Origin of the sequence: Gelidibacter maritimus (assembly GCF_014062315.1) — a bacterium.
GTDB classification, from domain to species: Bacteria; Bacteroidota; Bacteroidia; order Flavobacteriales; family Flavobacteriaceae; genus Gelidibacter; species Gelidibacter maritimus.
Genome location: NZ_JACGLT010000002.1, coordinates 57,672 through 115,342, shown reverse-complemented (window position 1 = coordinate 115,342; position 57,671 = coordinate 57,672). Strand labels below are relative to the sequence as shown.

General features: G+C 37.2%; 59 protein-coding genes (2 of these 59 cut by a window edge). 31 read left to right on the top strand and 28 right to left on the bottom strand.

The features are described 5' to 3' along the window. The 3 genes from H3Z82_RS02805 to H3Z82_RS02795 form a co-directional block, all read left to right on the top strand. Positions 1–545, top strand: the final stretch of a protein-coding gene (locus H3Z82_RS02805; protein WP_182202375.1) for an efflux RND transporter periplasmic adaptor subunit. It extends 601 nt beyond the left edge of the window; only the last 545 of its 1,146 coding nucleotides appear in the window; its start codon lies off the left edge, out of view; its stop codon occupies positions 543–545. A gap of 9 nt (positions 546–554) precedes the next feature. Further along, positions 555–2,537: a heavy metal translocating P-type ATPase gene (locus H3Z82_RS02800; protein ID WP_182202374.1), complete on the top strand. Its 1,983-nt coding sequence runs from the start codon at positions 555–557 to the stop codon at positions 2,535–2,537. Positions 2,538–2,678: 141 nt separating this feature from the next. After that, positions 2,679–3,236, top strand: coding sequence for a DUF3575 domain-containing protein (locus tag H3Z82_RS02795; protein WP_182202373.1), 558 nt, complete (start codon positions 2,679–2,681; stop codon positions 3,234–3,236). A 78-nt stretch (positions 3,237–3,314) separates the two neighbouring features. On the opposite strand, the gene H3Z82_RS02790 is transcribed toward H3Z82_RS02795, so the two are convergent. Both H3Z82_RS02790 and H3Z82_RS02785 read right to left on the bottom strand, forming a co-directional pair. Continuing rightward, positions 3,315–4,856, bottom strand: a complete 1,542-nt coding sequence (locus tag H3Z82_RS02790; RefSeq protein WP_182202372.1) for a glycine--tRNA ligase — start codon at positions 4,854–4,856, stop codon at positions 3,315–3,317. 62 nt (positions 4,857–4,918) lie between these two features. Beyond that, complete coding sequence (locus tag H3Z82_RS02785; RefSeq protein WP_182202371.1) at positions 4,919–5,800, bottom strand: hypothetical protein; 882 nt, start codon at positions 5,798–5,800, stop codon at positions 4,919–4,921. A gap of 89 nt (positions 5,801–5,889) precedes the next feature. On the opposite strand from H3Z82_RS02785, the gene H3Z82_RS02780 reads away from it, so the two are divergent. After that, on the top strand, positions 5,890–6,570 hold the full coding sequence (locus H3Z82_RS02780) for a ComF family protein (RefSeq protein ID WP_182202370.1): 681 nt from the start codon (positions 5,890–5,892) through the stop codon (positions 6,568–6,570). 52 nt (positions 6,571–6,622) lie between these two features. Further along, on the top strand, positions 6,623–8,254 hold the full coding sequence (locus H3Z82_RS02775; RefSeq protein ID WP_182202369.1) for an Ig-like domain-containing protein: 1,632 nt from the start codon (positions 6,623–6,625) through the stop codon (positions 8,252–8,254). Here the strand turns inward: H3Z82_RS02775 and H3Z82_RS02770 are convergent. The 3 genes from H3Z82_RS02770 to H3Z82_RS02760 all read right to left on the bottom strand — a co-directional run bounded on the left by H3Z82_RS02770 (position 8,214) and on the right by H3Z82_RS02760 (position 10,709). After that, the gene (locus tag H3Z82_RS02770; protein WP_182202368.1) at positions 8,214–8,993 is read right to left on the bottom strand and encodes an amidohydrolase; all 780 of its coding nucleotides are present in this window, start codon (positions 8,991–8,993) and stop codon (positions 8,214–8,216) included. The genes H3Z82_RS02775 and H3Z82_RS02770 overlap by 41 nt on opposite strands. Then, positions 8,993–9,430 (bottom strand): hypothetical protein, encoded by a 438-nt coding sequence (locus tag H3Z82_RS02765; RefSeq protein ID WP_182202367.1) that lies wholly within the window; start codon positions 9,428–9,430, stop codon positions 8,993–8,995. The genes H3Z82_RS02770 and H3Z82_RS02765 overlap by 1 nt, the downstream gene beginning before the upstream one ends. 136 nt (positions 9,431–9,566) lie before the next feature. Continuing rightward, entirely contained in the window at positions 9,567–10,709 is a 1,143-nt protein-coding gene (locus H3Z82_RS02760) for a methionine aminotransferase (RefSeq protein WP_182202366.1), read from the bottom strand. 447 nt (positions 10,710–11,156) lie between these two features. Here H3Z82_RS02760 and H3Z82_RS02755 point away from each other — a divergent pair, with 447 nt between their 5' ends. Further along, a complete protein-coding gene (locus tag H3Z82_RS02755; protein WP_182202365.1) occupies positions 11,157–13,298 on the top strand; it encodes a S46 family peptidase in 2,142 nt (713 codons plus the stop codon). Positions 13,299–13,368: 70 nt separating this feature from the next. On the opposite strand, the gene H3Z82_RS02750 is transcribed toward H3Z82_RS02755, so the two are convergent. The 4 genes from H3Z82_RS02750 to ahcY form a co-directional block, all read right to left on the bottom strand. Next, a complete protein-coding gene (locus H3Z82_RS02750) occupies positions 13,369–13,839 on the bottom strand; it encodes a very short patch repair endonuclease (RefSeq protein ID WP_182202364.1) in 471 nt (156 codons plus the stop codon). 232 nt (positions 13,840–14,071) lie between these two features. Beyond that, positions 14,072–14,689 carry a hypothetical protein gene (locus tag H3Z82_RS02745; RefSeq protein WP_182202363.1) on the bottom strand — a complete coding sequence of 206 codons (618 nt, stop codon included), beginning with the start codon at positions 14,687–14,689 and terminating at the stop codon, positions 14,072–14,074. A gap of 87 nt (positions 14,690–14,776) precedes the next feature. After that, entirely contained in the window at positions 14,777–15,433 is a 657-nt protein-coding gene (locus H3Z82_RS02740) for a hypothetical protein (RefSeq protein WP_182202362.1), read from the bottom strand. A 579-nt stretch (positions 15,434–16,012) separates the two neighbouring features. After that, complete coding sequence (ahcY, locus tag H3Z82_RS02735; protein WP_182202361.1) at positions 16,013–17,329, bottom strand: adenosylhomocysteinase; 1,317 nt, start codon at positions 17,327–17,329, stop codon at positions 16,013–16,015. A gap of 159 nt (positions 17,330–17,488) precedes the next feature. Here ahcY and H3Z82_RS02730 point away from each other — a divergent pair, with 159 nt between their 5' ends. From H3Z82_RS02730 to H3Z82_RS02695, 8 genes are all read left to right on the top strand, one after another. Then, complete coding sequence (locus H3Z82_RS02730; protein ID WP_182202360.1) at positions 17,489–18,118, top strand: 4'-phosphopantetheinyl transferase family protein; 630 nt, start codon at positions 17,489–17,491, stop codon at positions 18,116–18,118. Positions 18,119–18,273: 155 nt separating this feature from the next. After that, a complete protein-coding gene (locus H3Z82_RS02725) occupies positions 18,274–19,044 on the top strand; it encodes a geranylgeranylglyceryl/heptaprenylglyceryl phosphate synthase (protein ID WP_182202359.1) in 771 nt (256 codons plus the stop codon). A gap of 93 nt (positions 19,045–19,137) precedes the next feature. Further along, positions 19,138–19,398: a thiamine-binding protein gene (locus H3Z82_RS02720; RefSeq protein WP_182202358.1), complete on the top strand. Its 261-nt coding sequence runs from the start codon at positions 19,138–19,140 to the stop codon at positions 19,396–19,398. After that, the gene (pnuC, locus tag H3Z82_RS02715; RefSeq protein ID WP_182202357.1) at positions 19,382–20,014 is read left to right on the top strand and encodes a nicotinamide riboside transporter PnuC; all 633 of its coding nucleotides are present in this window, start codon (positions 19,382–19,384) and stop codon (positions 20,012–20,014) included. The genes H3Z82_RS02720 and pnuC overlap by 17 nt, the downstream gene beginning before the upstream one ends. Then, positions 19,975–20,541 carry an AAA family ATPase gene (locus H3Z82_RS02710; protein WP_182202356.1) on the top strand — a complete coding sequence of 189 codons (567 nt, stop codon included), beginning with the start codon at positions 19,975–19,977 and terminating at the stop codon, positions 20,539–20,541. The genes pnuC and H3Z82_RS02710 overlap by 40 nt, the downstream gene beginning before the upstream one ends. Beyond that, positions 20,538–22,091, top strand: a complete 1,554-nt coding sequence (locus H3Z82_RS02705; RefSeq protein WP_182202355.1) for a DUF4301 family protein — start codon at positions 20,538–20,540, stop codon at positions 22,089–22,091. The genes H3Z82_RS02710 and H3Z82_RS02705 overlap by 4 nt, the downstream gene beginning before the upstream one ends. A gap of 115 nt (positions 22,092–22,206) precedes the next feature. Then, positions 22,207–22,611: an alternative ribosome rescue aminoacyl-tRNA hydrolase ArfB gene (gene arfB, locus H3Z82_RS02700; RefSeq protein ID WP_182202354.1), complete on the top strand. Its 405-nt coding sequence runs from the start codon at positions 22,207–22,209 to the stop codon at positions 22,609–22,611. Between the two features lie 544 nt (positions 22,612–23,155). Then, on the top strand, positions 23,156–25,627 hold the full coding sequence (locus H3Z82_RS02695) for a TonB-dependent receptor (protein WP_182202353.1): 2,472 nt from the start codon (positions 23,156–23,158) through the stop codon (positions 25,625–25,627). On the opposite strand, the gene H3Z82_RS02690 is transcribed toward H3Z82_RS02695, so the two are convergent. Continuing rightward, complete coding sequence (locus H3Z82_RS02690; protein ID WP_182202352.1) at positions 25,624–26,046, bottom strand: Rieske (2Fe-2S) protein; 423 nt, start codon at positions 26,044–26,046, stop codon at positions 25,624–25,626. The genes H3Z82_RS02695 and H3Z82_RS02690 overlap by 4 nt on opposite strands. A gap of 151 nt (positions 26,047–26,197) precedes the next feature. On the opposite strand from H3Z82_RS02690, the gene greA reads away from it, so the two are divergent. The 3 genes from greA to H3Z82_RS02675 all read left to right on the top strand — a co-directional run bounded on the left by greA (position 26,198) and on the right by H3Z82_RS02675 (position 27,580). Next, positions 26,198–26,671: a transcription elongation factor GreA gene (gene greA, locus H3Z82_RS02685; protein ID WP_182202351.1), complete on the top strand. Its 474-nt coding sequence runs from the start codon at positions 26,198–26,200 to the stop codon at positions 26,669–26,671. A 281-nt stretch (positions 26,672–26,952) separates the two neighbouring features. Then, positions 26,953–27,342 carry an HIT family protein gene (locus tag H3Z82_RS02680; protein WP_182202350.1) on the top strand — a complete coding sequence of 130 codons (390 nt, stop codon included), beginning with the start codon at positions 26,953–26,955 and terminating at the stop codon, positions 27,340–27,342. After that, complete coding sequence (locus H3Z82_RS02675; RefSeq protein WP_182202349.1) at positions 27,314–27,580, top strand: hypothetical protein; 267 nt, start codon at positions 27,314–27,316, stop codon at positions 27,578–27,580. The genes H3Z82_RS02680 and H3Z82_RS02675 overlap by 29 nt, the downstream gene beginning before the upstream one ends. A 125-nt stretch (positions 27,581–27,705) precedes the next feature. Here the strand turns inward: H3Z82_RS02675 and H3Z82_RS02670 are convergent, their stop codons facing one another. Next, positions 27,706–28,857 (bottom strand): sensor histidine kinase, encoded by a 1,152-nt coding sequence (locus tag H3Z82_RS02670; protein WP_182202348.1) that lies wholly within the window; start codon positions 28,855–28,857, stop codon positions 27,706–27,708. Positions 28,858–29,038: 181 nt separating this feature from the next. On the opposite strand from H3Z82_RS02670, the gene H3Z82_RS02665 reads away from it, so the two are divergent. From H3Z82_RS02665 to aat, 3 genes are all read left to right on the top strand, one after another. After that, a complete protein-coding gene (locus tag H3Z82_RS02665) occupies positions 29,039–29,908 on the top strand; it encodes a flavin reductase family protein (protein ID WP_182202347.1) in 870 nt (289 codons plus the stop codon). A gap of 97 nt (positions 29,909–30,005) precedes the next feature. Further along, positions 30,006–30,380: a DUF3127 domain-containing protein gene (locus H3Z82_RS02660; RefSeq protein ID WP_182202346.1), complete on the top strand. Its 375-nt coding sequence runs from the start codon at positions 30,006–30,008 to the stop codon at positions 30,378–30,380. Positions 30,381–30,513: 133 nt separating this feature from the next. After that, a complete protein-coding gene (aat, locus tag H3Z82_RS02655; protein WP_182202345.1) occupies positions 30,514–31,149 on the top strand; it encodes a leucyl/phenylalanyl-tRNA--protein transferase in 636 nt (211 codons plus the stop codon). Between the two features lie 406 nt (positions 31,150–31,555). Here aat and H3Z82_RS02650 read toward each other — a convergent pair whose 3' ends face one another. Further along, the gene (locus tag H3Z82_RS02650) at positions 31,556–31,984 is read right to left on the bottom strand and encodes a lipocalin family protein (protein ID WP_182202344.1); all 429 of its coding nucleotides are present in this window, start codon (positions 31,982–31,984) and stop codon (positions 31,556–31,558) included. A gap of 132 nt (positions 31,985–32,116) precedes the next feature. After that, complete coding sequence (locus tag H3Z82_RS02645; RefSeq protein WP_182202343.1) at positions 32,117–32,680, bottom strand: DNA-3-methyladenine glycosylase I; 564 nt, start codon at positions 32,678–32,680, stop codon at positions 32,117–32,119. An 87-nt stretch (positions 32,681–32,767) separates the two neighbouring features. Here H3Z82_RS02645 and H3Z82_RS02640 point away from each other — a divergent pair, with 87 nt between their 5' ends. Then, a complete protein-coding gene (locus H3Z82_RS02640) occupies positions 32,768–33,391 on the top strand; it encodes a thioredoxin family protein (protein ID WP_182202342.1) in 624 nt (207 codons plus the stop codon). Between the two features lie 89 nt (positions 33,392–33,480). Here H3Z82_RS02640 and H3Z82_RS02635 read toward each other — a convergent pair whose 3' ends face one another. From H3Z82_RS02635 to H3Z82_RS02605, 7 genes are all read right to left on the bottom strand, one after another. Then, a complete protein-coding gene (locus H3Z82_RS02635; protein ID WP_182202341.1) occupies positions 33,481–34,266 on the bottom strand; it encodes an energy transducer TonB family protein in 786 nt (261 codons plus the stop codon). 68 nt (positions 34,267–34,334) lie between these two features. Beyond that, positions 34,335–34,877, bottom strand: a complete 543-nt coding sequence (locus H3Z82_RS02630) for a hypothetical protein (RefSeq protein ID WP_182202340.1) — start codon at positions 34,875–34,877, stop codon at positions 34,335–34,337. Between the two features lie 34 nt (positions 34,878–34,911). Next, the gene (gene truB / locus H3Z82_RS02625) at positions 34,912–35,607 is read right to left on the bottom strand and encodes a tRNA pseudouridine(55) synthase TruB (RefSeq protein ID WP_182202339.1); all 696 of its coding nucleotides are present in this window, start codon (positions 35,605–35,607) and stop codon (positions 34,912–34,914) included. Then, the gene (locus H3Z82_RS02620; RefSeq protein ID WP_182202338.1) at positions 35,607–36,419 is read right to left on the bottom strand and encodes an undecaprenyl-diphosphate phosphatase; all 813 of its coding nucleotides are present in this window, start codon (positions 36,417–36,419) and stop codon (positions 35,607–35,609) included. The genes truB and H3Z82_RS02620 overlap by 1 nt, the downstream gene beginning before the upstream one ends. Positions 36,420–36,500: 81 nt before the next feature. Then, positions 36,501–36,770, bottom strand: coding sequence for a DUF3098 domain-containing protein (locus tag H3Z82_RS02615; protein WP_182202990.1), 270 nt, complete (start codon positions 36,768–36,770; stop codon positions 36,501–36,503). Positions 36,771–36,899: 129 nt separating this feature from the next. Continuing rightward, positions 36,900–37,397 (bottom strand): hypothetical protein, encoded by a 498-nt coding sequence (locus H3Z82_RS02610; protein WP_182202337.1) that lies wholly within the window; start codon positions 37,395–37,397, stop codon positions 36,900–36,902. 225 nt (positions 37,398–37,622) lie between these two features. Beyond that, positions 37,623–38,501 carry a cell division protein FtsX gene (locus tag H3Z82_RS02605; RefSeq protein WP_182202336.1) on the bottom strand — a complete coding sequence of 293 codons (879 nt, stop codon included), beginning with the start codon at positions 38,499–38,501 and terminating at the stop codon, positions 37,623–37,625. A gap of 214 nt (positions 38,502–38,715) precedes the next feature. On the opposite strand from H3Z82_RS02605, the gene H3Z82_RS02600 reads away from it, so the two are divergent. Further along, complete coding sequence (locus H3Z82_RS02600) at positions 38,716–41,706, top strand: leucine--tRNA ligase (protein ID WP_182202335.1); 2,991 nt, start codon at positions 38,716–38,718, stop codon at positions 41,704–41,706. 177 nt (positions 41,707–41,883) lie between these two features. Beyond that, a complete protein-coding gene (locus H3Z82_RS02595) occupies positions 41,884–42,591 on the top strand; it encodes a zinc metallopeptidase (protein ID WP_235982322.1) in 708 nt (235 codons plus the stop codon). Positions 42,592–42,683: 92 nt separating this feature from the next. Here the strand turns inward: H3Z82_RS02595 and H3Z82_RS02590 are convergent, their stop codons facing one another. After that, positions 42,684–43,199, bottom strand: coding sequence for a hypothetical protein (locus H3Z82_RS02590; protein WP_182202334.1), 516 nt, complete (start codon positions 43,197–43,199; stop codon positions 42,684–42,686). A 390-nt stretch (positions 43,200–43,589) separates the two neighbouring features. Between H3Z82_RS02590 and H3Z82_RS02585 the strand changes: the two genes are divergently transcribed. After that, positions 43,590–44,312: a Bax inhibitor-1/YccA family protein gene (locus H3Z82_RS02585; protein WP_182202333.1), complete on the top strand. Its 723-nt coding sequence runs from the start codon at positions 43,590–43,592 to the stop codon at positions 44,310–44,312. A gap of 62 nt (positions 44,313–44,374) precedes the next feature. Here the strand turns inward: H3Z82_RS02585 and H3Z82_RS02580 are convergent, their stop codons facing one another. Beyond that, positions 44,375–44,845, bottom strand: coding sequence for an Lrp/AsnC ligand binding domain-containing protein (locus H3Z82_RS02580; protein ID WP_182202332.1), 471 nt, complete (start codon positions 44,843–44,845; stop codon positions 44,375–44,377). A gap of 144 nt (positions 44,846–44,989) precedes the next feature. Continuing rightward, positions 44,990–46,354, bottom strand: coding sequence for a saccharopine dehydrogenase family protein (locus tag H3Z82_RS02575; RefSeq protein WP_182202331.1), 1,365 nt, complete (start codon positions 46,352–46,354; stop codon positions 44,990–44,992). A gap of 86 nt (positions 46,355–46,440) precedes the next feature. On the opposite strand from H3Z82_RS02575, the gene H3Z82_RS02570 reads away from it, so the two are divergent. Next, positions 46,441–46,836, top strand: a complete 396-nt coding sequence (locus H3Z82_RS02570) for a DUF423 domain-containing protein (protein WP_182202330.1) — start codon at positions 46,441–46,443, stop codon at positions 46,834–46,836. Positions 46,837–46,895: 59 nt separating this feature from the next. Next, positions 46,896–48,512: a phosphoenolpyruvate carboxykinase (ATP) gene (gene pckA / locus H3Z82_RS02565; RefSeq protein ID WP_182202329.1), complete on the top strand. Its 1,617-nt coding sequence runs from the start codon at positions 46,896–46,898 to the stop codon at positions 48,510–48,512. Between the two features lie 75 nt (positions 48,513–48,587). On the opposite strand, the gene H3Z82_RS02560 is transcribed toward pckA, so the two are convergent. Together H3Z82_RS02560 and H3Z82_RS02555 are read right to left on the bottom strand one after the other, a co-directional pair. Further along, positions 48,588–49,337, bottom strand: a complete 750-nt coding sequence (locus H3Z82_RS02560; protein ID WP_182202328.1) for a uroporphyrinogen-III synthase — start codon at positions 49,335–49,337, stop codon at positions 48,588–48,590. Positions 49,338–49,352: 15 nt separating this feature from the next. Further along, positions 49,353–50,006: a DUF4271 domain-containing protein gene (locus H3Z82_RS02555; RefSeq protein WP_182202327.1), complete on the bottom strand. Its 654-nt coding sequence runs from the start codon at positions 50,004–50,006 to the stop codon at positions 49,353–49,355. Between the two features lie 87 nt (positions 50,007–50,093). Here H3Z82_RS02555 and H3Z82_RS02550 point away from each other — a divergent pair, with 87 nt between their 5' ends. The 3 genes from H3Z82_RS02550 (at position 50,094) to H3Z82_RS02540 (ending at position 52,775) form a co-directional block, all read left to right on the top strand. Then, on the top strand, positions 50,094–50,816 hold the full coding sequence (locus H3Z82_RS02550; RefSeq protein WP_182202326.1) for a polyprenol monophosphomannose synthase: 723 nt from the start codon (positions 50,094–50,096) through the stop codon (positions 50,814–50,816). A 145-nt stretch (positions 50,817–50,961) separates the two neighbouring features. Continuing rightward, positions 50,962–52,341 (top strand): dihydroorotase, encoded by a 1,380-nt coding sequence (locus H3Z82_RS02545; RefSeq protein ID WP_394368092.1) that lies wholly within the window; start codon positions 50,962–50,964, stop codon positions 52,339–52,341. After that, on the top strand, positions 52,338–52,775 hold the full coding sequence (locus H3Z82_RS02540) for a DUF4296 domain-containing protein (RefSeq protein ID WP_182202325.1): 438 nt from the start codon (positions 52,338–52,340) through the stop codon (positions 52,773–52,775). Before H3Z82_RS02545 ends, H3Z82_RS02540 begins: the two co-directional genes overlap by 4 nt. A gap of 93 nt (positions 52,776–52,868) precedes the next feature. Here the strand turns inward: H3Z82_RS02540 and H3Z82_RS02535 are convergent, their stop codons facing one another. Continuing rightward, the gene (locus H3Z82_RS02535) at positions 52,869–53,912 is read right to left on the bottom strand and encodes an NAD-dependent epimerase/dehydratase family protein (RefSeq protein ID WP_182202324.1); all 1,044 of its coding nucleotides are present in this window, start codon (positions 53,910–53,912) and stop codon (positions 52,869–52,871) included. 92 nt (positions 53,913–54,004) lie between these two features. Here H3Z82_RS02535 and tyrS point away from each other — a divergent pair, with 92 nt between their 5' ends. Continuing rightward, positions 54,005–55,315 (top strand): tyrosine--tRNA ligase, encoded by a 1,311-nt coding sequence (tyrS, locus tag H3Z82_RS02530; RefSeq protein WP_182202323.1) that lies wholly within the window; start codon positions 54,005–54,007, stop codon positions 55,313–55,315. Positions 55,316–55,638: 323 nt separating this feature from the next. On the opposite strand, the gene H3Z82_RS02525 is transcribed toward tyrS, so the two are convergent. Both H3Z82_RS02525 and H3Z82_RS02520 read right to left on the bottom strand, forming a co-directional pair. Further along, positions 55,639–56,619 carry a long-chain-fatty-acid--protein ligase gene (locus H3Z82_RS02525; protein ID WP_182202322.1) on the bottom strand — a complete coding sequence of 327 codons (981 nt, stop codon included), beginning with the start codon at positions 56,617–56,619 and terminating at the stop codon, positions 55,639–55,641. A 230-nt stretch (positions 56,620–56,849) separates the two neighbouring features. Beyond that, positions 56,850–57,194: a T9SS type A sorting domain-containing protein gene (locus H3Z82_RS02520; protein ID WP_182202321.1), complete on the bottom strand. Its 345-nt coding sequence runs from the start codon at positions 57,192–57,194 to the stop codon at positions 56,850–56,852. A 215-nt stretch (positions 57,195–57,409) separates the two neighbouring features. Between H3Z82_RS02520 and H3Z82_RS02515 the strand changes: the two genes are divergently transcribed. Then, a protein-coding gene (locus H3Z82_RS02515; RefSeq protein ID WP_182202320.1) for a response regulator crosses the window boundary here: on the top strand, positions 57,410–57,671 show its beginning. Its footprint extends 422 nt past the window's final position; 262 of the gene's 684 nt are visible here — the first part of the coding sequence; it begins with the start codon at positions 57,410–57,412; its stop codon lies off the right edge, out of view.

Below are 57,671 nucleotides of genomic sequence, written 5' to 3'. Positions count from 1 at the left end.
TCAACGTTAGTAATGGAACTTATGTGTCTCCTGCAGATATTATTTTGGAAATTATAAATACACATCATATCCATTTGGAATTGTCGGTGTTTGAAAAGGATATTCTCAAAGTAAAAAAAGGTCAAAAAATCGAGTTTAGAATTCCGGAAGCTTCTGACAGTGTTTTTAAGGCAGAAGTCCACTTGGTTGGTACTAGCATCGATCCAACAAATAGAAGAGTAGTAGTCCATGGTCATATTGATGACGACCATACCGCATTTATAGTTGGAATGTTTGCCGAAGCTGATATCTTTGTGGGTTCTTTAAACGGAATAGCATTGCCTAAAACAGCGGTAATTCAAGTTGAAAATGATTATTTTGCATTAATATTGGAGAAGGAAACTTCTAATGACTATTATTTCACAAAGGTAAAATTAGACATAGGTTTGCAAACCGAAGATGTTGTTGAAGTCTTAAATGCAGCATCCTTAGCGAATCAAAAAATAGTAGTGAACGGCACCTATATGTTGTTAAATGAAGCAGAAGGGGGCGGGCATTCACATTAAAATTAAACTATGACAGATCATCATAAAGAAGACCATGGCCATCACGACCATGATGGTATATTCGGACCACGTACGGAGTTGTATTTTTCATTGCTATGTGGGCTATTTCTACTAATGGGTTTCCTATTCAAAATTTTAGGACCTGACACCCAATCTATGTGGCTTTATCTGGTGCCCTTATTGATTTCTTACGGATTTGGTGGCTATTATATCAGCATTGAAGCATTTGAAAAGATAAAAAAAGGCGAATTTGAAATTGACTTTTTAATGATTGCAGCAGCTATCGGTGCTGCTTATATTGGGAGTTGGATAGAGGGTGCTTTACTTTTATTCCTGTTCAGTTTGGGGCATGCTTTAGAAACTTATGCCATGGACAAGGCCAAGAAATCCATTGAGGCTTTAGGGGAATTAACACCTAAAACGGCATTGATTAAAAGAAACGGTAAAGTTGAAGAAGTTAGCGTTGATGATTTGAAAATCAATGATGTTATTGTAGTGAGACCAAACTCTAAAATTGCAGCCGATGGAGTTATCATCAAAGGCAGTAGTTCCATTGATCAGGCTCCTATTACAGGAGAAAGTATGCCTATTGATAAAACTGCCATTTCCTCAGTGGACAAGCTTCCAAGTTTTAATGATATTGATACATCCCATGTTGTATATACGGGAACCATTAATGGCGATGGAAGCATTGAGGTTTTGGTTCTGAAATTGAGTAAAGATTCTACGGTTGCGCGACTGATTAAAATGGTAAGTGATGTAGAAACACAGAAATCGCCTACCCAACGGATGACGAAGAAGTTTGAGGAGAAGTACGTACCCATTGTAATTTTGGTGGTGTTTGCGCTGTGTTTTGCTTTCTTGGTGATCGATGAGCCTTTTGAGGATAGTTTATATCGTGCTATTACGGTTTTGGTAGCGGCCAGCCCATGTGCCTTGGCAATTTCAACACCGAGTGCCGTATTGAGTGGGATTGCAAGAGCCGCTCAAAAAGGGGTGTTGATCAAAGGCGGAAAGGCTTTAGAAGATCTGGGCTCTATTAAAACGATTGCTTTTGATAAAACAGGAACCTTGACTGAAGGAAAGCCAAAGCTCACCAACATGATACCGCATAATGATTATTCCGAAGAAGATTTGGCGCGACTTGTTTTGGAAGTGGAAAGTTTGAGCAATCATCCCTTGGCAAGAGCTATTGTTAAAGATGTCCAATTTAAATATGGCATGCAGCACAAAAACTTAGCGTCCAATGTCAATGCTATACAAGGTAAAGGCATCAGCGCAACTTATCAGGATAAATCTGTTTTTATTGGAAATGAAAAGTTGATGACAGATGAGGGGATGGCTATTCCCGCTGAGTTACGTTTAAAGATGGATGGCTTGCTGCAAGAGGGGCATACTGCTATGTTGGTCGCCCATAATGGTAGGGTTATCGGATTAATGAGCGTGATGGATCTTCCAAGAAAAACAGCAGTTGAGACCTTAAAACGATTGGAGAAGATTGGTATTAAACGAATGATCATGCTTACGGGCGATCATCAAAATGTGGGCGATGCCATAGCCAAACAAATTGGATTGACAGAGGCCAAAGGTAATTTGTTGCCCGAAGATAAAGTAGAAGCGATCAAGAAACTTATGGAGCGTGATGGGAAAATCGCGATGGTAGGTGACGGGGTCAACGATGCGCCAGCAATGGCATATAGCACGGTTAGTGTAGCCATGGGAGCTGCCGGTAGTGATGTAGCTTTGGAAACCGCAGATGTGGCATTGATGTCTGATAAAATACAAATGTTACCCTTTGCCATAGGTTTGAGTAGAGCGTCTAAACGAATTATTACCCAAAATATCTGGATCAGTATGGGCGTTGTGGCCTTATTGGTGCCAGCAACCATATTTGGTTTTACGGGCATTGGATTGGCCGTTGTTTTCCATGAAGGCTCAACCTTGGTGGTTGTTCTTAATGCCCTGCGATTGCTGGCTTACAATGAGAAATAATAGTAATCATAGCAACAAGTTTTTATTCATGCGGTATTAGAATTACCGATGGAAAACTAAAATTAAACGCTCACTACGCAACCATTTATTTATAATGGCATCTTAAAAAAGTAACCGCTAACTTTTTTAAACCACTATTATATGAAGAATTATGGATGCGCCTGTTTGTTGTTCTTTGCAGTCCTAGCCTCTCAAGCTCAGAACGACAGTATTTCAAATAGGGAATTTGGCAACAATGAGATCAAATTAAACGCCATCATGCTTTTACTTGGGTCTTTCGAGCCGAGTTATGAGTATAATCTGTCAGAAAGTTCGTCTGTTGGAGTGTCATTGTTTATTCCGTTTGATGATGAGAATTTTGATGTCAGTACGAATTACTATATTTCTCCTTATTACCGAATTTTCTTTGGTCAGAAATACGCTGCCGGTTTTTTCTTGGAAGGATTTGCGATGTTGAACTCTTCCGATCGTGAGCATTATGACCATTCGCAAGAAGGAAATTATAAGTATTGGGAAGAGGATGTCACCGATTTTGCCTTAGGCTTTGGATTGGGTGGTAAATGGATGACAAGAGGTGGTTTTGTTTTTGAAGTCACTGGTGGTATAGGTAGAAACTTGTTTACAAAAAGCAACGACGATTATTACAATTATTCGCCCATAGTCGGGAAATTTGGTTTTAACCTAGGGTTCAGGTTTTAAGGTCAATACATAAAAAATCCCAAATTCCAATATTGTGACATTGGAACTTGGGATTTATAATTTATAATCTGTAGTTTTCTACATTTTCTTCAACCAGGACTTGATATCTACTTCGTTCTTGATGATCTTGCTCAGATCTTCAATTTTTACGCGGGTCTGTTCCATAGTGTCTCTATGTCTGATGGTTACCGTGTTGTCTTCTAAAGTATCATGATCAACAGTGATACAAAACGGCGTCCCGTTGGCGTCCTGTCTTCTATAGCGTCTTCCTACAGCATCTTTGTCGTCATAAACCACGTTAAAATCCCATTTCAGATCATCCTGAATTTGCTGTGCAATCTCTGGTAAGCCATCTTTTTTCACCAAGGGTAAAATAGCAGCTTTTACCGGTGCCAATACTGAAGGTAATTTTAAGACCGTTCTTGTGGTATTGTTGTCCAATTCCTCTTCTACCAATGAATTGGAGAAAACAGCCAAAAACATACGGTCCAAACCAATTGAGGTTTCCAATACATATGGCGTGTAGCTTTCCTTCGTTTCATGGTCGAAATACTGAAGTTTTTTACCTGAATATTCTTCGTGCTGCTTTAAGTCGAAATCCGTTCTGGAATGGATGCCTTCAAGTTCTTTAAATCCAAATGGGAATTTGAATTCTATGTCTGTTGCAGCATCTGCATAATGTGCCATCTTCTCATGGTCATGGAAACGGTAATTCTCCTCACCCATGCCTAGTGATAAATGCCATTTTAAGCGTTCTTCTTTCCAATGTTCAAACCATTCTTTTTGAGTACCCGGCTTAATGAAAAATTGCATTTCCATTTGCTCAAACTCGCGCATTCTAAAGATGAATTGTCGTGCGACAATTTCATTTCTAAATGCCTTTCCGGTTTGGGCTATTCCGAAAGGAATCTTCATACGTCCTGATTTTTGGACGTTGAGGAAATTCGCAAAAATACCTTGTGCCGTTTCTGGACGCAGGTATAAATCCATCGCACTTTCTGCTGAAGCACCTAATTTGGTGCCGAACATCAAGTTAAACTGTTTTACCTCAGTCCAGTTTCTGCTTCCCGTTACAGGATCGGCAATTTCCAATTCCTCGATGAGTGCTTTTACATCAGCTAAATCTTCGTTTTCCAAAGACCTACCCATTCTTGAAAGGATAGTTTTTATGTTTTCGTAGTACCCAACAACTCTTGGATTGGTAGTAATGAATTCTTCCTTGTTGAACGCATCTCCAAAACGTTTTTCCGCTTTCTTGATTTCCTTGTCAATCTTAGTCTCAATCTTAGCGCAGTAGTCTTCAATTAAAACATCGGCACGGTAGCGTTTTTTGGAATCCTTATTGTCAATTAAGGGGTCGTTAAACGCATCAACGTGTCCAGAAGCTTTCCAGGTGGTTGGATGCATGAAAATAGAGGAATCAATGCCTACAATATTATCGTGTATTTGTACCATGGCGGTCCACCAGTAGTCACGAATATTTTTCTTTAACTCAGCGCCATTTTGTGCATAGTCATAAACTGCACTTAGGCCATCATATATTTCACTGCTCTGAAATACGTAGCCATATTCCTTAGCGTGAGATATCACTTTCTTAAATTGGTCGTCCTGATTTGTCATGCTGCAAAAATAGAAAACCCTTCCCATTAAAGGAACGGTTTGTATGAATATATTTTATGGGCTTAATTTAATTCAATTTGTGTGCCTCCAAGCTTCCTTTCTTTGTGAAAAACTGAGACATAGTAGGTGCCTTTAGCAAGCGGTTTGTCATTTTTCTGAGCTTGAACGATAGTGCAAACATCAATGACGTCATTGTTGTATTGGATGTGTTGTTTATGGCTGTAAAAAAGTAGAAACTTCCCAAATTCAACCGAACCTTTATCGCCAATAACATTGTTTAATGGATCTAATATTTGGATGTAAATGTCTTTCATCCCTTTTTCAGTTAAGGTGTTTTCTGCTAATGTAAAACAAACGTCAATCCGATTGGCATGTGCGGCTTTAGTTGTTGAAGCTGCATTGATGCCAGTTCCAAAGGCTTTGGCTGAAAAAGAATTTGCGGTCAATAAGGCGCCTTTTTCAATCGTGCTATTTAAAGATTTATTAATTTTTTTAAGCTTAGAATTGACCTTTTGTTGCACATTTAACTCCGTATAAGCTATCGCTTTCTCACTCTCTAAGCGCTTATTTAACAAGTTGATAGAATCTACAGTCGTGAATAGAGCATGGTTTTTAGCTTTAATATTGGAAAGTTCAGATTTAACTTTCGTCAAAACTGCAATATCGCCTTCCATCAGTCTTAATTGTTCTAAGACTGATTCAGTGGATTTCTTGGCGCTATCAAGCTGTTCAGATAAGAGCGTGTTGTTGAGGTTCAAAGTGTCATATCTTGAAATCATATCAGACAATTCATTTTCAACAAGTTTTTTTTCTTGATCCACAAAGCGTTGTTGTGACTTACTAGATTCATAACTATTGAAACTTACAATGCCTAAAGCAGTTATGCCAATAATCAAAGAGCCAATAATAATTTTGTAGTTAAAAAACTGAGGGTTAACTATCATAATTAATTATTAAAAAGGGATAGGGATTATTTAATTAATTGGAGCGAAAATATATATTAAGTTTGTGATGGCTGATTTTAATCGATAAAATGATGAAAAATTTGTTAAACTTGTTCTTTCCAATGGTTTGTCTGTCGTGTGACCATCATTTGGACATCAATGAACGTTATGTTTGCACGGTTTGCAGACATGATTTTCCTTTAACAAATTTTGAAAGCACAACAGAAAATCCACTGACCAAAATGTTATATGGTCGTGTATTATTGAAAAACGCCACCGCACTTTTATGGTTTTCGAAGAAAGGAATGGTGCAACGCTTACTTCATAATCTCAAATACAAGGGCCATGAAGAGATTGGTGAATTTCTTGGAAAATGGCTTGGTGAAGACTTGCGCCAACGTGATGGATTTAAGACAATTGATGTGGTTGTTCCGGTGCCATTGCATACCAAACGGTTAAGGCAACGTGGGTATAATCAGGTGCATAAGTTTGGAGAACAGCTTGCCGCGGCTTTGGGATGCGAATTCAATACAGAGGTCTTACAGAAATCCAAAGCTACAACGACCCAAGTTTTCAAAGATCGGATCAGGCGCTGGGTTAATGATGATGCCTTGTTCATGGTGACCGAATTTGAATCTTTAAAAGGAAAACACATTCTTTTGGTGGATGATATTATTACAACAGGTGCAACAATCGAGACCTGTGCCAATGCGCTTTCCAAAATTGAAGGAACCACTATAAGTATCGCCACTATGGCAATTGCGGAATAATTTTTTCGTTTAAAATAATATATCGTTAATTTGCTGAAATTTGTGTGTGGTGATGTTTAAATCCTATTATAAACTGTTTCTCTTTTTTAGCATTCTTGCAATGCTCGTCAATTGTGCCAATAGAGGCATGCCCTCCGGTGGTGAGAAAGATACTGAGCCACCTAAAATAAGATACTCAACACCCGATAACTTCACTACAAATTTTAACAGTAATGAGATTGAGATTTATTTTGATGAATATGTCAAAATAAAAAACGCCCAAAAACAGCTGATTATCTCCCCGCCAATGGAGCCAGCTCCAGACATCACGCCATTGGGCAGCGCAAGCAAATACATCACAATTAAGATTAACGATACTTTACAGCCCAACACCACTTATGCTTTTAATTTTGGTCAAAGCATTGTAGATAATAATGAGGAAAACCCCTTTTCATATTATAAATATGTTTTTTCTACCGGTGATTATATTGACTCTCTTTCTGTAAGAGGTGCAATAGTTGATGCTGAAAAACGAGAACCGGAAAAGTTTGTTTCGGTAATGTTGTACGAAGTGGATTCTATTTATAACGATTCGACGATTTATAAATCCAGACCTAAATATGTGACCAATACTTTGGATAGCGTCAGCACGTTTAGTATTGATAATATTAAAGCTGGGAAATATCGTTTGGTAGCATTAAAAGATGAAAACGCCAATTATACCTATCAGCAGAAATCTGATAAAATTGGATTTTATGATAAGGAAATTACTGTGCCAACCGATTCTTTTTACGAAATAAAACTATTTAAGGAGGTGGCTGATTTTTATGTAGAACGTCCCACCCAGGTTGCAAAGCAGAAAATACAATTCGGTTATCGCGGCGATGCCAAAGAGCTATCCATTGAAATGCTGGAAGAGAAACCCGAAGGTTTTGAATACCGTATTGTGAAAGATGAACAAAGAGATACTTTATATTATTGGTATAAACCGAATATTGAGTTGGATACCACGTTATTTGTGGTCAGAAATAAAGCTTACGTTGATACCTTAAAGCACCGTTTTCGGGACTTAAAAGTTGACTCACTAATTATCAAACCATCAGGAACAGGAACCATTGATTTTGATAAAGATTTTTCAATTGCCGGTAATGTGCCCTTTGAGCAGCTTGATCTCGATAGAATTACTATTATGGATAGAGATTCTATAAAAGTGGATTTTAAAACAGAATTTGATACCTTAAGAAACACCTACCGATTTAAATTTGAGAAAACCGAAGCTAATACTTATCAAATTCAATTCTTGCCGGAAGCGGTAACAGATTTCTTTGGAAAAGTCAATGATACGCTAAACTATACCATCAAAACCAAGAAATTCTCTGATCTATCCGATGTACGTGTCAGTTTAATTGATGCAGAATATCCGGTAATCGTACAATTAACGGATAATAGTGGCAAGGTTAAATACGAACAGTTTGCAGATGCCCCACGCATGTTTGATTTCAGGCATATTAATCCAGGCACTTATTATTTGCGAGTTATTTATGATGCCAACGGGAATAGAAAATGGGATACAGGAAACTATCTCAAGAAGGTTCAGCCTGAGCGCATTAGTTATTATTCCAAAATTATCGATGCAAGAACAGGTTGGGATTTGGTAGAAGAATTTACCTTATTGAAAACTGATCCTGATCTGCCAAAAAATTAAATTTGGACCTATTCTGTTGGATGTGTTCTTTTTTAAGGCTCACAATTTCAACCGCTTCTTTTTCAAGAGGAATAGTATCTATCCGATTTCCCAACACATCATACACAGCTGAATGTCCTGAATAGTCATGATTATTATCGTCTTTGCCAACTCGGTTGACACCCACACAGTAGCTCATGTTTTCAATGGCACGGGCTTTTAATAAGGTATCCCATGCCACCATGCGCGAAGCAGGCCAATTGGCAACATAAATCAACACATCATAATTCTCCACATTTCTTGCCCAAACGGGAAACCTAAGGTCGTAGCAAATTAACGGACAGATTGTCCATCCTTTATAATCCACAGTGATCTTTTTAGTACCTGACGAATAGACTTTATCTTCACCCGCAAAGGTAAAAGTATGACGTTTATCATATTGGTCTATCGCCCCATCTGGATGGACAAATAGCATACGATTATAATAATGTCCATCTTCTTTGATGACCATACTGCCGGTGATGGCAGCTTGTTTTTTGGCGGCCACTGATTTTAACCAATCAACGGTTTCCCCTTGCATGGTTTCAAAAACATGAGACGGATTCATGGTAAAACCTGAGGTAAACATCTCAGGCAACACAATAATATCCACAGGACTCTTTAGGGCATCTATTTTTTTTGACAGATCTGTTCTGTTTTGTTCAGGCTGCTCCCAAACCAATTCCGTTTGAATTAAAGCGATATTTAAATTTTCAGACATTATAGCTTTTTTCTTCTTTTTTCAACATCCTTTTTATACCGATCTAATTTTTTGAGCCATTTTTCTTCATCCTTAGGAGAGAGCCTTCCTCTTTCCTTAAGTCTGTTGTACTTTGCCTGATTTTGTTCCAATCTTTTGGTGGCCTTTAGATACCTGTCTTGGGCCTTTTGCTTTTTCTTTAAGTCTTTTGCAGCTTTTTTACGGGCTTTTTCTTGCTTTTTTCTTGCTTTCTCAGCTCTTTTATCCGCCCTTAATTTATTCTTGTGGGTCTTGATAATTTTGTCTTTTTTGCTTTTGTCAAGAGTGTGTGTAATATCAATACCCTCTTTAAAAATAGACTTCCCCTTAACTTCATAAGCTACACCTTCGCTAATAACGTGTTGGGCATTAGCCATGATGCCAAGGCTCATAAAAAATATAAATATCCAGTTTTTCATAACATTGTTTTTTTTCTTTATTCAGATCCCTAAAACCTCTTGATAGCCAGTGAGGCTATAGCGTTTTTGGGTATGCAAAAATAGCAATTTTTAAGGTCAAAATTTAACTTTTAACAAGGTATTGGGGATTCGTTTTTTAAATAGAATTCAAAATGTCAGCGGCTTTTTTTAAGGTGTCATCGGTTTTGGCAAAACAGAATCTTAGCACTTTATGATCTAAATTATCGGCGTTGAAAACCGAGAGCGGAATCGCAGCAATTTTATGATCAATGGTCAATCGCTTGGCAAAATCTAAGTCATTTTCCATATTGATATTTGAGTAATCCAAAATCTGGAAGTAAGCACCTTGGGCCGGCGTAAATTTGAATCGAGAATCTTTGATCAAACTCAAAAACAAGTCGCGCTTACGCTGATAGAAGGCTGATAATTTTAAATAATGCTCAGGTTCCTGTAGGTAATCTGCCAAGGCTTTTTGCATCGGATGATTCACACAAAACACATTAAATTGATGCACTTTTTGAAATTCGGCCATCAAAGCTTTTGGCGCACAGCAATACCCCAATTTCCAACCTGTATTGTGGAAGGTTTTTCCAAAGGATGCCACTACAAAACTTCGCGATTTCAGATCAGGAAACAGGCAGGCACTCTGGTGCTTTTTATCGTCAAAAATGATATGTTCGTAAACTTCATCGCTCAGCAAAATAATGTCTGTACCTTTTAATAAGTCTTGGAGCTGCAGCATGTCCGCTTTCGAGAACACGGTCCCACTTGGATTTTGAGGTGTATTGATAATCACCATTTTAGTTTTCGAATTGATTTTTTTCGAAACAGCAGCCCAATCAACCGCGTAGTGTGGTGCTTCCAATTGTACGGAAATTGTTTTCCCACCATTCAATTCTATGGCCGGTTCATAACAATCATAAGCCGGTCTGAAAATAAGAACCTCGTCCTCTGGTTTTATAAAAGTAGAAATTATGGTGAAAATGGCCTGGGTAGCACCCGCAGTCATTGTAATTTCTGAATCGGGATGGTAGGAGCTATTATAGAGTTTTTCAAATTTATTGGTAATCGCAACACGTAATTCTAAATTCCCCGCCATTGGAGCGTATTGGTTATAGCCAGAATTCATGGCATTGGTAACCAAATCAATCAATTTTTGATCACTTTTAAAATTAGGAAATCCTTGAGATAGATTGAGGGCTTTATGGTTTTGAGCCAAGTTTCCCATGACCGTAAAGATTGTAGTACCGACATTAGGGAGTTTTGATTGGTATTGCATTATATGATGTTTTAGGTTTATTCCCATTAGTGGGTTTTTAATATCCCGAGACTTGCATCGAGTTTCTTGTTTAAAGATAATATAAACAAAATATTTGACTACTTTAATCGACTTTTGTTTGGCATGTCATAGTTGATTAAATGATAACTCAGTCTTAGCTACATATTATCATCATCCAATTTATGCTGATTTCAACTTTCATCTATTCAGTCGATTAAGTTTTCTAGGTTATGTACATTCTATGTTTAAAGTCATTTACAAGACTGTTTACTTTGTTCTGAATTTTGATTGAGAATACAGTTTTTCGAATTTTGACGATTCAAGTCTTTGTTCTTGACTCTAAAAGCGAAGCGGTCTTGATTCTTTTAGCCAACATACATCAATAAATAGTTTAAACTTAGTGGTGGCTTTCTTATCTTTGGGTACTTTTTTAAAATCATTTTAGATATGAAAATTTTCAGAATTTTATTTCTTTTTATTGCAGTTCAGGTATCTGCCCAACAAGGTGGTATGTGGATTCCGTCATTGCTTCAAGGTATGAACGAAGACGAAATGCAAAGTTTGGGTAGTAAATTATCAGCTCAAGACATTTATGACGTTAATAATTCGAGTTTAAAAGATGCCATTGGTCATTTTAATGGAGGCTGTACCTCTGAGGTGATTTCCGATAAAGGCTTGATTTTAACTAACCATCACTGTGGATTCAGTCAAATCCAGTCGCATTCCTCTTTGGAAAACGACTATTTGAAGGACGGATTCTGGGCAAAAAACTTCAAAGAAGAGTTGCCAAATAACAGTCTGTATATTGAATTTATTGTCAGAATAGAAGATGTTACCGAACAGGTTTTGGAAGGTGTTACTGATGCTATGTCGGATAGAGAGCAGCAATCCATAAGAGGACGTAACAGTACTGCCATTGAAAAAGCCGCTAAAAAAGAAGATTGGCAGGACACGAGGATCAAAGCGTTCTATAAAGGCAATCAATATTTTCTTTTTGTGACTGAACGTTATACTGATATCAGATTGGTTGGCGCACCACCTTCCAGTATTGGAAAGTTTGGTAGTGATACCGACAATTGGGTCTGGCCACGTCACACGGGCGATTTTGCCTTATTCAGAATTTATGCTGATAAAAATAACCGTCCGGCAGCTTACTCTGAAGATAATGTTCCGTTTACACCAAAACACTACTTACCAATATCATTAGATGGTGTGAGCGAGGATGATTTTACATTGGTATTTGGTTTTCCGGGTACTACTGATGAGTATCTTCCGGCAGCTGCAATAGCACAAACTGTAGAGAAAATTAACCCACGAGCAATTGCCATCAGGGAAGCGGCGTTAAAAGTGATCGACGCTCATATGAAAGCGGATGATCAGATCAGAATCCAATATGCTTCCAAACAAGCGCGCATTGCCAACGCCTGGAAAAAATGGCAAGGTGAGAATTTAGGTATTGAAAAAAGTGGTGCCATCGGCATAAAAAAAGCACAAGAAGCTGAATTTACAAAACAGTTAAAAGCTAAAGGACTGGAAAGTAAATACGGGAATGTGTTGCCAGAGCTGGAGCGACTTTATAATGAAATAGAAGAGATCAACGTAAAGCGTACCAGCTTTATGGAAGTCTTTTTAAGAACCAACGAATTGACACCAATGATCTTTGGTCTTGCGCAATTGGAAGGTGCTGCAGCCAACAGTGAAGAGGCTTTTGAAAAGCAAAGAGATGCCAATATTGCTCGTATGAAAGGCGTTTATAAAAATTATAATGCCAAGGTAGATAGAGAGGTTTTTGAGGCGGTCATGCCGTTATATACAGATGAAGTTGATGCTTCCATTTATGATAAAACGGCCTTTACCAATTTGGAAAGTGCTCTAAAGGTATTGGAAGGCAATTCGAGTGAGGTGGTGGAAAAACTGAATAAAGATGCCGCCTACCAATATATTAAACCGTTTATCATAGCATTTTATACAGAGGTAGAGCCTCGATTCCAAGCGTTGAATCCTCAGATAAATAATCTTGAACAGCAATATATGACAGCTTTGATGGAGGTTTTGCCAGAACAACGTTACTTCCCAGATGCCAATGGTACTTTGCGTGTTACTTATGGTAAGGTGAAAGGCTATGAGCCAAGAGATGCGGTCTATTACGAGCCTTTGACCTATTTGGACGGGGTGATGGAAAAATATATTCCGGGCGATTATGAGTTTGATGTCCCGGAAAAGCTACAAGAATTGTATGCTAATAAAGATTACGGACAATATACGGATGCCACAGGAAAAGTGCCTGTTTGCTTCTTAGGAACGAATCATACCACTGGTGGAAATTCGGGAAGCCCAGCTATTGATGCCTATGGGAACTTAGTGGGATTGAATTTTGACCGGGTCTGGGAAGGCACCATGAGCGACATATATTACGACCCTGAGATTTGTAGAAATATTATGGTGGATGCGCGCTACATCCTATTCATCATTGATAAATATGCGGGTGCACAGCATTTGATTGATGAAATGAGTTTGGTGCGTCCAAAATCAGGAAATACACAAACCAAGAAGACTAAGAAGACTAAGAAGACCAAGGTCAAAAAATAATTAGATTGTTAATTTAATACAAAACCCTTTCATTTCACTTTGGAAGGGTTTTTTTGTGGACAAGCTTGACTTAGGTGTTTTCTCCAGTGGCTATAAACATAAGAACATCATTAATGCATTGATCCAAATCGTTAAGGATTTCTTTGGACCAAAATCTAAAAACCGTAAAACCTCTTTCAGAAAGCTCTTGATTGACTTGTCGGTCGCGTTGCATGTTGCGTTCAATCTTAGGGAGCCAAAACTTACGATTGCTTTTTATGGCGTCTTTACGTTCGTCCCAATTATAGCCATGCCAAAACTCCCCGTCAATAAAAATAGCGAGCTTGTATTTTTTAATAGAGATATCGGGTTTTCCTGGTAGTTGTTTGCTATCTACTCGGTAGCGGACGTTTTTTCGCCATAAGGCTTTCCTGAACAAAAGCTCGGGTTTAGTATTCTTTCCACGAATCTTGCTCATCATTTTTGAGCGTTTTTTGGTGGTGTAAAAACCTGATTCCTCGTTAAATCTTGGGACGATGATGTTGGGTTCATTGTAAGTCATGATGCTCTCTAAATTAGAAAATTTCCAATTTAAATAGAAAGATTTTTGGAGGTTTAACAAAACGTTGAAAATGCAGATACATTATTTAACATGTTGTAAGATATTCTCCCTGCTACTCAAAATAAATGTGCTCGACGGGACTTCTGGCTTTTATAGGAACCTGTTTTTTGCGGCATCTTATAGCAACGCTATGGCTTGTAAATTAAAGACTTTGTGTTCTTTGAAAAACAAATCATTCCATTAAACTATTATCAATGAAAAAGAGAAGTTCTTGGTTTGCTTGAATATAAGAATTGTTCAAAATGTTTTTTGCAGTTCTATATCCGCCAGTATTTGGTCTTGAAACAATTTTCCCTATTTCTTTCGAAAATTTATTTTCCTCATTATTTCTGTAGTCATAGATTTTTATAGAATACCCTGTAGTAGCATTCCATTTTCCTTCAGGAAAAACTCCCCAGCTAAATTGACCCGCAACATTTCCAATCCCGATCTTTACATCTCCACCAAAAGCTGCATGATAAGCCGAAATCATAATTTTAATCGTAATTTTATTTTTCTCGGAGTTTCTGAAATATTTATCTGTTTCTAATAGATTAATTCGTGCTGATGGATAAGTCGATTTAATAAGGTCTGCTAAACTGTTAATTATTGTTTGACTATCACATTCAATTTTGCTGTTTTTAGTTAATATTCTTCCGTCGAAAACAACTAAATCAATTTCTGAGTTTGTCAGAAATTCAATTCTCGGTACCGGTATTTGTTCTTTTTGACACCAAACATATAACTTTTGTGAATATGAATTTTGAAAAATAGTAAAAGCAAAAATTAAAAATCCAATATTTTTTTTCATAATTATATTTTGAATAAAGATGGAGGTTTGTTTTATGAATATTTGCAATTCGAGGAAAAAGTGGCAGAATTGATTTTTAATTGATTGTTATTGTTTGTTTGTCTTTTTTCTTAATTTATCTATTTTGTCATTTATATATTTAGCTTGTTTTGAAAGTTCTTCATATTTGACTTTAAACACCTTATATTGAGCAACGTCTTTAAAAAAATGATCTTGAATATTTATTTCATTTAATGTGATATACCACATATATATAAATAATTTTCTTTCAGTCGTTTTTAATTTAGAAATTATAAATTGAAAATACATTTCCCATCTAACCCATTCATAATTACTGTTGAAAACCAACCATTTATATAAATGCATTAAAGCTAAATGGTTTAAATCGAAAATTCTAAAAGTATATGTTAGGGGTCTGTTTTTATCAATTTTATGTTTTATGAATAAATCATATTCAGTGACTTCAGAAACTTCACAACCATAAGTATTAATTCCTTTAACTCTAAAAAAGTACTCATTTTTTCTTACGTTATAATATCTCTTATCTGTAGTGAAATTAATTTCATTGTTAATTAAGTCAATACTTTCATTTTGGATGACTTCTGAATTTAACCATTCGATAAAACTAAAATTTGGTTTTATTTCTTTTCCAAAAGCATTACAAAGGTAAATTGATTTATCTAAGATTTTCCACCAAATTATTGGAGAGAAATTGAAAGCTTTAAAATTCATTGTTTCCTTCATTATTTAAGTTTTTGGAAATTGCCATAGACGAAATATATTGGCATACTTTAATATTCTCCTCTCATTACGCTTTCAACTGCGTCGGCTATATCTCTTGCATAAAGTGCAATGTTTTCTCCTGCACTTAAACTATCAGGTTTTTGCTGACTAAAATTGGACTTATTTTAATTGCTACTTGAATTACTAATTTGAGAGATTTGTTTTTCGATCTACTTTTTTCTTCATGAATTACTACGAGACCTAAATAAAATCTTTTCTAAATTGGTTTCGTCATTTATAAGATTATTTTAATTATGTTTTTATTGTAAACGGTCGTATTTTCTGTTTAATTAAAAAACGATGATGTTTCAATAACTTTTATTCTCCATCGCGTCGGAGATTAATTATTCCATTTATGAGAAAATGTAAAAATTAACTTCGTCTTTAATCTGTTGACTCTTTTCAGAAACTATTAAAATAGAAATAATTTTGATACAATCTTTAATTTAAACTATAGAAAACAAAAAATCCCAAACAGTAATTGCTTGGGATCTTGGTTTTATAGTTTCAGCACGAGATTCCTGCTTGCGCAGGAATTGGTTAATAACGATAATATTCCGGTTTGTAAGGTCCTTCTACCGCAACACCAATGTATTCTGCTTGATCTTCTTTAAGTTCAGTGAGTTCTACACCAATTTTCTCCAAGTGCAATTTGGCTACTTTTTCGTCCAAATGTTTCGGCAACATATACACTTCATTTTTATAAGCATCTCTATTGGTCCACAGCTCTATCTGAGCCAAAGTTTGGTTGGTAAATGAATTACTCATCACAAAACTTGGGTGGCCAGTAGCACAGCCTAAGTTGACCAAACGGCCTTCAGCTAAAAGGATAATATCTTTACCATCAATGGTGTATTTATCAACCTGAGGTTTGATTTCAACTTTTGAAGCACCATGGGTAGTGTTCAACCAATCCACTTGAATTTCATTATCAAAGTGACCAATATTACAAACGATAGTTTTGTCCTTCATGGCTTCAAAATGTTCAGCACGAACAATGTCTTTATTTCCAGTAGTGGTAATGACGATATCCGCATTTCCTACAACAGTTTCAAGACGTTTCACTTCAAAACCGTCCATGGCAGCTTGTAATGCACAAATTGGATCGATTTCAGTAACCGTTACGATACTTCCAGCACCTTTAAATGACGCCGCTGTACCTTTACCAACATCACCATAACCACAAACCACAACACGTTTCCCGGCTAACATAACATCCGTAGCACGACGTACAGCATCAACTGCACTTTCTTTACAGCCGTATTTGTTATCAAATTTCGATTTGGTTACAGAATCATTCACGTTGATGGCAGGCATGGATAATGTGCCGTTTTTCATACGCTCATAAAGTCTGTGGACACCTGTGGTTGTTTCTTCAGAAAGTCCGTTGATTCCAGCCATTAACTCTGGATATTTATCAAAAACCATATTGGTCAAATCGCCACCATCATCCAAAATCATGTTCAATGGTTGTCTGTCTTCACCAAAAAATAAGGTTTGTTCAATACACCAATTAAATTCCTCTTCGGTCATTCCTTTCCATGCGTACACCGGAATCCCAGCAGCAGCAATGGCAGCTGCCGCTTGATCTTGGGTAGAGAAAATATTACAAGAACTCCAAGTGACATCTGCACCAAGAGCGATTAAGGTTTCAATCAACACCGCCGTTTGAATGGTCATGTGCAAACATCCTGCAATACGCGCACCTTTCAATGGTTGCGAGTCGCCATATTCTTCACGAAGGCTCATTAATCCTGGCATTTCAGCTTCAGCCAATTCGATTTCTTTTCTTCCCCATTCCGCAAGCGATATGTCTTTTACTTTATAAGGTACGTAAGGCAATGTTTTTGTATTCATCTGTTATTTTTTAAGTGTTCTTCAATAGAAAATATACAATCTTGTAATATTATGTTTTCTAAACAAGCGAGGTTGTATAGCGAATTACATAATTGTATATTTGTTTCTATAATTTTATTATGCGACTGCAAAGATAATTAATAACTTCGAGAAACTTAAATGCCATTATATAAAACCATTACCCCAAACTCACAAACTACTGTTAAAATCTGGCAGATTACAGAATCCTATGAAGCACTCATGCAGCCCATCACCCTAAGAGATGAATGCATGACCAGAGTTTTGGGGATGAAAAGTGAACTTCACCAGCGCGGATTTTTAAGTGTACGCCATCTGTTGGCGGAATTTGGTTACACCGACCATGATTTGTATTATGACGAAAATGGCAAACCTCACCTAAAAGACGGCAAACATATCTCCATTACCCATTCATTTACATTTTCAGGAGTTATTGTCAGTGATCAAAAGGTTGGAATAGACATTGAAAAACAGCGTGAGAAAATAGCGGTCATCGCCCATAAATTTATTGGTTATGAAGCAGATTATTTAGTAGCTACTGCTGACGATTATATTAACAAACTAACCGTAATCTGGTGTATCAAAGAATCTTTGTACAAATTGTTTGCAACGCCGGGCATGATGTTTAAACACCATTTTTTAGTAATTCCATTCATGATTAAAGATGAAGAGACGGTAGCTTGGATTGATTATGAAGATAGGAAATACAGATATAATACGCACTTTTTTGAATTTGAAGGCTTTTCATGTGCTTATGCCTACGAAGGGTGAGGTGTGGTGGTATGAGTTCAGAGTTCTGAATTCAGGGTAATGAAATTATAAAATACATTCGTGCTCCCGATAGCAAAGGGTGCATGACTAAGCAGAAAGGATAATATCAAAATTTCAAGTAGAAAAGTTTTAAACAGATTTATAGCAAAACAGTCGTGGCTAAACAGAAGAATTTATATCAAGATTTATTAACTGCAATTTCTTTAAAGGAAAAGCTTTTGGCCGTCTTGATTGATCCTGACAAAATGAAGTTGGAGGTCGTCCCAAAATTTGTGCCCCAACTGAATGGTTCATTGGTCACTCATATTTTTGTTGGTGGCAGTACGGTTGAAACAGGTCAAACGGATTTGTTGATTAGAGAGTTAAAACGATGGACCCATTTACCCATCCTAATTTTTCCCGGAGATGTTTCACAGTTATCGTCAAAAGCTGATGGCTTGTTGTTTTTGTCATTGGTCTCGGGGAGAAATCCTGATTATCTAATCGGTAAACAGGTTGAAGCTGTTTCAGTGTTAAGGACTATGGAACTTGAAATTATTCCTACGGGTTATCTCTTAATCGAAAACGGAAAGGAAACCGCTGTGGAACGTGTAACTAACACCCAACCTTTGAATAGACAAAATATTCAGGCTATTGTCGATACCGCAAAAGCAGCAGAGCTTTTAGGGATGCAATGTATTTATCTCGAGGCAGGAAGTGGTGCGATTGATCCTATAAATTCTGAAATTATTCAAGCGGTAAGAAATGATGTGGGCATTCCGCTTATTGTTGGCGGTGGTATTAGATCTAAAAAACAATTGGATGCTGCCTATGATTCCGGAGCAGATTTGATGGTGATCGGAACCGCATTTGAAGAAAATGAATTGTTTTTTGAAGAATTAAATGTAGCAATGACTTTTGAACATTTGTCCAAAGAAGAGAAGTAATATTTAAAGATTCCCACAAAAGAGGGAATATAGAGATAAGTTTAACTAAAATGAGATTCTTTCCCGTAGTTATCGGGATACACAGGAAATGTTATGAAAATATCAGTAGAATTAACCTTGACGCCTTTGCATGATGATTATGAGCCAAGCATCATCCATTTTATCAAAAAATTAAGAGCTTCAGGACTAACGGTCTTGGAAAATCCTTTGAGTACACAGGTTTATGGCGATTATGACGTGGTTATGCAACTTCTGACCACTGAAATTAAAGAAGCATTCACCTTGGTGGAACGTGGATTGGTTTATATAAAAATTGTCAAATCTGATAGAAACGAATATGAGCCACATTTTTGATTTCCTTTTCGGACAATATTCAGGCTATGAAACCACAGATATTGTTTTAGAAATTGTAGCCGTTATCTTCGGATTTCTTTCAGTTTGGAGTTCTAAACAAAATAATATTTGGGTCTTTCCTACAGGAATGATCAGCACGGGGATTTTTGTGTACCTACTCTTAAAATGGGAGCTTTTGGGGGATATGATGATCAATGGGTATTATTTCGCTATGAGTGTTTATGGGTGGTATATTTGGACCAGAAAAGTAGACAGCACTCATGTTACGCCTATTGCAAGAACGACCGCTCGGGAGCATAAAATCAGTCTTTTAATATTTTTGGCAACCATTGGCTTTGTATTCATTGTATATAAAGGCTTTGATAAATGGACCAGTTGGGTGGCTTATGTTGACACGTTCACAACCGCAATTTTCTTTGTAGGGATGTGGCTTATGGCACGTCGAAAAGTGGAAAACTGGATTTACTGGATTATAGGAGACCTCATTTCCATTCCTCTCTATTTCTACAAAGGATTCACATTTACCAGCATTCAATATTTTGGATTTACATTTATAGCAATTTACGGATATATAGCATGGAAGAAAAGCTTAGACAAGACGCCTCAGATTGCATAAAAGTAGTTTTATTTGGTCCAGAATCAACCGGGAAAAGTACGTTAGCCAAGCAGTTGGCACAGCATTATCAAACGGTATTTGTGCCTGAATATTCTCGTATTTATGCTGAAGAAAAATTACGTTTCGGAAAAACACTAACAATAAATGATGTCCTGCCGATTGCTGAGGGGCAAATGCGATTGGAAAATAAACTGGCTCCAAAAGCAAACAAAGTACTTATTTGTGATACGGATTTATTGGAAACAAAAGTTTATTCTGAAGCTTATTACAATGGGGTCTGTGACCCGGTTCTTGAAAAATATGCTATAGAAAACAGCTACGATTTCTATTTTTTGACTTATATTGATTTTCCATGGGTAGCTGACCATCTAAGAGATCGGCCCCATGATAGGGAAGCTATGTTTAAAGCCTTTGAAGACGTCTTAATTAAATATAATAAACCCTATATTTTATTGAAAGGATCTATTGCTGAGCGATTTCAGCTCGCGGTTGATCAAATTGATGAACTTATAAAAACGAAAGCGTGAAATTTACAGATATTGATCTTCAGCAAATTAAAGGTAAAGGTTTGACTTTAGAGCAGGTCCAAGCGCAACTTGAGCTTTTTAAATCGGGTGTGCCTTTTGTGAACCTTAGTTCGGCGGCTACCATAGATAACGGTATCGTCAAATGTTCTGAAGAAACGAAAACATATTATATCAACTTCTTTGAGAATGAAAGAGATGGAGTCTCGCTGGCTAAATTCGTTCCTGCCTCAGGAGCAGCTACACGAATGTTTAAAACCTTGTTTAGGTTTATTGAAGAATACGCTCCAGAAGACGAAACGATAAATTCCTTTATCAATAAACATAACGATACGGATTTGTCCTTGTTTTTTATGGGTATGGAAAAGTTACCGTTTTATAATAGGGTAATGGAACAGCTTCATGTTTTCTATCCTGATCATGCTTCGTTCTGTAAGGACAAGCAAAAATTGTTATTCGTTAAAACAATGATGGATGTGGATAAAATGAATTATGGCTTCTATCCAAAAGGGCTGCTGCCATTTCATAAATATAAAAATCATCTGGCAACCGCTTTTGAGGAGCATTTATTTGAAGCAGCCTTATATGCATCCACAAATAATTTGGCATATCTGCATTTTACAATTTCCGAAGTCTATAAAAAAATGTTTGATGACGAATTTGCCCGAATTCAGGACATTGTAGAGCGCAAAACAAATACCAAGTTCACTATTGCCTTTTCGTATCAAAAGGCCTCAACCGATACCATTGCGGTGACTCCCCAAAACGAGCTTTTCCGAGATGATGATGGACAATTGACTTTTAGACCGTCAGGTCATGGGGCGCTGCTGGACAACTTGAACCAATTGGACACAGATGTCATTTTTATAAAGAATATTGATAATGTTGTCGTTTATAAATATGAGGATGAAGTGGCCGAGTATAAAAAAATGTTGGCCGGCATGTTATTGGAAATTCAGCAGGAGGTTTTTGAACATTTGAAGCATCTTGAAAAAGGAGAAGTTTCAGAAGACGATATTCTAAAAATTTCTGAGTTTTTAGTTAATAAATTGAATGTGGTCATCAGCTCTGAGTTCGAGAAGTTTTCCACAAAATATAAAATTGAATATTTAGTTGACAGATTGAACAGACCCATCCGTATATGTGGGATGGTCAAAAACGAAGGAGAACCTGGAGGTGGCCCATTTTGGGTAAAGGACGAAAAAGGGCAAATCTCACTTCAAATTGTAGAGTCGGCACAAATTGATAAAGACAATAAAAAGCAAAATGAAATTTTAATGAACGCTACACATTTCAATCCTGTCGATTTGGTCTGTGGCATCAAAAATTACAAAGGTGAGGTTTTTGACCTACAAGATTTTGTCGATCCAAAAACCGCCTTTATCACCAAGAAAACTAAAGCCGGAAAAGATTTGATGGCATTGGAATTGCCCGGACTTTGGAATGGCAGTATGGCCGGATGGAATACTGTTTTTGTTGAAGTGCCATTAATTACTTTTAATCCAGTAAAAACAGTCACCGACTTGCTGAAACCGACGCATCAAAATGAGTAGTGCTCAGTTGCTAGTCTTTAGGCCTCAGTTGGCAGTAAAGAACTGCAAAATTTTCGTTTATATTTGAGTTTAAAATCGGTGTTAATCCGTGAAATCCGTGTCTATAACCTTGTCCATGAACAAAGAAATTTTGCAATCAGAATTAGATTTTAAAGCGGTGAGGAGCTCAGGCGCAGGGGGCCAGAATGTCAATAAAGTAGCCTCAAAAGTGGAACTCATTTTCGATTTGGAAGCTTCAAATGGATTGACCGACGATGAAAAAGTATTATTGCAGCAAAACCTCAAAAACCGACTCACCAAAGAAAATGTTCTCATGCTTCAATGCGAAGAGAGCAGAAGTCAGCATAAAAACAAAACGCTTGTCGTGCAACGCTTTTTCGATCTCATCAAGGAAGGATTGATTATTCCCAAAAAACGTATTGCCACAAAAATACCAAGATCAGTGGTTAGAAAACGATTGAAGGCGAAACGGAAAATCTCCGATAAAAAGGCTAATCGGAGGCCGCCGGATATAGAGTAGTGCACAGTTAACGGTTGGCAGTCGGCAGTCAATAGTATGCAATGGCATTCATTAGTATAATTTGAATATCAATCGAGAAGCGCAATATGAAGGTTTTCCTTCTGCGTCTCAGGTTCTCTAAAACAAAGTTTTTCGTACATTTCTCGGAGTACTTCAACTTCTATTGATGTTGGTTAAATAATTAGTCATTCTTATTTTTTAATTCTTAATTCATTCTTATCTTTGCACCGTTCTCAAAAAAGGGGTGCTTGATAGATTGATAATGGGAGATTGAAGATTGATGATTGTTGAATAGAAAAGATTCAAAAATCAGATATCAAAAATCAAAAATTTACAATCGAATCGGCTGAGATCATACCCATTGAACCTAGAACGGATAATGCCGTTTAGGAATATAAGTTTTAAAATAGGTCTCAAGACTTAATTAACGGTTGCCGGCAAAATTCTTAATAAGATACCGCTAAATTTTAAAGCTTAAAACAATCATATAATTTTTAACTAAGAATAATTACCTCTTTTTATTCGTCTAAATTTATTTATTCGAATGAAATCTTTGTTCACATTCAAAAATGTACCGGCTAAAGGTCGATTTAAACCATCTTTTTATTTCATTTTAACCTGTTTTTTGCTCTTATCGAGCCTGACGGCTTTTGCACAAAACTATCGTGTTTCTGGCCTTGTCACTCAACAAAATTCCGAACCACTGGCAGGGGTCAGTATACAACTGAAACATAGCGAGACCTGGACCCAAACGGATATCAACGGGCACTATGCTTTGGACTTGCCCCAAGGAACACACACTTTAGAAATCCGCTATCTAACAGCAAAACCAATCGAGAAAACCTTTGAACTCACTGCTGATTTAGTGCTTAATATCGTGATTAACGAAACGGCTGAGGTATTGGACGAAGTATTGGTCAACGCCGTGCGCGTTGGTTCAAGCTCACCCATTACACACTCCAATATATCAAAGGAGGATCTGGAGAAACGTAATTTAGGCCAGGACATTCCGATGCTTCTTAATTTTTTACCATCAGTGGTCACCACGACAGATGCTGGAGCAGGAGTGGGCTATACAGGCATTAGAGTGCGCGGAATTAATGCGCAATCTACCAACATTACCATAAATGGCATCCCGTATAACGATCCGGAATCTATGGGCACCTTTTGGGTCAATCTGAGCGATTTTGCTTCATCCACAGAGAGCATGCAATTGCAACGTGGTGTCGGCACATCAACAAATGGTTCTGGTGCTTTTGGCGCAAGTATAAATGTGCTTACGGAAAGCGTGTCTAATGAAGCGAGTGCTGAAATAGCAAATTCTTTTGGGAGTTATAACACCCACAAACACACACTTAAGTTTAGTACCGGACGCTTAAATGACCACTTCGAAGTTTCAGGACGTCTGTCTAATATTAAGTCGGATGGTTATATTGATCGAGCGAGTTCAGATCTAAAATCATATTTCTTGCAAGGTGCCTATGTTGATACCAATCGCCTGATCAAAGCGGTTGTTTTTGGAGGCCAAGAAATCACTTATCAAGCCTGGAATGGATTGGAAGATTTGGATCTATTGGAAAATCATAGAACTTTTAATACCGCCGGAATGTACACTGATGCTGACGGAAATATTCAATTTTATGATAATGAAATTGACGACTATAAGCAGGATCACTACCAACTACATTGGAATGAGCGCATCAATAACCAATGGTCTACAAATTTGGGATTGAACTATACACGAGGTTTGGGCTTTTTTGAGCAATACAAAGAAGATCAGAACTTAATAAAATACGGTATGGAAAATATTGAACTGGGAGGTGAGAGTATTACGGATACTGACTTGGTGCGCCGCCGATGGTTGGATAATCACTTTTATGTGATCAATGCCAACGCCAATTATAAAAAGAACAATTTAGACCTTTCCTTCGGAACCTCTTACAGTACGTATAGTGGCGATCATTATGGCGAGGTGATTTGGGCGCAATATGCAGGAAACACACCTAAAGGACATCGTTATTATGATGGTAACGGGAAGAAAACCGATGCCAATGTGTTTGCAAAAGCCACCTATCAGTTTGATGAACAATTGAGTTTTTATGGCGATTTGCAGTATCGTAATGTGGACTATTCCACGACAGGAACAAACTCAGATATGGATCTCATGGAAATTGACGAAACCTTTAATTTCTTTAATCCAAAAGCAGGTTTTAACTACCAATTTAACGCAGCAAATGCTTTGTATTTTTCTTATGCAAGAGCCAATAGAGAGCCGAGCCGTAAAGATTTCCAAAATAATGCCGACGTCAAACCTGAGCAACTTAATGATTTTGAGCTGGGATGGCGCTATGATGATCCTGCGTTCCGCATCAATGCTAATGCCTATTATATGATGTACAATGAACAGCTGGTATTGACAGGAGAACTTGATACCACTGGAAATCCAATCCGAACCAATAGTGGCGACAGTTACCGCTTAGGTTTGGAAATTGAAGCGGCACTGAGATTGACCTCGCAATGGACGTTACAGCCTAGTGTGACGCTGAGCTCAAATAAAAATAAAAAGACGGTTATTGAACGCGATGGCGAGTTAGTGGATTTAGGTAAGACAAACATTTCGTTTTCACCAGAGCTCGTAGCTTCAAATGCCTTAGTGTATCAGCCCCAAGAAGATTTTCAAATCAGCTTGTTGAGTAAGTATGTCGGCGAACAGTTTATGGGCAATACCGATTCGCAAGCCTCTAAATTGGATGCTTATTTTGTGAACGATATAAATGTTACCTATGAATGGCATTTGAAGTCTAATGTTGACACTCAGAAAAAGCCTTTCCTCAAATCGGTTTTATTCTCGGGATTGGTAAATAATATTTTCAATAAGAAATACATATCCAATGGATTTTACTACACTTATGACGATAATTGGACGGATCCAAACCAAGTGACTACTATTGAAGGTGCAGGATATTTTCCACAAGCCACTACCAACTTTTTAGTTGGAGCTACTTTGAAATTCTAATTGGTAATATGGAGCGAGCTTCCAGATACGGTTACACGGTATTCCTTAAGTCCACAAAGCAACTGTTTTCCGACGGAACCTCCTGTAAATAAGCTATAATTATTGGCGTCAACGCAACCACAAATGGCGTTGGCGCCATTAATTGTTAGTAGTGAGCATGATCTTTGTTCATGGTTGGGATCTGCAGCGTCCCAAGCGCGGTAACCACTCCCAACATTGATTAAAATCACGCCTTTATTGCCTTGGTTGGCAATATAAACTGAATTGCTGGTAAATTGCAATTGGTTGTATTGCGGTAAATTCATATTGATGGTAACATTGACCGCGGCATTGACGAGGAATTTGCAGTTTTCATCGTTATTGTTTCTGCTGCAGGCAGTTAAAAAAAGTAGGCTAATTAATAAAAAAATCTGTTTCATCAGGTTTAAATTGTCATGCAATTTACAACAATCTCAAAGTTGTGGTAAATATTTTGTATATTTGTTTCATATCTCGTGAAAGCGGGATTTTTTTATGCTGTTCTCCAAAACGGGGTTTCAGCATATTTTATATATAGTAAAACGATGAATTATGAGTAAAGTATCTTATTATACTGCGGAAGGTTTAAAAAAATTAAGGGAAGAACTCAGTTACTTAAAGGATGTTGAACGCCCAAATGCTTCACGAGCTATCGGTGAGGCAAGGGATAAAGGCGACTTAAGTGAAAATGCTGAATATGATGCAGCCAAAGAAGCACAGGGCATGCTGGAGATGAAAATATCCAAATTAGAGGAAACCCTGGCTAATGCCCGATTGATTGATGAATCGCAATTGGATAGCTCCAAGGTTTTAGTGCTTTCTACCGTGAAAATAAAAAACCAAACCAACGGTATGGAAATGACCTATACTTTGGTAGCCGATGGTGAGGCAGACTTGGCATCCGGTAAAATCTCAGTCAACTCTCCTATTGGAAGAGGCCTATTGGGTAAAAGAGTAGGTGAAGTTGCAGATATTGAAGTGCCTAACGGCATTTTAAAGTTTGACATCTTGGAAATTTCGAGATAGTCCGGCTTAGATCCTTTTTAATAAAAAACACAACATTCCTGTTAAGATCAATTCTAACAGGAATTTTCTTTTTATATTTATAGAGTTCGGAGTCCAAGAAAAAACTATGCTTTAAGAAACAAGAAACAAGAAACAAGAAACAAGAAACAAGAAACAAGAAACAAGAAACAAGAAACAAGAAACAAGAAACAAGAAACAAGAAGCAAGAAGCAAGAAACAGGCCTGCCCGTTTGTAACAAAACAACGGCGGAAAACAAAAACAACTAAGAAACACAAATAAAATGGCATCCATATTTACTAAAATCGTCAATGGTGAAATTCCAAGTTATAAAGTTGCTGAAACAAAAGATTTTTTGGCATTTTTAGATGTAAATCCCAATACAGAAGGTCACACCCTGTGTATTCCCAAAATTGAAGTGGATCAACTTTTTGATTTGGACGAGACTACCTATGTGGGATTAATGGAGTTTTCCAGAAGTGTGGCAATCGCTTTAAAAAAAGCAGTGCCTTGTAAGCGAGTGGGCATGTCTGTTGTTGGCCTGGAAGTTCCACATGTTCATGTGCATCTGATCCCGTTGCATAGCATGGATGATATCCGATTTACGAACAAGGTAAGCTTGGAAAAGGAAGAATTTGAAGCCATTGCTAAACGTATTTCAGACCGATTGTAAATCTAAATCAAAAATTTATAGCAATAAAAGTGTGGCGGCGGTTAGGGTAGCGAATATTACGACCATTAATACCCAAGATGAAGCTTTCAATTTAAAAGAGGTTGGTTTTGGTGGTGTGGCCCGTTGTTGGTATTCAAAAACCCTATCGATATCGTCCGTCCACCGTACAGGGAAAATCATGGTTTCGCAAACTTTACAAAATAATGAGTGGGCGGTTTCTGATGAAATGGCTTTGTAAAAAAAGTTTTCAATAAAGCGCTGCTTAAACGTCAATTGCAACCCGTCTCTTGAATAGCATTCAGGGCAATTGTTATTTAACTCGATTTCTCTTAAAGTGAAAAACTTGTTCGCCATATTCCAAATTTACGGAATTATTTTTAATGATATTTGTAGGGTCGTTCCTTTGTCAATTTCTGAATGTAACACCTTTATCTTACCATTGTGATAATCTTCAACAATCCGTTTGGCCAATGAAAGCCCCAAGCCCCAACCACGTTTCTTACTGGTAAAACCAGGTTCAAAAATTTTGTTGTATAAACTTTTGGGTAGGCCTTTGCCCGAATCTGAAACTGTAATTTTAACCTCCTTATCGCCTTCAATAAGGGTCAGTTTCAAATGGCCTTTCCCACGCATGGCATCAATGGCGTTTTTTACTAAGTTTTCAATCGTCCAACTATAAAGTTGCTGATTTAATTGCACGTAAATAGGATGGTCAGGTGCATTGATCGTAAAGTTAATCAGTTTGCTTGATCGCGCTTTGAGATACTCGTAAGAATCGACTGTTTCCTTAACAATATCTGAGCGCTCCAAAGTTGGTACCGAACCAATTTTACTAAATCGGTCGGTAATGGTTTGCAAGCGTGAGATGTCTTTTTCAATTTCCAAAAGATACGACGGATTGACCTCTTCAGAACGTAAAATCTCAGTCCATCCGATTAGCGATGAAAGCGGTGTACCAATTTGGTGCGCAGTTTCCTTGGCCATTCCCGTCCATAATTTATTTTGGGCTGCGATTTTTGAACTGCGGTAGAAAAAATAAACCACTGCAGCAAAAAGTACAATAATAAGAAGAAGTGCTAGTGGATAATACTTGAGCTTATTGATTAAAGGCGAATTGCCATAATAAATTGTATAATAGATTTCATTGTTATAAAATACCTCAATGGGCTTGTTTTCGCTCTCAAATTTAGCCATAAGATTATTAACAGAGAGCGCGTCATTTACTTTCTTCGGATCAATGTTTTTGAAGGTGCCTAAACTTCCATCCTTATTGATGGCCAACATCGGCGTGGTATGATTACTTTCTAAGATTTTTAGGGTAAGTTCCACATTCTCGTCAGCATCAGATTTCAATAATTCTGATTGGGCAAATGACCAGTTTTGCATTTTGATACGTTCTTCAGCCTTAAAATTCTGAAAGAAAATATACGTATTCCATAAAATTAAAGAGATGATGATAAAAGACGAAGCAATAATGATCCACCGTAAAATATTTCGGTTCATAGCGTAAGACATCAATACAGTTGTGATTTTAAATATACTTAAAGAATTTAGGAAACTGAATATCTTTATAACGATAATTTTTTGGCCCTATTTAACTAATGCCATAATGTTGATATTATTGTTTGATTCTTATTCTAATTCATTTTTATAGGTTTAACAATATGGTTACATTTGCAATTAACAATTTTTTTAAATGGTAAGTTTTGATTCTAAAGACCTGTCTACAGGTAGATTACATGGTTATTTATTGAGTGCTGTGGCTCCACGACCAATTGCATTTGCAAGTACTGTGGATGCTGATGGAAACCCTAATTTATCACCTTTTAGTTTCTTTAATGTGTTTAGCGCCAATCCTCCAATTCTGGTTTTTTCGCCAGCAAGACGGGTTAGAAACAATAGTGTGAAACATACCTTAGAGAATGTAGAAGCTACCAAGGAAGTTGTAATTAATGTAGTCAACTATGATTTGGTGCACCAAGCATCATTAAGTAGTACGGAGTACGATAAAGACATCAATGAATTTGATAAAGCAGGTTTGACCATGCTAAAATCAGATATTGTAAAACCTTTTAGGGTGGCAGAATCACCAATACAATTGGAATGCAAGGTCAATGAAATTATAAAGTTGGGTACCGAAGGCGGTGCTGGAAACTTGGTTATTTGCCAGGTTTTAAAAATTCATATTGCGCCGGAAGTTTTGGATGCTAATGAAATGATTGATCAAGAAAAGTTGGATTTGGTAGCCAGAGCTGGTGGCGATCATTATAGCCGCGCTAAAAAAGGTTTCTTTAAAGTGCCAAAACCGTTACGGACCGTTGGAATTGGGATTGATGCAATGCCGGAAGCTATAAAAAACAGTATGATTTTTACTGGTAATGATTTAGGGATGTTAGGCAATATCGAATCCTTCCCGACGGATGAAGCCATTGCCGAATTTGTAAGTAGTATTGCTGAACATCATGCGAATATTAAGGAAATGAGCCATCGTGAAAAACACAAATTAGCAAGAAATTACCTGAGCTATGGCGATGTTGATAGTGCATGGAAGTTGTTACTGTCTTAAATGTTGAGCTTAAGATTCAAAATTTGAGTTTGAGAGATTAAAGAGTATCAAAAAAAGAAAAAGAATAATTATAAATAGGAATAATAAAAATAGTCAAATGGAAGTACAAGGAAAAATCAAAATGATAGGAGAAACCCAAACTTTTGGAAGTAATGGGTTTAGAAAAAGAGAAGTGGTAGTGACTACAGAAGAGCAATATCCTCAACATATTATGGTTGAGTTTGTACAGGATAAGACCGATTTGTTGAACAGTTACCAAGTGGGTCAAAATGTGAAGATCAACATCAATTTGAGAGGAAGAGAATGGGTTAATCCACAAGGCGAAACCAAATATTTTAACTCAATCCAAGGATGGCGTATTGAAAGTTTACAAGAGGGCGCTGCAGGTAATATGCCTCCAGCTGCACCGGCTGAAGCCTTTCAACCTGCAAACGATTTAAAAGAGGACGATCACGACGATCTACCGTTTTAAGAAAACAGAATTTTCAGCTTTTTGAACATGATGCTTGCCAAAATGTTTAAATATGAAAGTGCTACTAAAGAGCCTCAATGTATATAGCATTGAGGTTTTTTTGTGATATTTGATAATGATTAATAATCTAGTCATGATTCTTTTAACAGATAAAATTGAATTCCCAAACCCAACAAATGCCAGTCCAGATGGCTTGCTGGCTCTTGGTGGCGATTTGTCTGTGGAGCGATTGCTCTTAGCTTACAAAAATGGAGTTTTTCCGTGGTTTAATGATGATAATGACCTGATTTTGTGGTGGTCACCAAATCCGCGATTTGTCCTGTTTCCTGAACGTTTGAAAATATCTAAGAGTATGGCCCAGACACTTCGAAATAACGATTTTGTAGTCACGGTCAATAAGGATTTTGAATCAGTCATATCAGAGTGTGCCGAGGCTAAGCGTAAAGGGCAGGCAGGCACTTGGATTACTAACGAAATGACTAAAGCCTATACAAAACTTCACCATTTGGGTTATGCCACCTCCGTTGAGGTATGGCAAGAGGACTCATTAGTAGGTGGTTTATACGGCGTTGATTTAGGAAATGGCGTATTCTGCGGAGAGAGTATGTTTGCTAAAGTGAGTAACGCAAGTAAAGTGGCTTTCATCACTTTTCTTCAAAACACCAACTATAAACTTATCGATTGTCAGGTGTACACCAAACATTTGGCGAGTTTGGGAGCGGAAGAAATTGGAAGGGATGAGTTTTTGGAATACTTGAAAGAGGGTTAGAATTTAAAATTTCTGGTTTAATGGTTATTTCACAAAAGACAGAAACTTGTCTGCCGACAGGTAGGGAAGTCACAAAAAACACAAAGGGGGATTTTGACAAAAACCTTTTTGAAATACCTTCTTTTTAGTCAGCAGTGAGCAGTCAGCAGTCTACAATCAGCAATCTACAATCAGCAATCTACAGTCCTAAGTTGCTATTTATCTTATTTTAACCTTTGTGGAACTTAGTGCTGCTTTGTACATCTTTCTGGAGCGTGTTTGTGTAATATTGCCGTGTTTCAAGCACTAAATTTAGCAAATAAATAAACCTGTCGGTAGGTAGAAAATCTGCATATATATAGCTATCGGGATTCGTAAGTAGGCAAGAACTAGCCATTAATTATACACCGCTTGCCCACAGTTATTATTAATTCATTTTTTTAAATTTCCAACCACAACCTTCGTCACAAATCATATAAGTTGGAACTAAAATTACTGTATTAGATTCAAAAGTGTAATTTTCAACAAATGTTCCTTCTGGATTTTCAATTCCAGTTGTAAATCCATTACAATCGAAAACCAAAGTCAGTTCATTAGAATTTATAGTATAAGTTCCAGAACTACATTCCGGAAATCGAGTAGAAGAAAATTCTCCATTTGAAGAGAAAGAATATGTATATCCGTTTTCAACAGGATTCCAATCTCCAGAACCATCTCCGACGTCACTATAAACTTCTATTAATTTCCAATTTCCAATTATAGACTGTTCAGTTTTTATTTCGTCATCACTATTATTACATCCTGATAGCATAATGATGATTAGACTAATTATTCCAAATTTGATTGTTTTTACCATCTTTTATATTTTTATATATAGATGAATTTTTTTCTAAAAGGTTGCGTTTAAATTGTGTACAACAGCTTTTTTATTTCATAAATCGGCATTCGTAGATCCTCAATCTTCAATCAAAAATCATCATCGACCTTTTTAAATCTCCTCATTTCTAAAACAATCCACTTCATGATCATTGACCATGCCTACAGCTTGCATATAGGCATACATAACCGTAGAACCTACAAACTTAAAACCTCGTTTTTTTAAATCTTTGCTCAGAGCATCACTCTCGGCTGTAGTTGAAGGTGCTTCTTTATAGTTCTCAACTTTATTTTTAATTGGCTTGCCATCCACAAAACCCCAAATATATTTTGAAAAGGAACCAAATTCCTCTTGAACTTCCATAAAGCGTTGCGCATTGGTAACCGCTGCCTGAACTTTTAGTTTATTTCTGACAATGCCAGCATCTTGGAGCAAGCTGTCAATTTTATCTTGGTTGTAGTGTGCTATTTTCCTATAGTCAAAGCTATCAAATGCCTCTCTAAAATTCTCGCGCTTGCGCAAGATGGTAATCCAGCTCAATCCTGCCTGAAAAGTTTCCAAAACTAAAAACTCAAAAAGCGTGGCGTCATCTTTTACCGGAACACCCCATTCGCTATCGTGATACTGCTCGTAGAGGGCATCACCTTTGCACCATGCACATTTCTGTTTTTCCATCTTAGATCGTTTTGATTTGAACCACTAATGTAACTAGGGTTACCCAATAATACATAAAATAGGGTTAAATTTGTAAAAAACATATTTATGGATACAATCACACACAACGAAATAAAAAAAATAATTAAAAAAAGCCTGGACAACAGTATGTCCTATAAGGAATACCGATTACTAATGGCTGAATTGATTAAAAATCAATCGACTACGGGACTGGACAAAAGCGTTGATATGGTTGCTTATACCGTTTTAAATGAGCAGCGCATGAAACGTTGGGATAAGACGGTTAAGGTTTCAGAAGAAGCCCAAGAAAAAATTAAGTCATATAAAGGTGATGTCACCTGGTTGGTGCTTACTGAAAGCTGGTGCGGTGACGCAGCACACGTAATTCCTGTAATCAATAAGGCAGCAGAATTGAATGCTGACATTGATTTGAAATTAGTACTACGAGATGAGAACGATGCGCTTATGCAGCAATTTTTAACCAATGGTGGAAAGTCAATTCCTAAGTTAATTATGATTGACAATACCTCTGAAGAGGTTCTCGGCACCTTTGGTCCAAGACCAGCTGCGGCTACAAAACTTGTTCAAGATTATTTAGCTGAACATGGGGTTGTTACGGAAGAATTGAAAGAAAAGTTACAATTATGGTATAACAAAGATAAAGGTCAGCATACAATTGGCGATTTATTGGAGCTTATGGAACTTTCCTAAAGACACCTAAAGATGATGGTCAAATCAATAGGATTAACCTTCAATTCCATTAAATAAGAGTACTACAATAAAATAAAGGGAGGGCTATTTTAGTTCTTCCCTTTAAAATGATAGGTAATTGAGCCAATTTGCTTAGACTTGGACGCGTCAGGACTAAACCGTGCTTCATTGGCATATTGCAGGGCACTTTCAATCAGACAAGCGTTTTTTGATGTAGAAGAGGTGTTGACATAGGCATCAATTACTTCTCCCAAATTATTTACGGTAATGTTGATTACTATCTTACCACTTTCTTCACAGAGATAGATAGGTGGCGGTAAATGCTTGTCTTTCCTGTTGACCAAGCTATAAGATACACTACTATTAGTATTGAGAGCAGAGTTATTGGCTAATCTATCGGTGGAGTTATCGCCGTTTGACTTAGAAGATTGTCGTTTTTCAGCAGATCGCATGGCAAGCACATTGTTGATCTTGCTATAGGAGGACAATTCATGTTCATTAAGGGCATAATCTTCAGATGCAGATTTAGCTTCTACATCCGTCACTTCTTCTGGAACCTCCGTGGCCTCGGTCGCTGTTTCTTTTGCGCTTTGGTCGAAATCGTCAGAATTGACGGTTTTAAAGTTTTTCATCATCTCCTTAAATTCATTTGCGGAGTTGTAAGCTTTATTGGTTTCCGCAATATTGGGCTCACTCAGTGCCAATTCCTCAAGAATTTTCTGTTCTTCGGGTGTTAAAGGTGGTGGTAACTCATAGTAGCTTTCCGCCATAACCTCGGTTTGCTTCTTAATGCCAAGCGCGAACATAGCAAGCACCACAGTACCACTGATTAAAGCGGTAATTATTAAGGCCTTATGTTTATCTATAAATTCCAAAAAATATTTATTTAATAATTTCCAAAAGCATTGTGCATCAATATATACGTCAAAGTAAGTAAAAAAGTTTAAAACACCATAAATTCCAGAAAGATGGATACACTTGAAAGCTTATCTTTTTGTTTGTAACCGAAGCGTTTTCTGTTGAAATCCAATCCAATCAACCCCGAGTTTTTAAAATTCTCATCAAATATTCTGAGTCCAATTCCCACTTTATACATGGTCCCATTTTCAAAATTTTTTCCAATATTAATGAGCTTTCCATAGCCACCTCTTACAAATAGAACATCGTCAAAGTCAAGAATATTGTAATTGAACCCCAAAAATACGGGTAAGAAATTCAAGCTTTTTCGGCTATGATGATCGTATTCAACATTAAGATCCATACTTGTGCGGTTATCAAATTGATAGCCTATGGAATTGTTTATAAAGACAGCGTTAAATACAATAAAACTTTCGTCTTGGTCATTAAACAGCGTATATTCCTCATTAGTGGTCAAGGTGGTGGCTACTGAAATTTTATAATACAGACCATTGGTTTTGATATCTTCTTGTGCGAAAAGTGTTAACAAAGAACAGCACAATACACAACTCAGCACAATTGATTTCATAAAGCAGTATTAGGAACTATTACTTTATCAAAAACTATTCCGAAGGAAGTGCTTTAATAAAGTCTTCGATACCAACGGCATTTTCCACATCAAAATCGCCAATTTTAGTCCGTCTTAAAACGGATAAATGCGCTCCAGAACTTAGTGCTTTTCCGAAGTCGTTGGCCAATGATCTAATATAGGTGCCTTTACTGCAGACAACCCTAAAGTCAACTTCTAAATTCTCAACCCGTGTGATTTCAAATTCTGAAATATGAACTTGCCTTGAGGGGATATCTACAGATTCACCAGCTCGAGCAAATTCATACAAGCGTTTCCCGTCTTTTTTAAGAGCTGAAAATACGGGTGGGAATTGAGAAATTTCACCAATAAATTGGTGTGTGGTATTACGGATCAATTCCTCGGTTAAGTGTGAAGTTGGATAGGTATGGTCAATTTCAGTTTCTAAATCGTAGGATGGAGTTGAGCTCCCCAAGACAAAAGTGCCCGTATATTCTTTGATTTGCGCTTGAAAACTGTCGATCCTTTTTGTCATTTTTCCAGTGCAAATCACCAATAAACCAGTGGCCAAAGGATCTAAAGTTCCGGCATGCCCAACTTTTATTTTTTTGATCTTGAAGGCGCGACGTATTTCCCAACGCAATTTGTTCACCACCTGAAAAGAGGTCCAATGCAAAGGTTTGTCTATCAATAAAACTTGACCAGAAAGATAATCGTCGGCTGATTGCATTAGATGGTTGTTAAAGGATATATGAAATAATGAATGATTATAAGTGCAATCCCTACAAGGATTCTGTAATAGCCAAACACTTTAAAACCATGCTTACTTAGGTATTCTATAAAGGATTTAATGGCGATAAAAGCCACAATAAATGCAATGACATTTCCAATAATAAGATAATTGACTTGGTCACTACTTAGTTCAAACCCTGCTTTAAAATAATCGTATGTTTTTTTAGCAGTGGCACCGAACATTGTAGGAACCGCAAGGAAGAACGAAAATTCTGCTGCCGTTTTACGATTTAACTTTTGGGTCATCCCACCAACAATGGAAGCACCACTTCTTGAAGTGCCGGGAATCATCGCTAGGCATTGGAAAAACCCAATTTTCAGCGCCGTTGCGTAGCTAACTTTGGTATGTGCGTCCGGATTTGTCTCATCAACAACTTCATTTGATTTAAACCAATCGTCAACTTTTAGTAAAATAAAACCACCTATAATTAAGGAAATGGCAACAGTCAGTGGACTTTCTAAAAGGTCATCGATAAAATCACTTAAAAGTAAGCCTAAAACAACCGCAGGAAAAAGGGCAACCAATAGCTTGAAGTAAAAATCCAAACTTTGAAAAAAGCGTTTCCAATATAAAGCCACAACCGCTAAAATAGCCCCCAATTGGATGACGATGGTAAACAGTTTTGTAAAATCATCGGACGCAATTTTCATAAATGATGAAGCGATGATCATGTGGCCTGTAGAAGAAACTGGTAAATATTCAGTCAAGCCTTCAATAATGGCTAAAATTATGGCGTCAATTAAATTCATAGGAGTAATTAATTATTGAGATTCAAATTTTAAGAACGTCAAAATGAAATTAGAGAAATCTGATAAGCTCAGATAGAGAGGTTAAGATTTAGAGCTTTTCGTTTTATTAGGATCCAACAAAATGGCATACACTTGAATACCAAAACCAATCAGCACTAAAGTGGGGGCCAAACGGATGCGTCTCCAACTGAAAATTTCAGGATTGAAAACATTCGGATCGTCACTTCCGCCACCAGACATCAAGATGAATCCCAATGCGATAACACCCAAACCAATGAGCATGAACTTGTAGTTTTTTTTACCGAAAATAAAATTGTTGTTGGCGCTTTCTTTGCGTTTTTTCTCTCCCATGACGAATAAAATACTATTAGGCTGCAAATTAACGGATTTATTTAAACCTTTTCGTTAATAGTATCTAAATAGTTGGAATTTGCTGACGATTTGAGTTGGTTTTATAAAAAGTTGATTCGATTGGTCTACTTAGCTCTGTTTATAATTTCTTCCAGTCTTATATCCGCAGAAAGCCAGTAAAATCAGAAGTAAGATCTGGATCCCATAAACCAGATTTTTTAGAACTCCTAAATAATGCTCAGCGGGCTCAATTTCATGTTCAATAGCTCCCGCACTTAAGGGTGGATATATGGTCCATCCAGCACTTTGTTGAATCAATACTGTAATAAGTGAGTATGTAGTAGTGAATATCAATATCAGAAGGATGATGGAAATCATCAAAATGATATTTGCTGCCAAATTTTTAAAACTCCTGTAAAGTGTTCTTATAAGATAAATTCCAAAAAACAGGAAAACGGAAAGAGATACAACCAAATGGATGTTTGCAATTACAAAATAAGTATCATGGATATTTAAATCGACAGTTGTATCAGTACTAAACGCGTTACTTCCAAAAAAAATAAAGTTCAAAATTAATATCAGAACCATTGACCCGATAAACCAATACATCTCTTTTCTTCTGTACATGTTAGGAAAACTTATAATTAATGTCTTAAAAGGAAATGACTCTGTTTTTTACCGCAATGCTAGTAAACGGATGCCAAAGGCCGAAATACTTTTATATTTCTCCATTAAGATGTGCGTTGGTTTGTTGTTAAGTTGTTGTGCTGAACAGTATTCATAAACGCAAATGTGTTTACCGTCAGTATTCTAAATGCCATGTTCGCTTTACTCTGATGTCAAACTTATCCATTAGTAATACAGCGCATCCGTCTTCAAATTCAGGAAGCGTTGGGTGGCAATAAATGTACTGATCCAGGTAATAACAATGCCTAAAAGAAAAATGACAACAAATAAACCACCAATCAATACAGGGTTGGAGAGCAGTTGTAACTCAGCAAACGTTTCATTGAGATAATAAAGTACGATGCCCATGCCAATTAGGGCGATAATGGCTCCGATAACGCCCAGTTGTACACTTTTATAAACAAAAGGCCTCCGAATAAAGCTTTTGGTTGCACCCACCATTTGCATAGTTTTGATGATAAATCGTTTGGAGTACACCGCCAATCGGATAGAACTGTTGATCAATAAAACGGCAATCAAGGTAAAGATGGCACTGATAATCAAAACCCAAAAAGTGATTTTTTTAACGTTGTCATTCATCAATTCCACTAAATCATTGTCATAGCGGATTTCTTCAATAAATTTTTTCGTAGCCAATTCTTCGGTAATAGAAGCCAAGGTTTCCGTGGTAACAAAATCGGCTTTTAAATGAACGTCAATGGAGTTTTGTAGCGGATTATAACCCACAAAATCCATAAAATCCTCACCAGTTTCTGCTTTCATCGATTCGGCTGCCGCTTCTTTGGAGACGTATTCCGTGCTTTTTGTGTAGGCTGCCATAGCCAGGCTTTTTTCAAGCTGCTTCACTTCAACTTCTTTTGCAGAGTCGTTGAGGTAAATGGTCACAACCACTTGCTCTTTAAAGTGGTCAGCAACTTTTTTGGCATTTAATACCAAAAGCCCCAAACAACCTAATAAAAAAAGGACTAAAGCGATACTGATAACCACAGAAAAGTAAGACGAAATTAACTTCCGTTTTTGATATCTGTCAAAAGATGAACTCATAGGATTTTGATTGAAGCTGTAAAAATATGAAACAAATCTAATCTGTTAAGGTTTACAACGTTTAAACTTTCAACATTGTTATAATAAGTTTAAATTTGCGGTCTGAATAATATTCGCAGTCCCGATAGTTAGCGGGAGCAGAGTCGAAAAGTTTCCTATTAATATAAGATTCGCGACTTTTCGTCCCTGCGTAAGATCAACGATACTAAGATTTATGACTTATAATTTTAATGAGATAGAGAAAAAGTGGCAAGACTTTTGGGCCAAAAACCAAACTTTTAAAGCCAAAAATGATAGCGAGAAACCTAAATACTATGTCTTAGACATGTTCCCTTACCCAAGTGGTGCGGGACTTCATGTAGGGCATCCGTTAGGTTATATTGCCAGCGATATATATGCACGTTACAAACGTCATAAAGGATATAATGTATTGCATCCTCAAGGGTATGACAGTTTTGGATTGCCGGCAGAACAGTACGCTATTCAAACAGGACAGCACCCGGCTATTACAACCGAAGAAAATATCAAAACCTATCGCCGACAGCTCGATCAAATTGGATTTTCGTTTGATTGGAGTCGGGAAGTCCGAACTTCTGATCCGTCGTATTATAAATGGACACAGTGGATTTTTATCCAATTGTTTGAATCCTGGTATTGTAAACACACTGACAAGGCATTGCCTATTTCAGAATTAATAGAGGTGTTTTCTAAAGAAGGAAACCAGGCTGTGGAAGCAGTTTGTGATGATCATGTTGAAATTTTCTCTGCCTCAGATTGGAACGCTTTCTCCTCAGAAAAACAACAAGAAATTCTTTTAAAATACAGGCTGACCTATTTGGCTGAAACTGAAGTCAACTGGTGTCCAGCTTTGGGAACCGTATTGGCCAACGACGAAATTGTCAACGGCGTTTCAGAACGTGGTGGGCATGCAGTGGTTAGAAAGAAAATGACCCAATGGAGCATGCGGATTTCTGCCTACGCCGAACGTTTACTACAAGGCTTAAATGATATTGATTGGACAGACTCTCTTAAGGAAAGTCAGCGCAATTGGATTGGGAAATCCATTGGAGCTTCCGTTACCTTTCCGGTCATTGCGAACGAAGCGCAGCAATCTCAAAGGATAGAAGTATTTACGACACGTCCAGATACTATTTTTGGAGTTTCTTTCATGACCTTGGCGCCAGAACACGATCTTGTATCAAAAATTGTAACAGATGATCAAAAAGAAGAAGTTGAAGCTTATATAAAATCAACGGCTAAACGAAGTGAACGCGACCGTATGTCAGATGTCAAGACCATTACAGGTGCGTTTACCGGGGCCTATGCCGAACATCCATTTTCAAAAGAGCCCATTCCAATTTGGATTGGCGATTATGTATTGGCGGGCTACGGAACCGGCGCAGTGATGTCTGTACCTTCTGGCGATCAGCGTGATTATGACTTTGCAAAACATTTCAACATCCCAATTCCTAATATTTTTGAGGGGATTGATATTTCAGAAGAAGCGTATGCGTCAAAGGACAATGTGGTTATCGCCAATTCTGATTTTCTTAACGGTTTAGCTCTTAAGGAAGCTACTAAAAAAGTCATTTCAGAACTTGAAAAATTAGGCCAAGGCCAAGGGAAAATAAATTACCGATTGCGTGACGCGGTGTTCTCCCGTCAACGTTATTGGGGAGAACCTTTTCCGGTGTATTATGTTAACGGGATGCCACAGATGATTGATAAAAAACATTTGCCAATCCGTTTACCGGAAGTTGAAAAATACTTACCAACCGAAACCGGTGAGCCGCCTTTAGGACGTGCCGATGTATGGGCATGGGACACCAAAAAGGGTGAAGTGGTGAAAAATGAAAATATTGACAATGTGAATGTTTTTCCACTAGAATTGAATACCATGCCAGGTTGGGCGGGTAGCTCTTGGTATTTCTTCAGATATATGGATGCTCAGAATGATGAGGTATTTGCCAGTGAGGAAGCGTTGGCCTATTGGAAAGACGTCGATTTGTACATTGGTGGAAGTGAACACGCCACAGGCCATTTGCTCTACTCCCGTTTTTGGGTGAAATTCTTAAAAGACAGAGGTTTTGTGAGTGTGGAGGAACCTTTTAAAAAGCTGATCAACCAAGGGATGATTTTGGGGACGAGTGCTTTTGTATATAGAGTCGTGGCCAATAGTGAGTCTGAGGAAACTGAGAGAATCTATACCGATTTTATTGTTTCAAGAAAATATTCTGAATTAATTCTTTCTGATTCTGGAGTTGCTGAGAAATTGAAACAGCAAATTAGAGATTATTATATTGACGAAAAGAAGGATGAATACTTCTCTAAGCCATTCATTATAGAAATTTCACCGCTTCACGTAAAAGTAGATTACGTAAATACTTCTGATGAATTAAATATCGAAGGATTAAGAGCTGATAAAGAATTTGGTAAAGATTTTAGAGATGCCATTTTCATTGGAGAAAACGGGCATATAATTGAAGGAGACAATGACCTATACAAAGTTGGTCATGAAGTCGAAAAAATGTCCAAATCAAAGTTGAATGTCGTTAATCCGGATACAATATGCGAGCAATACGGTGCTGATAGTCTCCGTATGTACGAAATGTTCCTTGGGCCATTGGAACAAGCAAAACCATGGAATACCGCTGGGATTTCTGGGGTGCACGGATTTCTTAAAAAACTCTGGAAACTGTATATGGGCGACAGTGGTTTAAAGGTTAGCAATGTTGAACCAACAGCAGAATCTTTAAAAACCCTTCATAAAACCATTAAAAAGGTTGAAGAAGACATCGAAAGCTTCTCGTTCAATACATCTGTTTCCACATTTATGATAGCAGTTAACGAATTGACCGCTCAAAAATGTAACAGTAAGGAAATCTTGGAGCCTCTGTTGATTTTATTGTCACCTTATGCGCCACATATTGCTGAAGAATTATGGAGTCAGTTAGGTCATAAAGAATCTATAGCGACTACAGCATTTCCGAAATTTGAAGCGAAATATTTAGTCGAAAGTAGTAAGATGTATCCAATTTCTTTCAATGGAAAAGCAAAGTTCACCATGGAGCTGCCAATGGATATGTCTAAAGATGACATCGAAAAAGAAGTGATGGCGCACGAAAAAACCATAGCACAATTGGATGGCCGTACGCCTAAAAAAGTGATCGTGGTTCCTGGAAAAATTGTGAATGTGGTAGGGTGATATGGTCGGCTGTTGCGACTTCAGACACACGTCAATAGGTCAAATTGACTTTTCACTGGTGTTCTATTTTTGAGGCTGCTATGGTGATGGAAATTAGGACAGCACTGACAAAATTTCCTAATGTCAAATTGGCTTACTTTTTGTTATATTTAATTCGAATTTAAAATAAGAAATAACATGGGAGGAATAGGTATGGGCTATTGGATTTTAATTGGTGGTATCGCGCTGGTGAGCTGGCTGGTAAGCAATCAATTAAAACAGAAATTTAAAAAATATTCGCAAGTCCATTTAAGAAATGGGATGAGCGGAAAAGAAATTGCTGAAAAAATGTTGGCCGACAACGGCATTACTGACGTTGAGGTCATCTCGGTAAGAGGTCAATTGACGGACCATTATAATCCGGCAAATAAAACGGTTAACTTAAGTGAATCTGTGTACGCACAGCGTAATGCGGCCGCCGCAGCCGTTGCGGCGCACGAGTGTGGTCATGCAGTGCAACATGCTCAAGCGTATAGTGCATTGAAAATGCGTTCGGCATTGGTGCCAGTAGTGAGTGTGACCTCAGGAATGTCGCAATGGTTGGTCATTGGTGGTTTGGTTCTTGGTGCTGCTGCAGGTGCTGGGTTTGGCTATTATATTGCTATTGCCGGACTCGTCTTTATGGGCTTTGCTACCTTATTCAGTTTTATTACTTTACCGGTAGAATATGATGCAAGTAATAGAGCATTGGCTTGGTTAAAATCAGAAAACATGCTGACTCCAGAAGAATACAAAGGATCGGAAGATGCACTGAAGTGGGCGGCTAGAACCTATTTGGTCGCTGCTATTGGCGCTTTGGCTTCGTTGTTATACTGGGCAATGCAAGTCTTTGGCGGAAGAGATTAAGCCATAGATTCATCTAAATATATAAAAACCGAATCTTGCCTTAAATAGGTAAAATTCGGTTTCTTGTTTTTGGCGAATTAAGAGTAGGGGGGTTATTTCACAAATTCCAGATCATTAAAAGAGCCTTTTACCGTTACTGATTTAGTGCCATCTACGGTAATTGCTTCAATATTGAACTCCCCAGAAATCAAGCTTTTTTCTGACTTTGATGGATGTTCTCTGTTGTTGGTGATTTTCAAGTTGCCACTTTGTGAAAAATATAGCGTTGCTGGTTGGTTGTCCTTAATCTCTACATAAGTTCTAAACTTATCTGAATCAACATCTCCCATCTGTTTGACCGTGCCTTTATTGAAACCACCTGTACTGTTCAAAAACAATGTCATCTGTTTGCCGTTCTTATCGGCCATGGTAATTCTTAGGGTGGTGCCATTAGGACCCTTGACCGCTTCATAGGCGCCAAGTTTAAAACCGTAATTGGAAAATGTGCCACCATTAATCGTAGCTTCGAAAGCGGGGTTCTCAGGAGAATCGTTATTTGTGTCATCACTGCTGCAGGACATTAGAGCCATTGAGAACAATAACATGTAAATAAGGTGTAGGTTTTTCATAAATTGAGGTTTAAGTTCAGCAAAAACGTCGCCGATTTAGAGTAAAGGCGCTATTTTCATTTAGGTTGATTTGGGTGTATTCTAAAACTTCAGTGCTTGAGAATCAGGGCTAAAGTAGGGTTTTTTCTTAAAAGTCCAACAAACGACATTCATTTTCTATATTAATATTCATTTTTAAATTCAATATAGATACTGACGCCTTGATTTGAGGAGACGTCTTCTTCCGGGGTTCTAACGGATTTACATTCCGTCAATGGTTGACTGATTTTTAGGATCTTATGGACTGTCTAAATACGCAAGCCTTTACAATAAACATCTTAAAAATTGTATAGCTGTTGTATGAACGCTTATTTTCTTTATTTTTATCCGCTAATTTAGCTTGTCTACTTTATGGAACAACCTACTGAAAACCCATTTAACAGTTTAGATACTAAACTGCTGGCGCACACCTCTGATGCAGAGCGTGTTGATTTTTATAAAAAAACCTATGGCCACGTTGCTGGCGGAGTTTTGATTTTTATCATTTTTGAATATTTATTGTTGCAGAGTGAAACCGTTGTCAGTTTTGCGCTGTCAATGACCGAAGGTTACAAATGGCTGATCATGTTGGGCGGTTTTATGTTTATTACCAATTATGCCGAAAGAATGACCATGAAATCACCGGATAAGAATAAGCAGTATTTGGCTTTTGGACTTTATATTTTGGCGCAAGCATTTATTTTTGTGCCCTTAATTTATATTGCGGCTTATTATATGGATTCCGGTCCTGAGATTTTAAATCAGGCAGCAATTGTAACCTTGGCCTTGTTCACGGGACTATCTGCCGTGGTGTTTGTGACCAAAAAGGATTTTTCATTCCTTAAAACAGGCTTGACCGTTGGTTTTTTCATTGCTATAGGATTGATAGTTGCCGGTATATTATTCGGGTTTAACTTGGGTCTATGGTTTTCCGTAGGCATGTGTCTTTTGGCGGGTGGTTCTATTTTATACCAAACGTCCAACCTTGTGAACAAATATACAACTGACGATTATATCCCGGCAGCACTAGGGTTGTTCGCCTCTTTAATGTTATTGTTCTGGTACGTGCTTCAGATCTTTATGTCACGCGATTAACATATTATATAAAGAAAACTCCTGATAATTTCAGGAGTTTTTTGTTTTATATCTTGATGTTGTTACACTTCAATCTGTCTGTCAATCTGTTGATTTAGAGAGATGAAGGTTTCCGTTCTTGAGACACCGGAAATGGACTGGATTTCCTTGTTGAGCAAATGCATCAAATGCTCATTGTCCTTACAGAGAATTTTAATGAAAATGCTCCAATTTCCAGTGGTGTAATGACACTCTAAAACCTCAGGAATCTTTTGCAATTGTTTCACCGCTTCTGGATTACTCATGGCCTTATCCAAATAAATGCCAATAAAAGCCATGGTGGTATAGCCCAATACCTTCGGATTAATGATAAATTTTGATCCTGATATCAATCCCGATTTTTCTAACTTCCGTAGCCGTTGGTGGATGGCAGCCCCCGAAATACCAACACTCCTCGCAATTTCTAAGATGGGCGTACGGGCATCAGCCATTAAAGCACGGAGTATCTTTTTGTCGATGCCATCTATTTGTATATTCTGATTGACTATTTTCATGTTTTCTTCCAGTGAAAGCGGGTATCTCTTGAATTTATATTGATCCTTTAAATCGGACTATGAACTTCCAATATCAAGCATGTGTCCTTACTTGATGTGGGGTTTATGGCATTACTCCAATTCTTTAGTGCTTATAATTGCCTCTTATACGTTCAATGGGTTGTAACCCAAATAAGGTACTTCTTTTTCAGTAAAAACAATATCAAATGCTTCCAATTCTTTTAGAATAGGTCCATAGACCTCTTTATTTATCGGAATTTGAACGCCAGGTGTTGTTATTTTTTCATTTAAAATGGCTAATGTGGCAATAGCTACCGGAAGTCCAACCGTTTTAGCCATAGCCGTATACGTTTGATCTTCACCAAGAGTGACCATGGTAGATTCAATTTGGTGCATTTTATCATTCAGTTTGTATCCGAATTTGTGGTACATCACAATCATATCTTTTTCATGGGATTCAAGCATCCAACTGTCCATCAATATTTTTTGAAGAATCTCAGCCGGTGTCGCTTTCTTTAGTCCAACCATTTTTTTGTCGTTAAATAGATCCAATTCTTCAAGTTTTTCCCAAACAATATCATCTTGGTCAATTTTAAGTGACAATCTGAATTTAAGCTCTACTGAATCGGTATGACTATAAGGTAAAAATGCATTTACAAAATCGCGGTAGCTCATGTTTTCGCTGTCATCAATGGTATAACTATCATCAGTCATTCCTAATTGAACAAAGATATTCCACGCTCTACTAAAGCCAACTCGGCGCATGGTGCCACGATAAAGCGTTTTAATTTGATCCAAACCGTATGCGTTCTGGTATTTTAATGAATCTCTATTGGCGTACGCTTCAAAGCGACCGTAACCATCTACTTCCAAAAACTCAGTTCTTCTGAACAATCGGTGGTAAGGAATGTATTTATAATTACCTTCCTGTATAAATTTTGCTGCACTTCCTTGTCCGGCAACCACTACGTTTCTCGGATTCCAAGTAAATTTATAGTTCCATAAATTATTATCGCTTTCGGGAGCCACTAAGCCGCCAGCAAAAGATTCGAACAAAATCATCTTGCCACCTTTTGCTCTGATGCTATCTATAACTTTCATGGCACTCATATGGTCAATGCCAGGATCTACGCCAATCTCATTCATAAAGACCAAGCCTTTATTTTTTGCAGCAGTATCAAGGTCTTCCATCTCTTTGCTCACATAAGAAGCAGTGACCATGTTTTTTCCAAGTGTAATACAATCTCTGGCCACTTCAATATGATATCGTGCTGGAAGCATGGAGACCACAATATCGGCATTTTCTATGGCCTCTTTACGAGAATGATGATTAAAAACATCCAAGGTGATAGCATGCCCATGTTCGTGATTGTTGATAAGCTTCTGAGCATTATTAATGTCAATATCGCCAACAATAATGTGCAAATCTTCTTCTTCTGATTTGTCCAATAAATATTTAATTAAATAAGATGAGGATTTTCCTGAACCTATGACTAGAATCTTTCGCATAATGGGAATTCTTGAGTAATTTTGTTTTTTGAATGAACGAATTTACTAAATAACTCTCGGTTAGTGAAGCCAAAACAACAATTATAATGAACAGAATTATCTTGATTTCAGCAGCAGTGTTGGGAATTATTGCCATTGCGTTAGGAGCTTTTGCAGCACATGGTTTAAAAGAGTTGCTCACTTTTGAATCACAACAAACCTTTGAAACAGGGGTTCGGTATCAAATGTACCACGCCATAATGTTGTTGTTTGTTGGAACCACAACCTTTCTAAAAGAGAAATCAAAGAAGATTATTTATTATATGGTCCTTATAGGAGTCTTGTTTTTTTCAGGTTCAATATACGGTCTCGCCACAATGGACCTGACCGGAATTAATTTTAAAAGTATCGGCTTTATAACCCCAATTGGTGGCATGCTACTTATTCTTTCCTGGACCTTAATGCTGCTTAACTTTTTAAAACTAAAGCGGGATAATTCCTAAAAATAGGTGCCTACTTTAAAATAATGTTTAATTTTGTACAACAAACAACACAATATATTATGGCTAACAACACCCAAGCTACGAAATCGATTTCGTTAAATGAGTACGGTATAAAAAATGCCGAAGTACATTACCAACTCTCACCAGAAAAGCTTCATGATATTACCATTGCAAAAGGGCAAGGTGTAGAAGCATCTTCTGGCGCTCTTGCCGTTAATACGGGAGAATTCACAGGACGGTCACCTATGGATAGATTCATTGTTAAAGATGATGTCACCAAAGACCGGGTCTGGTGGGGAAAGGTCAACATTCCGTTCGATTCCGACGATTTTCAAAAACTGTATGATAAGGTAACCGATTATCTATCAGGCAAGGAGGTTTTTGTTAGAGACAGTTATGCGTGTGCTGATGAAAACTATAAGCTTAATATTAGAGTAATTACAGAATATCCTTGGAGCAATCAATTTGCCAATAATATGTTCTTAAGACCAACAGAAGAGGAATTAAAGAATTTTTCTCCTGAATGGACCATCGTCAATGCACCAGGCTTTATGGCCGATCCAAAAGTTGATGGGACCCGCCAACATAACTTTGCTATTTTAGATTTTACCAGAAAAATTGCCCTTATTGGTGGCACAGGATATACTGGTGAAATTAAAAAGGGAATTTTTTCTGCCTTAAACTTTATCCTGCCAGTTTTTAAGAATACCCTACCAATGCATTGTAGTGCGAATATAGGTAAGGATGATGATACCGCGATCTTTTTCGGACTTTCAGGTACAGGAAAAACAACCTTATCTGCAGATCCTGAAAGACGATTGATAGGTGATGATGAACATGGTTGGACCAAAGAAAATACCGTATTTAATTTTGAAGGCGGTTGCTATGCAAAAGTGATCAATCTTTGCGAAGAAAATGAACCAGATATTTTTAAAGCGATTAAGAAAGGCGCCATTTTAGAAAATGTCATCCTGGATGCGGATGGGAATGTTGATTTTGATGATGTATCCATAACCCAAAATACACGTGTAAGTTATCCAATTGATCATATTGATAATATTGCTGTGCCTTCTATTGGCAAAAACCCTAAGAATATTTTCTTTTTAACTGCGGATGCCTTTGGCGTGCTGCCTCCAATTTCAAAACTGACACCAAGCCAAGCGGCCTATCATTTTATTTCGGGATATACGGCAAAAGTTGCCGGTACTGAAGCTGGTGTTGTAGAGCCTACTCCTAATTTTTCAGCCTGTTTTGGTGCACCTTTTATGCCTTTGCATCCTGCAAAATATGCCGAGATGTTAAGTGATAAAATGAAAGAAACCGGTCTCAATGTTTGGTTGGTAAACACAGGGTGGACAGGAGGCCCTTACGGTGTGGGTACCCGAATGAAATTGAAATATACAAGAGCAATGATCAATGCAGTGTTGAACGGCGATTTGGGTCTATATGATTACGACCATTACCACATTCATTCCGTGTTTGGCGTAGCCCAACCAAGATCTTGCCCTGGTGTGCCTACTGAAGTGTTAAGTCCACGTACCACTTGGAACGATGATGAGGCCTATTACACAACGGCTTTTAAATTGACCAATGCTTTTAGAGAGAACTTTAAGAAATTTGAAAGCTTTGCCAGTGAAGAAATTAGAAGAGGAGGGCCGCAGCGTTACGCGTTCTAGAACACTCTTCCTGTAAAATAAAATAGGCGATTCAGAATTCTGAATCGCCTATTTTATTTTATATAAGTAAAGATGTTATTTTCCTTTATTTACTTTTTCAATATATTTTTCCAAAGCCATAGTCATTGATGGCGTTTCAGGCGTCGGTGCTAAAATATCAACCCTCAATCCATGTTCTTCAACGGCTTTTGACGTTGTATTACCAAACACGGCAATTCGTGTAGTGTTTTGCTTAAAATCTGGGAAATTATGAAATAAGGATTCAATACCTGAAGGACTGAAAAACACCAAAATATCATAGAAAACATCGGCAAGGTCAGATAAATCGCTAATAACCGTTCTGTAGAAGATAGCTTCCTTCCAATTAATATTTAAACTGTTTAGAAGTGCCGGAACTTCTTCTTTTAATTTATCGGTAGTTGGTAATAAAAACGTTTCATCTTTGTATTTTTTGATCAAAGGCGAAAGATCTTCAAAATTTCGTTTCCCAACATAAATTCTTCGTTTCCTATAAACTACATATTTTTGAAGATAAAAAGCTACTGCTTCGCTTTGACAAAAATATTTTAGAGTATCTGGCACCTTAAATCGCATCTCATCAGCCACTCTAAAAAAATGATCAACAGAATTTCTACTGGTTAAAATGATAGCAGAATATTGATTTAAGTCGACTTTTTGTTGTCTTACATCTTTCGCTGCCACACCTTCCACATGTATAAATGGTCGGAAGTCAATTTTAACTTTTTGTTTTTCCTGAAGATCAAAATAAGGCGAATTTTCGATTTTAGGTTCAGGTTGTGACACTAAAATTGTTCTCACTTTCATAGGCTTGCGGTAGTTTTAAGCTTTATATTCTACAATTATTTTATATAAAATCAGATAAGGCCCAATTTCAAGTGCGCAAAGATACAAAATAAAATAGAATATGTTGTTTAAGACTGCTTTTTGATGAATTTTAAAGGAGGTTATAAAACCGATCAGATTTATCAGAATCATAACCAAAATGACAATGAGAATACTAATCTTTGAAGGGTTTATGGTATATAATAACAGGGCATTAAGCGGTAAGAGTACAAAGCCGCTAAAATTTTTATAACTTGTTTTTTGGAACAAATAAGATTCAATGATTTTGTCAATTTCAAAGAGGCTTCCGATCAGTCGTTCTATTAAAATTTTTATAATCCCCAGTGTGGAGATCCCGAGGATAATTTTCAAAAAAACATCAAGTTCAAAACTTTGATCTGGTTGTATGGTCAGAAAGGATAGGTATCCAAAAATGGACAGAGAAATGACTAAGTTAAAAAATAGGAGGCCGTCAAAAATATCAATGAATTTTTGGTCTTTGGTATAAATTTTAAGATATCTGGAATTCCCAAAAACACGAATAAAATCCATAAATCGATTTGTAAATAATACTTTCGCAAGGCATATAAAAACCAATCCCAAAACCATGAAAATGGTAAACCATTCGTAAGTTATTATTTCGCTGATCATGCCGCTAAATTATAAAGAAAATTTTATCTCTCCATTTCAATAAAATTAATCTTTTAAAAAAACTTACTTTTGCTAAAATCTTTGCCAATGAAAGACGCTATTGTCATCATTCCAACTTACAATGAAATTGAGAACATTGAAGCTATTATTATTGCGGTTTTTGCCCAAGATAAAGCGTTCAATGTCCTTGTGGTAGATGACAACTCACCAGATTTAACGGCAGAAAAGGTGAAGTTTCTTCAAGCCGAATTTCCTGATCGTTTGTTTTTGCTGCAACGTAAGAACAAAACCGGGCTCGGAACTGCCTATATTGATGGCTTTAAATGGTGTTTGAAAAATGAATATGACTATATTTTTGAAATGGATGCCGATTTTTCGCATAATCCTGACGATTTGATTAAACTCTATCATGCCTGTGCCAATGAGGGAGCTGATGTGGCCATCGGATCACGATATATCACTGGTGTCAATGTAGTCAACTGGCCAATGAACAGGATACTATTGTCGTACTTTGCTTCAAAATATGTGCGATTTATTACACGTATGAAAATTCAGGATACCACGGCAGGGTTTGTTTGTTATAAAAGAAAAGTACTGGAAACCATAGATCTAAACGCGATAAAATTTGTGGGCTACGCGTTTCAAATAGAAATGAAATTTAAAGCCCATTTAAAAGGTTTTAAAATTGTGGAAGTTCCAGTCATCTTTACAGATCGAGCAAAAGGAAAATCAAAAATGAGCGGTGGCATTATTTCCGAAGCTGTTTTTGGAGTTATAAATATGAAATTAAAAAGCCTTTTTGGCAAATAATAAAAAATGAACATATCAAAACCATTAATCCTATTACAAAGGTTTATTGTGAATACCATGTGTCCATTAAAAACAATAAATTAAATCACATGATCTGAGCGTTTCATAGCTTTAATTCTTTTTACAAAGCTTAATTGCGAACACCATGAGTCCATTAAAAATCAATAAATTAAATCACATGAAAGTAAAAACGGTACTTATTAAAAATGCTAAAATTGTCAATGAAGGACGCATTTTTGAAGGTGATATTTTAATAGAAGGAGAATTTATAAAAGAAGTTGCTGATTCCATTAGTGCCAAAACTGCCGATGTGATGGTGGTTGATGTTGAAGGAAATTATGTTTTTCCTGGAGTGATTGATGATCAGGTGCATTTTAGAGAACCTGGATTGACTCATAAGGCAACCATCGCGTCAGAATCTAAAGCTGCAGTGGCAGGTGGCATTACGTCGTTTATTGAAATGCCAAACACATCACCACAAACCACAACCATAGAAAAACTTGAGGAGAAATTTGAAATTGCTGCAAATACATCTTACGCCAATTACTCGTTTATGTTTGGAGGAACCAACACCAATTTAGACGAGATATTAAAGGTGGATTCAAAGAATGTGGCGGGATTAAAGTTGTTTTTAGGATCGTCTACCGGCGATATGTTGGTAGACAATACGGATGTTCTTGAAAAAATATTTGAAAGCACTGATCTATTGATATCCGTGCATTGTGAAGATGAAGCTACTATTAAACAGAACCTTGAAGCACATATTCAAAAGTACGGAAATGATATTCCTATAGAATGCCATCCTGAAATTAGAAGTGCGGAAGCATGTTATATATCATCATCCAAAGCTATTGAATTGGCAAATAAAACAGGTGCTCGTCTGCATATATTCCACGTGTCCACGGCAAAGGAGACCAAGTTGTTCACAAATAAGATTCCGTTGAAGGAAAAGAAAATTACGGCAGAAGTCTGTATTCACCACCTGTGGTTTAGCGATGAGGATTATAAGAAAAAAGGAACGCTCATTAAATGGAATCCAGCGGTAAAGACGGTCGATGATCGTGAGGCTTTGTGGAAAGCCCTTTTAGATGACCGTATCGATGTGGTTGCTACAGATCATGCTCCACATACCTTAGAGGAGAAACAAAATGTTTATACCAATGCGCCATCCGGCGGACCTTTAGTGCAACATGCTTTGACGGCTATGATTGAAGCGTATCACAAGGATAAAATCAGTTTGGAGAAAATTGCTGAGAAAATGTGCCATAACCCTGCCATTTTATTTCAGATAGAGAAGCGTGGTTTTATAAAGCCGGGCTATTACGCTGATTTGGCTATAGTGGATATCAATAGCCCTTGGACGGTTAATAAAGATAATATAGTATACAAGTGCGGATGGTCACCTTTTGAAAACGTAACATTCAAGTCCAGAATAACCCATACTTTTGTCAATGGTACTTTGGTTTACAAGAATTTTAAGACCTTGGATGTCAAAGCAGGAAAACGTTTAACTTTTGAAAGATGAAACACTTTTTTTACATTTTAATCCTAATGTCTTTTGTTGGGTGTAACAAGATTAACAGACCTAAAAAGCCTAAAGACTTAATTGCTAAGGAAAAAATGTCTGACATCATGTATGACTTATACATTCTTAATGCTGCAAAAGGGGTTAATAAAAAGGTGTTGGAGCTTAATGGGATTATGCCATCAGAGTATATTTACAAAAAATATGATATTGACAGTTTGCAATTTGCTGAAAGTAACACCTATTATGCTTATGATACCAAAACCTACTCTGCCTTGGTAGAAAAAATAAAGTCCGATTTAGAAAAGGACAAAGAACTATACGAAAAACTGACCAGGGAAGAGCAACGGATGAATGATTCGCTTAGAAAAGTTAGTAGGGAATTAAAGGTAAAGGATTCCACAAGCTCCACACAAGACGAATCAGTAGATTAGCAATCCTTAGTTCTACCGGTGTGATTTAATGTACAGAGGTTTACATTGATTAAAAATTCAAGTGCTTATTAGTGTCTGATTGGCTTGCCGTCTCTATCGGCCGGAAGGATCTTTAGCCTCTCGATTTAAATCCTCCAAAAATAATTGACACGTTTCTTTAATGGAAACCTGCATTGGCTTAAATTCAAAGTCCAACCTATTTTTTAATTTTGAGGCGTCATATTTGGTAATGCTTTTGGCGCTTTTGGTCATCTGCTTGGAAAATCTCCGGCGTTTTCCCGTCAGCAATCGACGTAACCAATCCAATCGCCAACCTATTCCTAATATTATGGAGGTGGCTTCTTTACTTGCTGGTTTTACACCAAGCGCTGCGGCGGTCAAATCTTGAAACTCCTTAAACGATAAATTTTCTGAAATGACAATAAACCGTTCATTTTTAATGGTGCTTTGCATTAATGATACCATCGCCCTAACCACATCATCAACATCCACATAGGCTGTAACACCGTGAGTGTAGTAAGGCATGCCTTTATATATTTTCTTGATCAAACTGCTACTGCCGCCACTATGCCATAACCCTGGACCAATAATAATACCCGGATTTACAATAACGGCATCAACACCTTCTTGAGTGCCTCTCCATACCTCGTTCTCAGCACCGTACTTAGTAATGGCATACACACTGTTGTCATCATCTTGATTCCAAATGGTATCTTCCGTAATTAATTGTTGTGGATTTTGATGATGGCCTATAGTGGCAATAGAACTGATATAACAAAGTTTTTTAACCTGATGGGAGATGCATAGATTGACCACATTTGCCGTGCCTTCAATATTGATTTTTCGCAATTGATGGTATTTATCAGGCTCAAAACTGACAAATGCAGCACAATGATAAACATAACTGACATCTTTAAAAGCAATTTGAAGGGCTGGAATATCAATAAGATCAGCTTCTATCCATTCTATCTTTTTATAGATTGATTCAAAATCGGATGAATAGTACGCAAATACCTTTTTTACCAACTCCAATTTGTGTTGTCTTCGATAGATTGCTTTAATCTTATCGTTGGTTTTTAGCAGATTATACAATAAATGAGAACCTACCAATCCAGTGCCTCCTGTGACTAATATCATGTGACTAAAATAAAGAATTATTAGATATTAATCCCAACTTCTGCTTTGATGTTTATCTTTGCACAAAATTTATAAAATTAATTTCAAAACTCATGACAAACCCTTTTGTAGAAGATTTACGTTGGAGAGGAATGGTACACGATATCATGCCCGGAACTGAAGAGCAACTCAGTAAAGAAATGACCAGCGCCTATATTGGCTTTGATCCTACATCAGATTCACTACATATTGGCAGTTTAGTGCCTATAATTCTATTGGTCCACTTGGAAAGAGCGGGACATAAACCCTATGCTTTGGTGGGTGGTGCTACCGGAATGATTGGCGATCCTTCAGGGAAAAGTGATGAGCGCAATTTGTTGGATGAGGCTGCTTTGGCAAAGAATGTAGCCGGTATAAAATCAGTATTGTCACGTTTTTTGGATTTTAATTCGACGGCCAAGAATGCGCCGGTTTTAGTGAACAACTACGATTGGATGAAAGATTTCTCATTCATCGATTTTGCGAGAGACGTAGGTAAGCGGATTACGGTCAATTATATGATGTCTAAAGACTCTGTCAAGAAGCGTTTCTCTGGCGATGAGGGCAGTGTTGGTATGTCGTTTACCGAATTTACCTACCAATTGATTCAAGGGTACGATTTTTATCATTTGCACAAGCACCATAATATTCTTTTGCAAATGGGAGGCAGTGACCAATGGGGAAATATTACTACCGGAACCGAGTTGGTAAGACGAATGAATGTTGGGCAAGAAGCAAAAGCTTTCGCAATGACCTGTCCCTTGATTACTAAAGCAGACGGTACAAAATTTGGCAAGAGTGAAGGTGGCAATATTTGGTTGGATGCTGATAAAACTTCAGTGTATAAATTTTACCAATATTGGTTGAATACAAGCGATGAGGATGCGGTTAGGTATATTAAAATATTTACTTTTTTAGATCGACAAACGATTGAAAAATTAATTGTTGAACACCAAGAAGCTCCGCATTTGAGAATCCTGCAAAAACGATTGGCGGAAGAGGTCACTACTTTTGTACATTCTAAAGCAGATTTTGAAAATGCTGAGCGAGCCTCTAATATCTTGTTCAGTAAACAGTTTAAGCAAGATATCGGAACCTTGGATGAAGCGATGTTTTTAGAGGTTTTTGAGGGTGTGCCATTGGCGGAAATCCCTAAAGCTGAGTTCGACAATGGGGTTGATATGATTGCCGCACTCTCTGCCAAGACCAATTTTTTAAATTCCAACGGCGAAGCCCGACGTGCTCTAAAAGCGAATTCGATTTCCGTGAACAAGGAAAAAGTTGCTGAAGATTATGTCATTACAACCGATGACCTGATCAATGACAAATATATTATCCTCAATAAAGGAAAGAAGAATACCTATATTATAAAAGTGGGAGCTTAGTTAGGGATAGATCACAATTCCAATGTCATTGAAACGAGCTGTTTCATTTAATTAAATCAAAAAATTGAATTTATTAGATCCCGCCCAAAAGCGGGATTAGTTCAGCTACGTCCCACTTTTGGCGGGACTGCTTCACTAAAAAAAACGCCTGACAAAGTAAACTTCGCCAGGCGTTAAAAAACCAACCAATCAACTTAAAAACTTTTCTTTTTCAATTATAGAATACTCTTTTTTTTGGTTTCCCAAAAAGTCAGCTTTTTAAGTATGTAATTGGTCGTGTAACGTGCAGTTTAATTACATGCATATCAGACTTTAACATAGATTTATAACACCATAAGATTGCAACCGCGAATATCAGAATTGTCAAAGCGTCCGATGATCTCAAAAGCGTTATCTGGTAAGGTCTTTCCTAAGTCTTGGGTAGCAATAAATGAACAAGAATTATAATTTGCCAAATCAATAATATTGACCCCACCTGTTTTGTAATTGGATAAGATGGCCATAGGATCTTCAGTGTCTCTGGTTAGGACCCGCATCCAATTGGGACATTTAAAAATGCCGTGTCCCTTAGAGTAAGCTTGACTCAATAATTCGGTCATCCCATACTCACTATGAATAGTCTGTACTCCAAAACCTTGTTTAAGAATGTCATGTAACGCGTCTCTAACCATTTCTTTTCGTCTGCCCTTCATCCCGCCAGTTTCCATAATGATGGTGTTTTTTAATTGAAATTGATAAGATTCAACCAAGTCCAATAGTGCGAAAGACACCCCAATGAGTAGTACTTTTTTGCCTTGACTATCCAAGGTTATTAAAAGATCCTTTAAATCTGAATGATTATCGAGATAGAACCCGCTTTCGGCATGTCCGGACTGTTTGATCATATCGTCCACCATATATATCAGAGAAGAACCTTGGCGCTCCAAATACGAAGGCAATAATGCCAACACAACATAGTTTTCAATAGCACCATAAAAATGAGAAAATGCACTTCTAAAACTGGCCTCATAAAAGTTGATGTCCGTAACTTGATGCTTACTAGTTACATTACCAGTTGTGCCAGAACTCGTAAAAACTTTCTCAACTGCTTGAGTGGTGCTCAGGACATCGTGCGATTTAAAGAATTGTATGGGGAGAAATGGAATGTCTTCAATGCGTTTGATATCACTATAATGTATATATAACAAATCACAAAACGAACGGTATACGGGGTTGTTCTCAAACTGAAATTTGAAAACTTTTAAGCATGCTGATTCAAACTCGGCCGGTGTTTGAATATTGAAAATAGAATCCATCGTAATCATATCACAAAAATATAGAAAATAAAAAATGCCTTAACTAAATATCACGGGCCTTTTTTAATATTTAATGGATTATTGGCGCAATAACAAATTATTGGATTAATTGCGGTGAATCACAAAATAAAGTAACACTCGAAGTCCTATTTGCGACTACAAAAGGAATTATTCAGTCATATAATTATAAAAAATAGTTGGTCCGTAGAAGAATTGATATGTGTAGCTTAGTGCTTAGCTTACTTGACCACCAGTTTTCTTGTGGCAGAATTGTTACCTTCCTTGATTTTTAAAATATAGATGCCGGCTGTCAATTTGGAGATGTTCAGTTCTTTTCCGAAAAGAGAGGTCGCAAGGATTTTTTTACCCAACACATCATATATTTCAATGTTTTTGGTCAAGTTTTCTTTCGTGGTAATATAGATTTTGCCAGTGCTAACAGGGTTTGGGAAAATTGACAAATCAACAATCCCATCAGAGGCAGGCACTGTAGTTGTAGAGGAGTTCATTTGTGCATAACCCGTTGTCATACCCATACCGAGCCCGAAGAATAAAAAAAGAATGTAAATGTAATTTTTCATCATGCAAAAGTAGTTTTTCTTCAAATGAATTTTTGTAATTAAAGGTACTAAATATTATGGCAAATCCCATACCAAAAATTTGTTAAACATTAAAATTTTCGATAAAAGGTTAAAAAATTGTTGGCTACAGGTTATCTTAAGGTTATCAATCGCCTGCTTTTTTCATAAGTATCTGCTTATAACCTTATCTTTACACTATAACTTATTGAAATACCCTAATGAGAAAGAAGGATATAAAAATTCTGTTGGTTGATGACGAACCAGACATTTTAGAAATAATTGGTTACAATCTTTCTGTCGAAGGTTATCAGATTATTACGGCAGAAAATGGTAATAAGGCCATTAAGAAAGCAAAGAAAGAACATCCACAACTTATTATCATGGATGTTATGATGCCTGGAATTGATGGTATTGAAGCGTGTGAACAAATTCGAAAGATACCGGAACTCAGCAATACCATTATTACTTTTTTGACGGCCC

Bases quoted from the DNA above. Each gene is read 5' to 3' on its own strand.
- H3Z82_RS02800 (WP_182202374.1), top strand. From the start codon at position 555: ATGACAGATCATCATAAAGAAGACCATGGCCATCACGACCATGATGGT.
- H3Z82_RS02795 (WP_182202373.1), top strand. From the start codon at position 2,679: ATGAAGAATTATGGATGCGCCTGTTTGTTGTTCTTTGCAGTCCTAGCC.
- H3Z82_RS02790 (WP_182202372.1), bottom strand. From the start codon at position 4,856: ATGACAAATCAGGACGACCAATTTAAGAAAGTGATATCTCACGCTAAG.
- H3Z82_RS02785 (WP_182202371.1), bottom strand. From the start codon at position 5,800: ATGATAGTTAACCCTCAGTTTTTTAACTACAAAATTATTATTGGCTCT.
- H3Z82_RS02780 (WP_182202370.1), top strand. From the start codon at position 5,890: ATGATGAAAAATTTGTTAAACTTGTTCTTTCCAATGGTTTGTCTGTCG.
- H3Z82_RS02775 (WP_182202369.1), top strand. From the start codon at position 6,623: ATGTTTAAATCCTATTATAAACTGTTTCTCTTTTTTAGCATTCTTGCA.
- H3Z82_RS02770 (WP_182202368.1), bottom strand. From the start codon at position 8,993: ATGTCTGAAAATTTAAATATCGCTTTAATTCAAACGGAATTGGTTTGG.
- H3Z82_RS02765 (WP_182202367.1), bottom strand. From the start codon at position 9,430: ATGAAAAACTGGATATTTATATTTTTTATGAGCCTTGGCATCATGGCT.
- H3Z82_RS02760 (WP_182202366.1), bottom strand. From the start codon at position 10,709: ATGCAATACCAATCAAAACTCCCTAATGTCGGTACTACAATCTTTACG.
- H3Z82_RS02755 (WP_182202365.1), top strand. From the start codon at position 11,157: ATGAAAATTTTCAGAATTTTATTTCTTTTTATTGCAGTTCAGGTATCT.
- H3Z82_RS02750 (WP_182202364.1), bottom strand. From the start codon at position 13,839: ATGACTTACAATGAACCCAACATCATCGTCCCAAGATTTAACGAGGAA.
- H3Z82_RS02745 (WP_182202363.1), bottom strand. From the start codon at position 14,689: ATGAAAAAAAATATTGGATTTTTAATTTTTGCTTTTACTATTTTTCAA.
- H3Z82_RS02740 (WP_182202362.1), bottom strand. From the start codon at position 15,433: ATGAAGGAAACAATGAATTTTAAAGCTTTCAATTTCTCTCCAATAATT.
- ahcY (WP_182202361.1), bottom strand. From the start codon at position 17,329: ATGAATACAAAAACATTGCCTTACGTACCTTATAAAGTAAAAGACATA.
- H3Z82_RS02730 (WP_182202360.1), top strand. From the start codon at position 17,489: ATGCCATTATATAAAACCATTACCCCAAACTCACAAACTACTGTTAAA.
- H3Z82_RS02720 (WP_182202358.1), top strand. From the start codon at position 19,138: ATGAAAATATCAGTAGAATTAACCTTGACGCCTTTGCATGATGATTAT.
- pnuC (WP_182202357.1), top strand. From the start codon at position 19,382: ATGAGCCACATTTTTGATTTCCTTTTCGGACAATATTCAGGCTATGAA.
- H3Z82_RS02710 (WP_182202356.1), top strand. From the start codon at position 19,975: ATGGAAGAAAAGCTTAGACAAGACGCCTCAGATTGCATAAAAGTAGTT.
- arfB (WP_182202354.1), top strand. From the start codon at position 22,207: ATGAACAAAGAAATTTTGCAATCAGAATTAGATTTTAAAGCGGTGAGG.
- H3Z82_RS02695 (WP_182202353.1), top strand. From the start codon at position 23,156: ATGAAATCTTTGTTCACATTCAAAAATGTACCGGCTAAAGGTCGATTT.
- H3Z82_RS02690 (WP_182202352.1), bottom strand. From the start codon at position 26,046: ATGAAACAGATTTTTTTATTAATTAGCCTACTTTTTTTAACTGCCTGC.
- greA (WP_182202351.1), top strand. From the start codon at position 26,198: ATGAGTAAAGTATCTTATTATACTGCGGAAGGTTTAAAAAAATTAAGG.
- H3Z82_RS02680 (WP_182202350.1), top strand. From the start codon at position 26,953: ATGGCATCCATATTTACTAAAATCGTCAATGGTGAAATTCCAAGTTAT.
- H3Z82_RS02670 (WP_182202348.1), bottom strand. From the start codon at position 28,857: ATGTCTTACGCTATGAACCGAAATATTTTACGGTGGATCATTATTGCT.
- H3Z82_RS02665 (WP_182202347.1), top strand. From the start codon at position 29,039: ATGGTAAGTTTTGATTCTAAAGACCTGTCTACAGGTAGATTACATGGT.
- H3Z82_RS02660 (WP_182202346.1), top strand. From the start codon at position 30,006: ATGGAAGTACAAGGAAAAATCAAAATGATAGGAGAAACCCAAACTTTT.
- aat (WP_182202345.1), top strand. From the start codon at position 30,514: ATGATTCTTTTAACAGATAAAATTGAATTCCCAAACCCAACAAATGCC.
- H3Z82_RS02650 (WP_182202344.1), bottom strand. From the start codon at position 31,984: ATGGTAAAAACAATCAAATTTGGAATAATTAGTCTAATCATCATTATG.
- H3Z82_RS02645 (WP_182202343.1), bottom strand. From the start codon at position 32,680: ATGGAAAAACAGAAATGTGCATGGTGCAAAGGTGATGCCCTCTACGAG.
- H3Z82_RS02640 (WP_182202342.1), top strand. From the start codon at position 32,768: ATGGATACAATCACACACAACGAAATAAAAAAAATAATTAAAAAAAGC.
- H3Z82_RS02630 (WP_182202340.1), bottom strand. From the start codon at position 34,877: ATGAAATCAATTGTGCTGAGTTGTGTATTGTGCTGTTCTTTGTTAACA.
- truB (WP_182202339.1), bottom strand. From the start codon at position 35,607: ATGCAATCAGCCGACGATTATCTTTCTGGTCAAGTTTTATTGATAGAC.
- H3Z82_RS02620 (WP_182202338.1), bottom strand. From the start codon at position 36,419: ATGAATTTAATTGACGCCATAATTTTAGCCATTATTGAAGGCTTGACT.
- H3Z82_RS02615 (WP_182202990.1), bottom strand. From the start codon at position 36,770: ATGGGAGAGAAAAAACGCAAAGAAAGCGCCAACAACAATTTTATTTTC.
- H3Z82_RS02610 (WP_182202337.1), bottom strand. From the start codon at position 37,397: ATGTACAGAAGAAAAGAGATGTATTGGTTTATCGGGTCAATGGTTCTG.
- H3Z82_RS02605 (WP_182202336.1), bottom strand. From the start codon at position 38,501: ATGAGTTCATCTTTTGACAGATATCAAAAACGGAAGTTAATTTCGTCT.
- H3Z82_RS02600 (WP_182202335.1), top strand. From the start codon at position 38,716: ATGACTTATAATTTTAATGAGATAGAGAAAAAGTGGCAAGACTTTTGG.
- H3Z82_RS02595 (WP_235982322.1), top strand. From the start codon at position 41,884: ATGGGAGGAATAGGTATGGGCTATTGGATTTTAATTGGTGGTATCGCG.
- H3Z82_RS02590 (WP_182202334.1), bottom strand. From the start codon at position 43,199: ATGAAAAACCTACACCTTATTTACATGTTATTGTTCTCAATGGCTCTA.
- H3Z82_RS02585 (WP_182202333.1), top strand. From the start codon at position 43,590: ATGGAACAACCTACTGAAAACCCATTTAACAGTTTAGATACTAAACTG.
- H3Z82_RS02580 (WP_182202332.1), bottom strand. From the start codon at position 44,845: ATGAAAATAGTCAATCAGAATATACAAATAGATGGCATCGACAAAAAG.
- H3Z82_RS02575 (WP_182202331.1), bottom strand. From the start codon at position 46,354: ATGCGAAAGATTCTAGTCATAGGTTCAGGAAAATCCTCATCTTATTTA.
- H3Z82_RS02570 (WP_182202330.1), top strand. From the start codon at position 46,441: ATGAACAGAATTATCTTGATTTCAGCAGCAGTGTTGGGAATTATTGCC.
- pckA (WP_182202329.1), top strand. From the start codon at position 46,896: ATGGCTAACAACACCCAAGCTACGAAATCGATTTCGTTAAATGAGTAC.
- H3Z82_RS02560 (WP_182202328.1), bottom strand. From the start codon at position 49,337: ATGAAAGTGAGAACAATTTTAGTGTCACAACCTGAACCTAAAATCGAA.
- H3Z82_RS02555 (WP_182202327.1), bottom strand. From the start codon at position 50,006: ATGATCAGCGAAATAATAACTTACGAATGGTTTACCATTTTCATGGTT.
- H3Z82_RS02550 (WP_182202326.1), top strand. From the start codon at position 50,094: ATGAAAGACGCTATTGTCATCATTCCAACTTACAATGAAATTGAGAAC.
- H3Z82_RS02545 (WP_394368092.1), top strand. From the start codon at position 50,962: ATGAGTCCATTAAAAATCAATAAATTAAATCACATGAAAGTAAAAACG.
- H3Z82_RS02540 (WP_182202325.1), top strand. From the start codon at position 52,338: ATGAAACACTTTTTTTACATTTTAATCCTAATGTCTTTTGTTGGGTGT.
- H3Z82_RS02535 (WP_182202324.1), bottom strand. From the start codon at position 53,912: ATGATATTAGTCACAGGAGGCACTGGATTGGTAGGTTCTCATTTATTG.
- tyrS (WP_182202323.1), top strand. From the start codon at position 54,005: ATGACAAACCCTTTTGTAGAAGATTTACGTTGGAGAGGAATGGTACAC.
- H3Z82_RS02525 (WP_182202322.1), bottom strand. From the start codon at position 56,619: ATGATTACGATGGATTCTATTTTCAATATTCAAACACCGGCCGAGTTT.
- H3Z82_RS02520 (WP_182202321.1), bottom strand. From the start codon at position 57,194: ATGATGAAAAATTACATTTACATTCTTTTTTTATTCTTCGGGCTCGGT.